General features: G+C 66.3%; 50 protein-coding genes and 2 pseudogenes (2 of these 52 running past the window's edge). 25 read left to right on the top strand and 27 right to left on the bottom strand.

Features of this window, described 5'->3' with window-relative positions:
* The 4 genes and pseudogenes from QW881_RS06230 to QW881_RS06215 form a co-directional block, all read left to right on the top strand.
* A protein-coding gene (locus tag QW881_RS06230) for an acyl-CoA carboxylase subunit beta (RefSeq protein ID WP_315754255.1) crosses the window boundary here: on the top strand, positions 1–578 show its 3' end. The gene continues 955 nt to the left of window position 1, outside the view; only the last 578 of its 1,533 coding nucleotides appear in the window; its start codon lies beyond the left edge, outside the window; the stop codon is at positions 576–578.
* A 231-nt stretch (positions 579–809) separates the two neighbouring features.
* Entirely contained in the window at positions 810–1,277 is a 468-nt protein-coding gene (locus tag QW881_RS06225) for a hypothetical protein (RefSeq protein WP_315754256.1), read from the top strand.
* 232 nt (positions 1,278–1,509) lie between these two features.
* A pseudogene (locus QW881_RS06220) lies at positions 1,510–1,828 on the top strand (hypothetical protein).
* A 134-nt stretch (positions 1,829–1,962) separates the two neighbouring features.
* Positions 1,963–2,322 carry a twin-arginine translocation signal domain-containing protein gene (locus tag QW881_RS06215; protein WP_315737630.1) on the top strand — a complete coding sequence of 120 codons (360 nt, stop codon included), beginning with the start codon at positions 1,963–1,965 and terminating at the stop codon, positions 2,320–2,322.
* Between the two features lie 62 nt (positions 2,323–2,384).
* Here the strand turns inward: QW881_RS06215 and QW881_RS06210 are convergent.
* Together QW881_RS06210 and QW881_RS06205 are read right to left on the bottom strand one after the other, a co-directional pair.
* Positions 2,385–2,511 (bottom strand): annotated as a pseudogene (locus QW881_RS06210) (alpha/beta hydrolase); the annotation flags it as partial.
* Positions 2,512–2,635: 124 nt separating this feature from the next.
* Complete coding sequence (locus QW881_RS06205; RefSeq protein WP_315737631.1) at positions 2,636–3,334, bottom strand: winged helix-turn-helix domain-containing protein; 699 nt, start codon at positions 3,332–3,334, stop codon at positions 2,636–2,638.
* A gap of 75 nt (positions 3,335–3,409) precedes the next feature.
* On the opposite strand from QW881_RS06205, the gene QW881_RS06200 reads away from it, so the two are divergent.
* On the top strand, positions 3,410–3,724 hold the full coding sequence (locus tag QW881_RS06200) for an NIPSNAP family protein (RefSeq protein ID WP_315754262.1): 315 nt from the start codon (positions 3,410–3,412) through the stop codon (positions 3,722–3,724).
* A 48-nt stretch (positions 3,725–3,772) separates the two neighbouring features.
* Positions 3,773–4,591, top strand: coding sequence for an isocitrate lyase/phosphoenolpyruvate mutase family protein (locus tag QW881_RS06195; protein ID WP_315754264.1), 819 nt, complete (start codon positions 3,773–3,775; stop codon positions 4,589–4,591).
* Between the two features lie 103 nt (positions 4,592–4,694).
* Here QW881_RS06195 and QW881_RS06190 read toward each other — a convergent pair whose 3' ends face one another.
* Together QW881_RS06190 and QW881_RS06185 are read right to left on the bottom strand one after the other, a co-directional pair.
* Positions 4,695–5,012 (bottom strand): hypothetical protein, encoded by a 318-nt coding sequence (locus QW881_RS06190; RefSeq protein ID WP_315754266.1) that lies wholly within the window; start codon positions 5,010–5,012, stop codon positions 4,695–4,697.
* 172 nt (positions 5,013–5,184) lie between these two features.
* A complete protein-coding gene (locus QW881_RS06185; protein ID WP_315754268.1) occupies positions 5,185–5,589 on the bottom strand; it encodes a hypothetical protein in 405 nt (134 codons plus the stop codon).
* Between the two features lie 155 nt (positions 5,590–5,744).
* On the opposite strand from QW881_RS06185, the gene QW881_RS06180 reads away from it, so the two are divergent.
* From QW881_RS06180 to QW881_RS06170, 3 genes are all read left to right on the top strand, one after another.
* Positions 5,745–6,389 carry a trimeric intracellular cation channel family protein gene (locus tag QW881_RS06180; protein ID WP_315754270.1) on the top strand — a complete coding sequence of 215 codons (645 nt, stop codon included), beginning with the start codon at positions 5,745–5,747 and terminating at the stop codon, positions 6,387–6,389.
* A 317-nt stretch (positions 6,390–6,706) separates the two neighbouring features.
* Positions 6,707–10,198, top strand: a complete 3,492-nt coding sequence (locus QW881_RS06175) for an indolepyruvate ferredoxin oxidoreductase family protein (protein WP_316158623.1) — start codon at positions 6,707–6,709, stop codon at positions 10,196–10,198.
* Between the two features lie 83 nt (positions 10,199–10,281).
* Positions 10,282–10,476: a hypothetical protein gene (locus tag QW881_RS06170; protein ID WP_315754274.1), complete on the top strand. Its 195-nt coding sequence runs from the start codon at positions 10,282–10,284 to the stop codon at positions 10,474–10,476.
* A 75-nt stretch (positions 10,477–10,551) separates the two neighbouring features.
* Here QW881_RS06170 and QW881_RS06165 read toward each other — a convergent pair whose 3' ends face one another.
* The 3 genes from QW881_RS06165 to QW881_RS06155 all read right to left on the bottom strand — a co-directional run bounded on the left by QW881_RS06165 (position 10,552) and on the right by QW881_RS06155 (position 14,096).
* On the bottom strand, positions 10,552–11,529 hold the full coding sequence (locus QW881_RS06165; protein WP_315754276.1) for a sensor histidine kinase: 978 nt from the start codon (positions 11,527–11,529) through the stop codon (positions 10,552–10,554).
* A gap of 102 nt (positions 11,530–11,631) precedes the next feature.
* On the bottom strand, positions 11,632–12,684 hold the full coding sequence (locus QW881_RS06160; RefSeq protein ID WP_315754554.1) for an alpha/beta hydrolase: 1,053 nt from the start codon (positions 12,682–12,684) through the stop codon (positions 11,632–11,634).
* Positions 12,685–13,130: 446 nt separating this feature from the next.
* On the bottom strand, positions 13,131–14,096 hold the full coding sequence (locus QW881_RS06155; protein ID WP_316172339.1) for an IS110 family transposase: 966 nt from the start codon (positions 14,094–14,096) through the stop codon (positions 13,131–13,133).
* Positions 14,097–15,076: 980 nt separating this feature from the next.
* Between QW881_RS06155 and QW881_RS06150 the strand changes: the two genes are divergently transcribed.
* Entirely contained in the window at positions 15,077–15,511 is a 435-nt protein-coding gene (locus QW881_RS06150; RefSeq protein ID WP_315736438.1) for a DUF2147 domain-containing protein, read from the top strand.
* A gap of 7 nt (positions 15,512–15,518) precedes the next feature.
* On the opposite strand, the gene QW881_RS06145 is transcribed toward QW881_RS06150, so the two are convergent.
* Entirely contained in the window at positions 15,519–16,667 is a 1,149-nt protein-coding gene (locus tag QW881_RS06145; protein ID WP_315758742.1) for a DUF3095 domain-containing protein, read from the bottom strand.
* 155 nt (positions 16,668–16,822) lie between these two features.
* Between QW881_RS06145 and QW881_RS06140 the strand changes: the two genes are divergently transcribed.
* Positions 16,823–17,623, top strand: a complete 801-nt coding sequence (locus QW881_RS06140; protein WP_315777672.1) for an RMD1 family protein — start codon at positions 16,823–16,825, stop codon at positions 17,621–17,623.
* A gap of 213 nt (positions 17,624–17,836) precedes the next feature.
* Here the strand turns inward: QW881_RS06140 and QW881_RS06135 are convergent, their stop codons facing one another.
* Positions 17,837–18,553: an MgtC/SapB family protein gene (locus tag QW881_RS06135; RefSeq protein ID WP_315758743.1), complete on the bottom strand. Its 717-nt coding sequence runs from the start codon at positions 18,551–18,553 to the stop codon at positions 17,837–17,839.
* A gap of 156 nt (positions 18,554–18,709) precedes the next feature.
* On the opposite strand from QW881_RS06135, the gene QW881_RS06130 reads away from it, so the two are divergent.
* Positions 18,710–19,117: a hypothetical protein gene (locus tag QW881_RS06130; RefSeq protein ID WP_315758744.1), complete on the top strand. Its 408-nt coding sequence runs from the start codon at positions 18,710–18,712 to the stop codon at positions 19,115–19,117.
* 10 nt (positions 19,118–19,127) lie between these two features.
* On the opposite strand, the gene QW881_RS06125 is transcribed toward QW881_RS06130, so the two are convergent.
* The 5 genes from QW881_RS06125 to QW881_RS06105 form a co-directional block, all read right to left on the bottom strand.
* Positions 19,128–21,422 (bottom strand): heavy metal translocating P-type ATPase, encoded by a 2,295-nt coding sequence (locus tag QW881_RS06125; protein ID WP_315758745.1) that lies wholly within the window; start codon positions 21,420–21,422, stop codon positions 19,128–19,130.
* 99 nt (positions 21,423–21,521) lie between these two features.
* Positions 21,522–22,253 carry an SDR family NAD(P)-dependent oxidoreductase gene (locus QW881_RS06120; RefSeq protein WP_315736432.1) on the bottom strand — a complete coding sequence of 244 codons (732 nt, stop codon included), beginning with the start codon at positions 22,251–22,253 and terminating at the stop codon, positions 21,522–21,524.
* Positions 22,246–23,634, bottom strand: a complete 1,389-nt coding sequence (locus tag QW881_RS06115) for a fatty acid--CoA ligase family protein (protein ID WP_315758746.1) — start codon at positions 23,632–23,634, stop codon at positions 22,246–22,248. Before QW881_RS06115 ends, QW881_RS06120 begins: the two co-directional genes overlap by 8 nt.
* A complete protein-coding gene (locus QW881_RS06110; protein WP_315716519.1) occupies positions 23,621–23,866 on the bottom strand; it encodes an acyl carrier protein in 246 nt (81 codons plus the stop codon). Before QW881_RS06110 ends, QW881_RS06115 begins: the two co-directional genes overlap by 14 nt.
* A gap of 127 nt (positions 23,867–23,993) precedes the next feature.
* Entirely contained in the window at positions 23,994–25,799 is a 1,806-nt protein-coding gene (locus QW881_RS06105) for a long-chain-acyl-CoA synthetase (RefSeq protein ID WP_315758747.1), read from the bottom strand.
* Positions 25,800–25,975: 176 nt separating this feature from the next.
* Between QW881_RS06105 and QW881_RS06100 the strand changes: the two genes are divergently transcribed.
* Positions 25,976–26,962: a tripartite tricarboxylate transporter substrate binding protein gene (locus QW881_RS06100; protein ID WP_315758748.1), complete on the top strand. Its 987-nt coding sequence runs from the start codon at positions 25,976–25,978 to the stop codon at positions 26,960–26,962.
* Between the two features lie 26 nt (positions 26,963–26,988).
* On the opposite strand, the gene htpG is transcribed toward QW881_RS06100, so the two are convergent.
* Both htpG and QW881_RS06090 read right to left on the bottom strand, forming a co-directional pair.
* Entirely contained in the window at positions 26,989–28,860 is a 1,872-nt protein-coding gene (gene htpG / locus QW881_RS06095) for a molecular chaperone HtpG (protein WP_316158369.1), read from the bottom strand.
* Positions 28,861–28,928: 68 nt separating this feature from the next.
* Positions 28,929–29,447, bottom strand: a complete 519-nt coding sequence (locus tag QW881_RS06090; protein WP_315758750.1) for a MarR family winged helix-turn-helix transcriptional regulator — start codon at positions 29,445–29,447, stop codon at positions 28,929–28,931.
* 130 nt (positions 29,448–29,577) lie between these two features.
* On the opposite strand from QW881_RS06090, the gene QW881_RS06085 reads away from it, so the two are divergent.
* The 5 genes from QW881_RS06085 to QW881_RS06065 all read left to right on the top strand — a co-directional run bounded on the left by QW881_RS06085 (position 29,578) and on the right by QW881_RS06065 (position 33,435).
* The gene (locus QW881_RS06085) at positions 29,578–30,120 is read left to right on the top strand and encodes a VOC family protein (RefSeq protein ID WP_315758751.1); all 543 of its coding nucleotides are present in this window, start codon (positions 29,578–29,580) and stop codon (positions 30,118–30,120) included.
* Between the two features lie 51 nt (positions 30,121–30,171).
* Positions 30,172–31,809: an FAD-dependent oxidoreductase gene (locus QW881_RS06080; RefSeq protein ID WP_315758752.1), complete on the top strand. Its 1,638-nt coding sequence runs from the start codon at positions 30,172–30,174 to the stop codon at positions 31,807–31,809.
* A complete protein-coding gene (locus QW881_RS06075; RefSeq protein ID WP_315758753.1) occupies positions 31,806–32,000 on the top strand; it encodes a DUF2783 domain-containing protein in 195 nt (64 codons plus the stop codon). The genes QW881_RS06080 and QW881_RS06075 overlap by 4 nt, the downstream gene beginning before the upstream one ends.
* Before the next feature lie 247 nt (positions 32,001–32,247).
* Positions 32,248–32,898, top strand: a complete 651-nt coding sequence (locus QW881_RS06070) for an Mpo1-like protein (protein ID WP_315758754.1) — start codon at positions 32,248–32,250, stop codon at positions 32,896–32,898.
* Positions 32,899–33,024: 126 nt separating this feature from the next.
* Positions 33,025–33,435 carry a hypothetical protein gene (locus QW881_RS06065; RefSeq protein ID WP_315736422.1) on the top strand — a complete coding sequence of 137 codons (411 nt, stop codon included), beginning with the start codon at positions 33,025–33,027 and terminating at the stop codon, positions 33,433–33,435.
* Between the two features lie 715 nt (positions 33,436–34,150).
* Here QW881_RS06065 and QW881_RS06060 read toward each other — a convergent pair.
* The 3 genes from QW881_RS06060 to QW881_RS06050 all read right to left on the bottom strand — a co-directional run bounded on the left by QW881_RS06060 (position 34,151) and on the right by QW881_RS06050 (position 37,041).
* A complete protein-coding gene (locus QW881_RS06060; RefSeq protein WP_315736421.1) occupies positions 34,151–34,324 on the bottom strand; it encodes a hypothetical protein in 174 nt (57 codons plus the stop codon).
* 86 nt (positions 34,325–34,410) lie between these two features.
* Positions 34,411–36,111 (bottom strand): hypothetical protein, encoded by a 1,701-nt coding sequence (locus tag QW881_RS06055; protein WP_315758755.1) that lies wholly within the window; start codon positions 36,109–36,111, stop codon positions 34,411–34,413.
* Positions 36,112–36,237: 126 nt separating this feature from the next.
* Entirely contained in the window at positions 36,238–37,041 is an 804-nt protein-coding gene (locus tag QW881_RS06050) for an MBL fold metallo-hydrolase (protein ID WP_315736419.1), read from the bottom strand.
* Between the two features lie 118 nt (positions 37,042–37,159).
* Between QW881_RS06050 and QW881_RS06045 the strand changes: the two genes are divergently transcribed.
* The 7 genes from QW881_RS06045 (at position 37,160) to QW881_RS06015 (ending at position 45,362) form a co-directional block, all read left to right on the top strand.
* A complete protein-coding gene (locus tag QW881_RS06045) occupies positions 37,160–38,278 on the top strand; it encodes a ring-opening amidohydrolase (RefSeq protein ID WP_315758756.1) in 1,119 nt (372 codons plus the stop codon).
* Positions 38,279–38,468: 190 nt separating this feature from the next.
* Positions 38,469–38,651 (top strand): hypothetical protein, encoded by a 183-nt coding sequence (locus QW881_RS06040; RefSeq protein WP_315758757.1) that lies wholly within the window; start codon positions 38,469–38,471, stop codon positions 38,649–38,651.
* Positions 38,652–38,736: 85 nt separating this feature from the next.
* Positions 38,737–41,268, top strand: a complete 2,532-nt coding sequence (locus tag QW881_RS06035) for a TonB-dependent receptor (RefSeq protein ID WP_315758758.1) — start codon at positions 38,737–38,739, stop codon at positions 41,266–41,268.
* A gap of 43 nt (positions 41,269–41,311) precedes the next feature.
* Positions 41,312–42,001 (top strand): Fe2+-dependent dioxygenase, encoded by a 690-nt coding sequence (locus tag QW881_RS06030; RefSeq protein WP_315758759.1) that lies wholly within the window; start codon positions 41,312–41,314, stop codon positions 41,999–42,001.
* A 1,049-nt stretch (positions 42,002–43,050) separates the two neighbouring features.
* On the top strand, positions 43,051–44,094 hold the full coding sequence (exbB, locus tag QW881_RS06025; RefSeq protein ID WP_316158367.1) for a tonB-system energizer ExbB: 1,044 nt from the start codon (positions 43,051–43,053) through the stop codon (positions 44,092–44,094).
* 3 nt (positions 44,095–44,097) lie between these two features.
* On the top strand, positions 44,098–44,547 hold the full coding sequence (gene exbD / locus QW881_RS06020) for a TonB system transport protein ExbD (protein ID WP_315736414.1): 450 nt from the start codon (positions 44,098–44,100) through the stop codon (positions 44,545–44,547).
* 26 nt (positions 44,548–44,573) lie between these two features.
* Positions 44,574–45,362 (top strand): TonB family protein, encoded by a 789-nt coding sequence (locus tag QW881_RS06015; protein ID WP_316158366.1) that lies wholly within the window; start codon positions 44,574–44,576, stop codon positions 45,360–45,362.
* Between the two features lie 273 nt (positions 45,363–45,635).
* Here QW881_RS06015 and QW881_RS06010 read toward each other — a convergent pair whose 3' ends face one another.
* From QW881_RS06010 to QW881_RS05975, 8 genes are all read right to left on the bottom strand, one after another.
* Positions 45,636–47,495: an outer membrane beta-barrel protein gene (locus QW881_RS06010; RefSeq protein WP_316158365.1), complete on the bottom strand. Its 1,860-nt coding sequence runs from the start codon at positions 47,493–47,495 to the stop codon at positions 45,636–45,638.
* A gap of 102 nt (positions 47,496–47,597) precedes the next feature.
* The gene (locus QW881_RS06005; RefSeq protein WP_316158364.1) at positions 47,598–47,939 is read right to left on the bottom strand and encodes a cupredoxin domain-containing protein; all 342 of its coding nucleotides are present in this window, start codon (positions 47,937–47,939) and stop codon (positions 47,598–47,600) included.
* A 630-nt stretch (positions 47,940–48,569) separates the two neighbouring features.
* A complete protein-coding gene (locus QW881_RS06000; RefSeq protein ID WP_316158368.1) occupies positions 48,570–49,337 on the bottom strand; it encodes a cytochrome b/b6 domain-containing protein in 768 nt (255 codons plus the stop codon).
* 10 nt (positions 49,338–49,347) lie between these two features.
* Positions 49,348–49,626: a PepSY domain-containing protein gene (locus QW881_RS05995; protein ID WP_315736410.1), complete on the bottom strand. Its 279-nt coding sequence runs from the start codon at positions 49,624–49,626 to the stop codon at positions 49,348–49,350.
* Between the two features lie 593 nt (positions 49,627–50,219).
* Positions 50,220–50,450 carry a hypothetical protein gene (locus QW881_RS05990; protein ID WP_316158363.1) on the bottom strand — a complete coding sequence of 77 codons (231 nt, stop codon included), beginning with the start codon at positions 50,448–50,450 and terminating at the stop codon, positions 50,220–50,222.
* Between the two features lie 173 nt (positions 50,451–50,623).
* Positions 50,624–51,232 carry a DUF4399 domain-containing protein gene (locus QW881_RS05985; RefSeq protein WP_316158362.1) on the bottom strand — a complete coding sequence of 203 codons (609 nt, stop codon included), beginning with the start codon at positions 51,230–51,232 and terminating at the stop codon, positions 50,624–50,626.
* A 9-nt stretch (positions 51,233–51,241) separates the two neighbouring features.
* Positions 51,242–52,717 (bottom strand): SUMF1/EgtB/PvdO family nonheme iron enzyme, encoded by a 1,476-nt coding sequence (locus tag QW881_RS05980; RefSeq protein ID WP_316158361.1) that lies wholly within the window; start codon positions 52,715–52,717, stop codon positions 51,242–51,244.
* 32 nt (positions 52,718–52,749) lie between these two features.
* A protein-coding gene (locus tag QW881_RS05975; protein ID WP_316158360.1) for an AAA family ATPase crosses the window boundary here: on the bottom strand, positions 52,750–56,861 show its 3' portion. The gene runs 1,171 nt beyond the window's last position; only the last 4,112 of its 5,283 coding nucleotides appear in the window; the start codon falls outside the window, past its right edge — the gene reads right to left on this strand; its stop codon occupies positions 52,750–52,752.

The following is a 56,861-nucleotide window of genomic DNA, read 5'->3' as shown; positions in this document are numbered from 1 at the left end:
TCGGCTTCGTCGCCAACCAGCCGATGGTGCTGGCGGGCGTGCTCGACAGCGATGCCTCGCGCAAGGCCGCGCGCTTCGTCCGCTTCTGCGACGCCTTCAACATCCCGATCGTCACCTTCGTCGACGTGCCGGGCTTCCTGCCGGGCACCGCGCAGGAATATGGCGGCCTGATCAAGCACGGCGCCAAGCTGTTGTTCGCGTATTCGCAGTGCACGGTGCCGCTGGTCACGATCATCACCCGCAAGGCCTATGGCGGTGCCTTCGACGTCATGGCCTCCAAGGAGATCGGCGCCGACATGAACTACGCCTGGCCAACGGCGCAGATCGCGGTGATGGGCGCCAAGGGCGCGGTCGAGATCATCTTCCGCGCCGACATGGCGGACCCGGAGAAGATCGCCGCGCGCACCAAGGAATACGAGGACCGCTTCCTGTCGCCATTCATCGCCGCCGAGCGCGGCTACATCGACGACGTCATCATGCCGCACTCCACCCGCCGCCGCATCGCGCGTGCACTCGCCATGCTCCGCGACAAGAAAATGGAAATGCCGGCGAAGAAGCACGACAATCTGCCGCTCTGAGGGGGAGTGAAGAAGTGGGAGGGCGGCGCCCCGGCGTGTCGCCTTCGTATTTGACGAAGTCCGGCGACCGCAGCGCGCTGCCGCCGGAGCGGCGCGGCAATCTGCGCCGTTTCCGCCCACTGGCGTTAAGCTTACGGCTTAACTAACCTTTAACGATGGGTTTGCGGGAACTGGGCCGCTGGCCTAGCATTTATCGATCGCTGGTGGGTCAGAAGAGTAGGGTCGCGTATCATGGCTGTCGGAACATCGGCATATCGGAATTCCAGAGTTCTGGTCGTCTGCGCGGCAGCCGCCGCGCTGATGTTCTCCTCCGAGGCCGCGTCGGCCCAGTCCGGCGCCGCGGTGGCTGCGCCCGTTGCCGCCGGTCAGGCGGGGCCGAGCCAGGTCGTCCCGCCGGCGCTTGGCGCGCGGCCCTTCGTCCGTCACCACCACCGCGGCTATCGTTCCTATCTGCCGGCCGCCGGCGCTTTCGCCTATGGCGGCCCTGGCGAGCCCGTGCCGCAGCAGATCCCCGAGCACACGTCGGCCGACGTGCGCTACACTTATACCTATGACGTCCCGTGGGACTGGGTTCACCGCTATCCGCCGAATGTCGTGCCGTCCGATCGCCCCTATGTGTCGAGCTGTCCGATGCAGACCGTGACGGTACCGGGCCGCCGCGGCGGCGATCACTCCGTCACGATCACGCGCTGCTACTGACGTTTTGAGCCAGCTCAATGCGATCCGTGTGAACGGGCGCTAGATTTCATTGAATACCGACCGGCTTCGCTCGCGCGAGGTCGCGAGGTGACGAGGCCCGGACTCCTAGGCACTCCGGGCCTCGTTGATTTTGATAGTCTCCCGTCATCGCGCGGCGATGATCGAGACGACGGCAAGGTCGCGTTTTTGATCGTGCTCCGTGACGACACCAACACGGACCGGAGGAAACTCGATGCCGTCAGCCATCTTCGTCGTGCGCGCGACCGTGCCTGATCCATCGCGGCGCGATGAGTTCGATCGCTGGTATCGCGAACGTTCATCTGCCCCGACGCGATCAGGAGTTTCGGCGTGCGCAAGGCATGGCGGGTGTGGAGTCTCGCTGATCCGGCGGTGCGCATCAGGCGATGTATCAGTTCGATGCCATCGACGCGATGGAGCGCGCCGTCGGCGGCGACGAGATGAGGCGCCTGATTGCCGACTTCAATCGCGACTGGCCCGACGTGACGCGGACGCGCGAGAGCTTCGTGCTGGCGCAGGCGGTCGAGGAGTGATCGGCCGGCGGCGCGTACCAAGATCGGCGAAGGTGGCAGAGCCATGGTGGTGCCATGCGCCAGTTCAGCTCACGTTCAGGTGATCGGCCGAATACTCACTTCATGCTCTGGCTCGTGGATCATGGAGGCGTGCGATGGAACGACGGAATTTCCTCAAGCTGGCATTCGGGTTCGGCTGCGCGGCGGCGGCCGGCGCCGTGCTCCGCACCACCGATGCGGTCGCTGCGCCGCTCTCGCCGTTGCCGCTGAACGAAGCGGCGCCTTCAGCAAGGGATCAGCACGTCGAGCGCGCGGTCGGTTCGCAGGATGAGGCCGATCGGCTCGCGCCGGAGCAGGTTCGCTGGGGGCATCACGGTCATCATCACGGACACCATGGTCACGGCCATCATTGGGGCTGGCGCCGGCGGCATTGGGGTTGGCGGCGCCGTCATTGGGGCTGGCATCACCATCATCGGCACTGGCGCCGCCGTTGGCACCGTCGTCACCACTGGTGATGTCGGCACAGCTGCCTCACGACAAGCGCTGCTTCCGTCGCGAGTGGGGCCTTCGGCGCGTTCTGCTCGCCGTCATTGAACAGAGCCAGCAGGCTGACCGGGTACGGGGTAGGGGAAGCCTTCGAGATTGATGCCGTAGGGCTCGCGCGGCGTCGTCCTCTGCGATGCGGTGCTCGCTTTCGCGGCGATTGTCGCGCCCGGCGAAACGGGACATGGAGATTCCAGGAAAGACGGGAATGAGATGGTCGTTCCGTGCCCCGCGTTGGTTTTGGCCGCAAGGCAGGAAGGCGCTGCGATAAAGAGCGCGTGATCGTCAGTCTTCGGCCGGACCGAACAGCGCCGCGAAATGCTTTTCGCCGGCGCGGCTGAAATTCACCACGCGGCTGCCTGGGGTGGCATCGCGCGCCGCCCATTTCAGCTCGGTGAAGCGCTTCATCAACGCTGCGCCAAGCGTGCCCGCGAGATGATGCCGCCGCGCGCTCCAATCGAGACAGGCCTTGCAGACGGGCCGGCGGGGATGCGCCAGCATTTCCGGCGAGATCCGCAGATGCTGCGCCAGGAAATGTTCGCCGTCCTCGGTCAGCACGATCTCCTGCTTGCGCCGGCGCACCAGCTTCTGCCTCGTCATGCTGTCGAGCATCTGCACGCCGAGATCGCCGGCGAGGTGGTCGTAGCATATGCGCGCGCGGCGCAGCTCCGGCTCCTTTGGTCCAGTGCGCACCCGCATGTGGCCGGCGCGCGCGGCGAGGCCGGCGAGCTTCTCCAGCACGTCGGCGACGTCGGGATCGGCGAGCCGGTAGTAGCGGTGACGGCCCTGCTTCTCCGGCTCGATCAGGCCGCCGCCTTCGAGCTTGGCAAGATGCGAGCTCGCCGTCTGCGGCGTCACGCCGGCCTCCTGGGCGAGCTCGGTCGCGGTCAGCGCGCGGCCCGACAGCAGCGCAGTCAGCATGTTGGCGCGGGCGGGATCGCCGACCAGCGCCGCCACCATCGCAATGTCCGGACCTGATTTCATACTTCGATGCTAGCCGAAGCATTCTCGCCGGGCAAGCGGATAGTGTCGATGATACAGAACTCACCGGAGGTTGTCATGACCATCACCGTCTTCATCCGCTATCGCATCGATCCGTTCAAGCGCGACGTGTTCGAAGCCTATGCCAAGCGCTGGCTGTCGATCATTCCTCGCTGTGGCGGCGACCTGATCGGCTATTTCATGCCTCACGAAGGCACCAACGACATCGCCTACGGCCTGATTTCATTCGACAGTCTCGCGGCTTACGAGCGCTATCGCGCGACCTTGCGCGGCGATGCCGAGGGCCGGGCGAACTTCGCGCTGGCCGAGGAGCACAAGCTCATTCTGGGCGAAGAGCGAACATTCTTGCGCGATGTCGTGGCGGCGCAATGATCGCGGCTCTATGCTGCCACACAACGCGACGATGCATGGGAGGATGACATGACGGTGACCAACACGGCGGACAAGCGCGCGGCCTTTCGCAAGTTGCACGAGGCCGGCTGCTTCGTGCTGCCGAACCCGTTCGACGTTGGCACGGCGAAGATGCTGCAGCATCTCGGCTTCAACGCGATCGCCTCCACCAGCGCCGGCTTCGCGTGGTCGATTGGCAAGGCGGACACCAAGGTCGAACTGGATGAGGTGCTCGCCCATTTGAAATCGCTCAGCGCCGCCGTCGACATTCCCGTGAATGCCGATTTCGAGGGCGGCTTCGCCGATGCGCCGGAGGGTGTGGCGGCCAACGTCACGCGCGCGGTCGCGACCGGCGTCGCCGGTCTGTCGATCGAGGATTCCACGGGCGACAAGGATGATCCGCTCTATGAGCGCGCGCTCGCCATCGCGCGTATCCGCGCGGCCCGGCAGGCCATCGATGCGACCGGCGCCGACGTGCTGTTGACCGGCCGCTGCGAGGCGTTTCTCTGGGGCAAGCCCGACCTCAAGCTCGTGACCGACCGCCTCACAGCCTATGCCGAAGCTGGCGCGGATTGTCTCTACGCGCCCGGGATCAAGACGATCGAGGAGATCACTGCGGTCGTGAAAGCCGTGGCGCCCAAGCCGGTCAACCTTCTGATCGGCGCTTCCGGCCTGTCGTTGGGGCAAGCCACTGAGCTCGGCGTGCGCCGCATCAGCGTCGGCGGTTCGCTGGCCCGGATGGCCTGGGCCGGCTTCATCCGGGCGGCCAAGGAGATGGCCGAGCAGGGCACCTTCACTGAACTGGCCAACGGCTATCCCGGCGGCGAGCTGAACAAGATCTTCGGTTGAGATCAGGCTGCGCGCCCGTCCTCCCGCAGATCCCGATCTCATCCGCCTGTAGAAAAGCCGCGGACTCTGCCGCGGCTTTTCAGTCTGAGTTCGCGGAAATCGCTTAGTAGCGATCCGTCCCGATGCCGACGCTGACGCCCGGGGCGCGGAAGCCGATGCCGCCGCGGTCTTCATAGCCGCGCCGCTCGATGTAGCGCTCACGCGGAGCGTACGCGTAGGAATCGCGATCTTCGCCTTGAATGATGACGCGGCGTTCACTGCGCTCGCGCCAACAGCGGCCTTCCTCGTTACAGACCATCCGGACGTTCTGGATGTCGCGTTGCGGGACCGCTGGGGCTGCGGGAGAGATCGGTGCCGCCGAAGCGGCGGTCACGGCCAGCGTGCTTGCCGCGGCTGCGATAGCTATGGAGAGAGCTTTCATTACGTATCTCCTGGGTGAGAGTGTCAATGAGCCAATCGGTTCGCGCTGCCATGGTTCCACGGCGGCCCTCGCACACTTCGCGTAATTTGTTGGAGGAATCGCCAAAAAAGCGGCGGCGGATGATTGCTCACCCGCCGCCCAGGAGTGGGACCGCTGATTGCCGTCCGCGAGATTACTTGACGGCGTTGGGCTTGTCGCTCGGGGCCGCCGGCGGCGGTGTAGTGCGATCTCCCGCGGCGCCGGTCGTCATGCCGGTCGAGGTGTTATCTTTGGTGGTCGAGGCCGATTGCGAAGCCGGTGTGGTGCTCGCCTGGTCGTTGCGCATCGACATGTTGTTCAGGCCGTAGAACACCGCGCCGAGCAGGATCGCGATGCCCAGGGCATAGGCCGCGATGCGGCCCGTCGAGCTGGGGGCGTTCGTCGGCTCGAGATCGGGCTGCAGCCGGTTGTCCACTGGCGGCGTGCGCTCATAATCTGTTCCCGTCATTCCAGCCCCAGTGATGTCGGGACGTGTGGACATGTCGGGACGGTTCATGCCGTCGGGATAACGTTCGTTGGGAAGCCGTTCGTTGGCCATCTCATCCTCCTCGTGATTGTCACCTGACAACCAGGGCAGCTCCGGGCCGTTCCGCGAAACCTGCGCGAATCCCAATTTGTATCGTTGCACGGCGCGCTAAGGTTCCTCGCGAGCATTGCGATTCTCGTTCTATTGGAACTTCTGGAGCTCACCTCATGTGGAACCTGCCGCCCGGTGACAGCGTGCTGCATCTGTTGTCATGGGTGGCGCTGGCGGCGCAGGCGATGACGGCCGCGCTGGCAGCGGGACGCCGCAGCATGGACTGGATGGGCGTCTGTCTGTTGGGGGCGATCACGGCACTCGGCGGCGGCACCTTGCGCGACGTATTGCTCGGCCACTATCCGCTCGCCTGGGTCGAGCGCCCGTCCTTGCTGCTGCTGACCGTGCTGGCGCCGTTCGTGACGATCGCCATGGCGCGCCTGGTTCACAGGCTGACCATGGCGTTCCTCGTTCTCGATGCGGTCGGCCTCGTCGTGTTCACGATGACGGGCTGCGACATCGCCTGGCAGATGAACGTGCCGATCGGCATCGTCATCGTTGCCGGGATGATCACGGGCTGCGCTGGCGGCGTGCTGCGCGATATCCTGTGCAATGACGTGCCATTGCTGTTTCGCGCCGAGCTCTACGCCAGCGTGTCCGTCGTGACGGGCCTGGTCTATGCGACCGGCTTGTCGCTCGGCATCGCCAGCGGATGGTGGACGGCGCTGACATTCGCGCTCGGGCTGTCGTTCCGGCTGCTCGCGATCCGCTACAAATGGAACATGCCGCGCTTCGTATTTGCGGGCGACGATCGGGGATGAACGGCGGCGGTCTTGTCGCATCGCACAATTCGTCTGGTGCCGGAATCGCGACGGCCACAACGCTTCAGTAACCGTCCGCCCAGCCGCCAAAGCCATGCCACGCATCATCCCATTTCGCGGCGGCAGGGGTTTTCGACACAAACCGCAAAAGCCGCGGCCGGCTCCCGCCACGAAATTGCGATTTCGGTTGGCTGCCCTGCGCAGACGAGATTTGTGATGCGCATTCTTCAAAAGCAGACATAAATGATTGGCAGAACGCGCGCTTCCGCCGGCCGGCGGCAGCCGCGCACCCCGACAAGGCACGGCAAGAGGGCGGAATGGGACTCAACGAGAGCGAGATCAATCTCGACCAGAAATACACCGCAAGCTCCGGCCACATCTTCCTGACCGGCATCCAGGCGCTGGTGCGGCTGCCGATGGCCCAGATCCGGCGCGACCGCGCCGCCGGCCTCAACACCGCCGGCTTCATCTCCGGCTATCGCGGCTCGCCGCTCGGCGGCTACGACCAGCAGCTGTTCTCCGCCCGCAAGCATCTCGAGCAGTACAACATCAAGTTCCAGCCCGGCGTGAACGAGGACCTCGCGGCGACCGCGATCTGGGGTTCGCAGCAGCTCGCACTGTCGCCCGGCGGCAGGTATGACGGCGTCGTCGGCATCTGGTACGGCAAGGGCCCCGGCGTCGACCGCTGCGGCGACGTGTTTCGCCACGGCAATGCGGCCGGCTCCGCCAAGAACGGCGGCGTGCTGTGTCTCGCTGGCGACGACCACGGCGCCAAATCCTCCACCGTGCCGCACCAGTCCGACCATGCCTTCATCTCGGCGCTGATGCCCTATCTCTACCCGTCCTCGATCCACGAGATGATCGAGATGGGCCTGCTCGGCATCGCGATGTCGCGCTATTCCGGCTGCTGGGTCGGCATGAAGGTGATCACCGAGACGGTGGAGACCACCGCCGAGATCAACCTCAACGACGAGATGACGCCGTTCGTCATTCCCTCCGATTTCGAGATGCCGCCGGGTGGTCTCAATCTGCGCTGGCCCGACGACCGCTTCGACCAGGACCGCCGGCTGCAGGACTACAAGGGCTTTGCCGCGATCGCCTTTGCCCGCGCCAACAAGGTCAACCGCATCACGATGGACTCACCGAACGCCCGCTACGGCATCATGGCGTCCGGCAAGAGCTATGAGGACATCCGTCAGGCGCTGCGCGAGCTCGGGATCACCGAGGAGGTCGCCGCCAGGATCGGCTTGCGGCTCTACAAGATCGGCATGCCCTGGCCGCTGGAGCCGGAGGGCGTGCGGCAGTTCGCGGTCGGACTCGAGGAGATCTTCATCATCGAGGAGCGCCGCGAGATCGTCGAGAACCAGGTCAAGCAGGAGCTGTTCAACTGGCGCGACGACGTCCGCCCGCGCATCGTCGGCAAGATGGACGAGCACGACAAGCGCTTCCTGCCGTTCGCCACCGAGCTCTCCGTCGCCTCGCTCGCCAGCTCATTGACCGAGCGTCTTCTCCGCCTCGACCTCAATCCCGAGATCAAGGCGATGCTGCGCGCCAAGGCCGACTGGTTCAACGGCCGCGACGCCTCGCAGATGCAGCTGGTCTCGCCGGTGGCGCGCACGCCGTATTTCTGCTCGGGCTGTCCACACAACACCTCCACCAAGGTGCCGGAGGGCAGCCGCGCGCTCGCCGGCATCGGCTGCCACTTCATGTCGCTGTGGATGAACCGCAACACCGAGACCTTCACCCATATGGGCGGCGAGGGCGTGCCGTGGGTCGGCATCGCGCCGTTCACCGACGAGAAGCACATCTTCGCCAATCTCGGCGACGGTACCTATTTCCACTCTGGCAGCCTCGCGATCCGCCAGTCGATCGCCTCCAAGGCCAACATCACCTACAAGATCCTCTACAACGACGCGGTTGCGATGACCGGCGGCCAGCGCCATGACGGCGATTTGTCGCCGCAGCAGATCACCTTCCAGCTCCATGCCGAGGGCATCCGCGAGATCTATCTGGTTTCGGAAAATCCGGACGCCTATCCGGCCGACAGCATCGCGCCCGGCGTCAAGCTGGCGCATCGCGACGAGCTCGAGAACGTCATGAAGACGCTCCGCGAGACCAAGGGCGCCTCGGCCATCGTGTTCGTGCAGACCTGCGCCGCCGAGAAGCGCCGCCGCCGCAAGCGCGGCACGATGGAGGATCCGCAGCGCCGTGTCTTCATCAATCCGGCCGTCTGCGAGGGCTGCGGCGACTGCTCGGTGCAGTCGAACTGCATCTCGGTCGAGCCGCTGGAGACCGAGCTGGGGCGCAAGCGCGTCATCAACCAGTCCTCCTGCAACAAGGACTATTCCTGCGTGAAGGGCTTCTGCCCGTCCTTCGTCACCATCGACGGCGGCAAGCCGCGCTCGCGCGCGCCGGCCGAACTCGGCGACATCGGCGAGATGCCGGAGCCCCTGACCAAGCCGTCGCTGGACCGGCCCTACAACGTCGCGGTCGGCGGCGTCGGCGGCACCGGCGTGCTGACGATCGGCGCGCTGCTCGGCATGGCCGCGCATATCGAGGGCAAGGCCTCGATGATCCTCGACATGTCCGGCCTCGCGCAGAAGGGCGGCGCGGTGCTCAGCCACGTGCGCCTGTCGGAGAACACCGCCGACGTGACCTGCTCGCGCATCGTCACCGGCACCGCCGATCTCGTCATCGCCGCCGACGAGGTGGTGGCGGGCGCCAAGGAGACGATCACGCTGTGCGACAGCGCGCGCACCCATGGCGTCATCAACAGCCATCTGATCCCGACCGCCGATTTCGTCCTCAACCGCGACTTCAACTTCCAGAACCGCAAGGTGACGAGCCTGCTGGAAACGGCGCTGCACAAGGACTCGAGCTTCCTCGATTTCACCAAGCCGGCCGAGGCGCTGCTTGGCGACAGCATCGCCACCAACATGATGATGATGGGGTATGCCTATCAGAAGGGCCTGCTGCCGCTGTCGGCAGAGGCGATCGAGAAGGCGATCGGGATCAACGGCGTCGCGATCAAGATGAACACCGAGGCGTTCCGGCTCGGCCGTCTCGCGGTGGTCAATCCCGAGCGGCTCGCCGACATGATGACCGGCAAGGACGAGGCGGTGCCGCCGAAGTCGCTTGAGGCGATGACGCTCGACGAGATCATCGCTCATCGCATGGCCTTGCTCACCGGCTATCAGAATGCGCGGCTCGCCAAGCGCTACCGCAAGCTGGTCGATCAGGTGCGCGACGCTGCGGACCAGGGCGGCTACGGCGAGGCGCTGCCGCGCGCAGTCGCCATCAACTACGCCAAGCTGCTGGCCTACAAGGACGAGTACGAGGTCGCGCGCCTGTTCTCCGACGGCACGTTCGAGAAGCAGCTCCATGACGCGTTCGAGGGCGACTACAAGATCAGTTTCAATCTGGCGCCGCCCATCCTCAATTCCGGCCTCGATCCGCAAGGGAGGCCGAAGAAGCGCAGCTTTGGGCCGGGCATGATGAAGATGTTCCGCCTGCTGGCGAAGCTGAAGGGCCTGCGCGGCACACCACTGGACATCTTCGGCTACGCGGCCGAACGCAAGATGGAGCGAGACCTGATCGCGGGCTACGAGAAGGACGTCGCGATCGTTCTCAGCCTGCTGTCGCCCGCCAATGCCGAGATCGCCGTCGAGCTGTTGTCGCTGCCCGAGCGCATCCGCGGCTACGGCCCCGTGAAGGAGAAGGCGGTGAACGACGCGAAAGCGCGCTACGCTCAGCTCGCCGCCGACCTCGCAAATCCGCCGCCGGCCCCGCGCCAGATTGCGGCGGAGTAGGGCGCTACGAGCCAAGTTCGTAGTTCGTAGGGTGGGCAAAGCGTAGCGTGCCCACCATCTCCCTCCGCAGCGGAGCGGCCGTGATGACGATTGAGCGTATGGCAGACGGTCGATTTGCGATCACTGCAGCGCCCGATGAGCTGATCGCATTGGGAAACTGCTTGAACGAAGTGTGCAATGGAATCGAGCTGTTCGAGCTCGAGACCAGGGTGGGCACAAGCAGAGAAACGCTTGCTGCGATGCTGGCGGCTATTTTGTCTGCACAGGATCGCCCTTAGCAAGTCAGGTGGGCACGCTGCGCTCTGCCCACCCTACGACGTCTGTCTCGAGGGCGAACATGCGTCCTCTCACCCTCAATTCGCCATCCGCTCGCGGCTCATGCGCAGCGTTACGACCAGGCCTTCGTCGGACCAGTCGAAGGCGATGGTGCCGCCGAGCTGGGCGTTCATGCTGCGATGGATCAGTTTGCTGCCGAAGCCTTCGGTGGTGTCGGCCGACTTCGGCGGCCCGCCGCGCTCGGTCCACATGATCACCACTTCGTCGTCATGCGCGCTGCACGACACGTCCAGCGTGCCGCTCGAAACCGACAACGAGCCGTATTTCGCCGAGTTGGTCGCGAGCTCGTGGATCACCAGCGCCAATGTCGTGCTCGAGCGTTCTCCGACATTCATCTTGGGCACCGACACACGGATGCGGACGCTGGCGCCTTTCTCGTCGTAGGGGGCAAGCAGCACGGAGACGAGATCGCCGAGCAGGGCTGCTTGGTTCGTCCCGCCCGGCCGCGGACGTATCAGATCCTGGGCACGGCCCAGCGCGATCAGCCGGCTGGCGAGCTCGTGGGCCATGTCCTCCTTTGTCGCCGCCGTGCGCGACGTCATCTGCGTCAGCGCGGTGGCGATCGTCAGCAGGTTCTTGACCCGATGGCTCATCTCGCCCGCCAGCAGCTCGTTGGCTTCTTCGGCCTGCTTGCGCTGGGTCACGTCGAGGAAGATGCCGAACATCAGCCGCTCGGCGATGTCGGCATCGTCACCTTGGCCGCGGGCGGAAATCCAGCGGATTTCGCCATCCGCGAGAATGCGAAAATCGATCTCATAAGCGCCGACGATCGCCCGCGTCGCTGAAAACGCCGATCTCACCCGTTCGAGATCGGCGGGGTGAATGTTCTGGGAGAGCACCTCGAACGTGATCCTGCTCTTGCTCTTGGGCACCTCCCACAGCTCGTAGGCGCGCTCGTCCATCGTGATCGCATCGGTGTCGACGTTCCACGACCACAAGGCCACGCCGGCAGCTTTGGTAGCGGCCCGCAGATGCTTTTCGTGCCAGATCGGCATGCACGCGTCCTCGGCCGGCATGAGTTCGATTCCCCCTTTCGTCGCTGCTCCGCAAGCTACGGATCCCGCAATCCGGCAGCCGCAGCCATATTCGCCCTCCGACTACGCCGCCGCTGCGACTTCGTCGATCGAGGACATGACGGCCTCGGTGGCCGTCTGATGCACCATGTGGCCGGCGCCGCGCACGCGGCGAAAGGTGCTCTGGCTGACGTCGTGATGAAGCCGTCTGGACTGCGCGTCGATGTCGATCAGGCGATCCTGATCGCCGGCGACGATCACGACCGGCATCTTCAGCTCACCGTACGCCCTCCTGAAGCGGAAAGCATCGGGAATCATCAGCGCGGCCTCCGCGGCGGAGGCGCGGATCTGCGACGGCCGAACCGCCATTTCCTTGGGAAAGCCAGCAAACTTCGCCGGAACCGACCGCGGACCGAACAGCTTGGCCATCAGCAGCGGCCACATCATGCGGCTGATCAGAGGGGAGATCGTGTAGCGCAGAATATCGCCCAGCAACGGAATGGCCGGAGCCGATCCGGCCACCACGTCAGACCGGAAGGTCGGATAGTAATAGCCGGAGGCGAGCACCATGCCCTTGACCATGGCCGGATGTTCGAGGGCAAGCGCGACGGCAACGGATGCGCCCCAGGAGTGACCCAGGACGAAGGCCTCCGATACGCCCAGGCGGTCGAGTGCGCTCTTGATCAGCCGGGCCTGCGCCGTCGGCGTCCACACGACGTTGCGCGGCCGGTCGCTATGGCCGAAGCCCGGCCGGTCGAATGCAATGACACGGTAGTTCTGCGCCGCCAGATCGATCAGGCCGCTGGAGGCGAAGTCCTGGATCATGCTGCCGTTGCCATGCAGCAGCACCAGCGGCACGCCGGTGCCGCGCTCGACATAGTGCAGCCGGACGCCGTCGACGTCCATGAACTGGCCGGCGGGGGGATTGGCCCGTTCGGCCGACTTGGCGAGGCGGCGATTGATCAGTGCTGTGACGGCCAGGACGGCCGTGGCCGCCGCTGCCGCCAGAAGAAATGGATGAGTCTTCGCCAGCGACCGGCCGCGACGCGTCAGGGGCTCGAGGGACGGTGTCGGGTTGGTCAGGAGGCTGGGCGTTGAGGCTGCGAGCTTGCGCGCTGTGGTCCGGGCTGCGGTCATCATCTGCCCTCATGGAAAGGCGTGCACGACAACCGGAGGATCCGAGAAATGATGCAGCGCAGGGGTAACGGCCGGTCACGCGGTTCGTTCCGTTACACGGTCCTGGCAGCCATGATCGGGTGTAGGTCGACCTCCGAGCGGTCCGGCCCGATCTCGAACGGAGCAATCGTCCTGCTGGCTCGAGGCAGGAGTCGCCACAGATGTGCCTTGCGCAAACTGCCCGTCGGGCAGAATTATCTTTACGAAATTCAGAAATTATGCTTTGATGCGCGCATCCCGCCTCACTTCGGAGCAACTGTGCTGTGTAGGCCGGCGAACGGCCGGCCTCAAGGCTGGCGCGAGACGCGCCCCCGCCTTCGGCGGCTGAAGGCCTTGACCCCGTCCGCTCGCCCTCCTGTTGGCTTGGCATGCACTCGGTCGTGGACCGAGCGCAGTGTGGCGCTCGATCAGTTCATCGCAACGCGCAGCTGCTTGGGATTCCATTTTTCGCCGCGGGCGATCATCGTGTTGAGGATGATGATCAGCTTGCGCATACAGGCGATGAGGGCAACTTTCGGCTCTTTGCCCTTGGCGATGAGGCGTTCATAGTAGGTCGTGAGCACCGGATTATGCTGCGTCGCTGCCCCGAGGCAGGGAAGGAACAGGCCGTTTCTCACCCAGCGCCGACCTCCCTTGATGTGGCGCTCGCCTCGGCGCTTGCCGCTGTCGTCGTCGTAAGGGGCAACACCGATCAGGGCAGCGGCGATCCTGTCACTCACCTTGCCGAGTTCCGGCGCTCCTGCGATGAGGAGCGCGGAGGTCGTGACGGCAAGCCCCGGCACACTTTCAATGATCTCGGCGCGCTCGGCAAATTCCGGCGTCGCCTTGACCCTGGCGAAGATCGCAGCCTCGAGCTTCACAATCTGAGCCGCGAGCGTCTTCAACACCTGGGAATGGGCCTTCTGCGCCAATCCCGGCACAACATGCTCGGTCTGGTTCTGCAAACGGGTTTTCAGATCCATCAGATTCTTGCGCGCTTTCACCAGCCCCGCCAGTTCCTCGCGTGCAGCATCGTAGGTCTGGCTCGGTGCCTCGTCGAACGTCTCGGCGAACCAGGCGATCATCTCTGCGTCGATCGTGTCGTTCTTCGCCAGTCGACCCGCCGACAAGGCGAAGCTGCGAACCCGTTTGGGATCAACGATCCGCACCTCTATCCCGGCCTCGCGCAGCGCCTTGGCCCATTCGCGCTCATAGCCGCCGCTGGCCTCCATGACGGCCTTGGTCACCTTGTGCTTGCGAAGCAAGGCCACCAGCTGGCGATGCCCAAGCGAACTGCTCGGGAATGCCTGCCGTACTCCGAGTTTCCGAATGCAGCCGTCCACCTTGTCCTTGGCCACATCGATACCAGCGACATCATTTGCGATCTGTGTCATCATCCACTCCCTTCCTTGCCTTGTATGGGCTCGAAGCCCTTGCAACTGTTCGGGTTGAGGAAGATCACCGGAGCTGTCCCTCGCTCTGATACAGGCTCTGCCGCGTTTGGGGCGTTACGGGCTCAGATCCAGCGACGGGCGGTTTTGCGAGAACCGCCCGTTCGCGCATTCTGGCAGATCTGGCGTACACAAGGGGCGTTGCGTGCGATCGTCACGACACGCGAGGTGGGGATGCGATGGCCGCGTTGCTGCCGCAGCATGCTTATCGGCGTGCGGACGAACGGTAGCGCGCGGACGTGAAGTCGCAGCGTCCTGACACCCCGAAGCTGGTGTCAACCTGGCGCAATGCTAACGCATGGCGCTGGGGATGGTGGCCAACAAGCCCGGCGCACCAAGGAGACTGCGTATAAGCGTGAAGACCGTCGCGCAGGGAATGCCGGTTGAATCGGCTTTGCCTGTGGTACCTGCCGCCTGCATTTTTTTCGCAGGCGGGCCATGGGTGAGGCCTTCACCCGGCATTCCCTGCGCCCTCTGCATTTTTGCAGGGGCCACGATGATCGCAGACCTCGGGCGTGAAGGGCCGCGAGACTGCAAAGCCATGTCCATCGCTGTTTGAACCGTGAAACCGCCTCACCCGCCGTCGTCGTCCCGGACAAGCCGTGACGCGCGCCAGCGCAGCATGGCGCCGATCCGGGACCCATACGCCGCGGCGGACGTGAGATGCGAAAAGCCAATGGCCGGCGTGCCTCAAACCGCTCCCTGGGGATATGGGTCCCGGCTCAAGGGCCGGGACGACAGCGGAGTTTGTTGCGGCAGTCAAAATCATTTCCCGGCACATGCATGAGACAACCGAACAAGGGATTGAGACGGCTCGGCAGCCATGCACCTGATCGTGATGATCCCGCTTTGGACAACCGCACCTCGACGATTGCAACTGCGCCGTTTGCTGTTATGGAAACGCGGCTTCAACGGGGGGTAAGATGATTTGGAAATTGCGTTTGGCTGGTCTAGCGCTGGCGACCGTCGTGATGGCGCAGCCCGCTTTGGCCGCCGATGATCCGACCGGCACCTGGCTGACCCAGGCGGGCGACGCCAGGATCAAGGTCGCCAAATGCGGCGCTAATCTCTGCGGCACCGTCGTGTGGCTGAAGGAGCCGATGGACACCGACACCGGCAAGCCGGCCGTCGACAACAAGAATCCGAATCGCTCGCTGGCCAACCGCCCGATCATCGGGCTGCAACTGTTCGAAGGCGTTCACCCGGAGGGGCCGAACAAATGGTCCGGCAAGATCTACAACGCCGATGACGGCCAGAGCTACACCAGCCACATCTCCGTTTCCGGCCCGGATACGCTGAAGGTGGAAGGCTGCGTCGGATCGCTGTGCGGCGGCGAGACTTGGACCCGCTCACGCTGATCCGCGCTCAGGCGACCGCGGCCTTCAACGCGGTCGCAGCCGACGCGTAGCCGCCTCGTGCGCCGTCGATGAAGTGGACGTGATCGGGCCGGATCGCGGACGGCGTGAAGCAGGTCATCATCGCGGCATCCTGCCGATGCAGCCCGTAGCGGACGATGCCGCGCGAGGCCGCCGCGCCGAGCCGGCGCTCCAGCTCCTGCGCGAGCTCGTCGGTGCAGTCGAGGATCATGCGCAGCGCATCGTCATATTTGCGGAAGTCGGAATTCTCGACCACCTGCTGCTTGTAGAGATCCGGCACGAAGCCGCCGATGCTGATGTTGAACCGCATCACGGCATAGACGAACAACGTACGTCCGAGCACGCGGGCCCAGCGCGAAAACAGCGGTCCGCGCGCGGCGCGGACCTCGTAGCCAAATCCCTGCGGCGGCCATCGCAACGCCGGCGCGCCGGCTGGCACCGGCCGCCCGGCATCGGGGCTGCGCTCGGTGAGCGTGATGATCTCCTCGATCACCTTGCGATAGGCCTGCGCATCCGCGCCCGGGGCCGGCAGCACCAGCACCGACAGAATGACCCCACGCGCCGCCGGAATCTCCTCGAAGCGGCACGAGAGTCCGGACAGATCGGGCTGCGCACCGGACGGCGCCGGGGGAATCGCGAACTCGCCCCGCTTCATCGCAGCTTCGGCCCAGCCCAATCCGCCGCCCGCGAACATCGCGTAGGACAGATTGGCCGATGGACCGTAGCGCGCCACGCGGACGTCGAGCCCCTGCGCGCGGACGGCGCTCACCGGCACCAGCGCGACGCGCATCGCCAGAGCGATATCCTCCCTGACCCAGGTCGCGGTGGCGGCAAGGGCCTCGCGCGCGGCCGCTTCGTCATCCGGGCTGACGGCGAAGCTGGCGCCGTCACCGCCGAACACGAACGGGAATTCGCGCCCCTCCAAGGCATTGGTGACTGCGGCGATGACCGCCGCCCCGGCCATGTTGACCGCCTTGTAGCGCTTGTCGGCGATCGCCTTGGTCGACTCGACGATGTCGGCCGTGCCGATCAGCCAATCATCCGGCACCGGCTGGTAGAGCTGCGGCTCCATCAGGCGCGCAAAGCCGCGAAACACCGGAATCGAGGCATAGTAGTCCGCAGCGCTGGTCTTCGACATCGAGAGGCATCCGTCCGGGGTGCGCGTCCAATGAGGAGCTACGTTCATTCCTGTCAAGCGGGTTCACGCAACGATATTCGGCAGCGGACGTGTCGCCAGACGGATTGCGCCGCGTTATCGTTCCATCGGCAATGACGTGCTAGCCTTTCGTCATCATGGCCGACACCTCACCCGTTCCACAACTCGCCGCCCGCGCGCTCCAGATCGCGGACCGCATCAATACCGCCGGCTTCGAAGGCCAGGTGCTGTCGGCGACGCCGCTGGCGGTCCGCATCGGCGAGACGGGAGTCGCCGTGGTCTTCCGCTACGGCGTCGTCGTCTTCATCGGCCTGTCGGTGGCCGAGGAGATCAACTTCCTCGACCGGCTAAGCGCGCGGCTGTTCGGCCCGATCGCGCCGCACGAGGAAGAGACGGCGAAGGTCCAGGTCGCGCGCGAATCCGACGAGCCGATCCCGGTCGGCGGCCCGGTCCTGGTCAAGGAATTGTCGCTGGAGCGACTGCTCATCGTCGCCGATGCGCTGGCGAAAAGCGTCGTGCTCGGCCGCAGCGAGCGCGAGATCGCCAACGTGTTCGACACCATCGAGCCGTTCGCGCGCGAGCTGGCGATGCTGGGGCGAACCTCGAAGAGCCGGGTGGCGATGCTCAAGCTGCTCGGCGAGGCGCTGCTGGTGCAGCACCGGGTCTCCGGCCGCGTGGCGGTCGGTGAGAAGCCGGACGTATTGTGGGACCGGCCCGATCTGGAGCGGCTCTATGCGCGGCTCGAGGACGAGTATGAGCTGAAGGAGCGGGAGGAAACCCTCAACCGCAAGCTCGCGGTGATCGCCGAGACGGCGACCACGCTCGCCGACATCATCGACACCAAGCGCTCGCTGCGGCTCGAGGTCATCGTCGTCATCCTGATCGCCTGCGAGATCGTGCTCGGCTTCTACGAGATCTTCGCCCGCGGCGGGCACTGACGATGGAGCTGCCGCACGCCCGACGACTGACGGCGCTGCATTCAGCGATGGTTCAGGCGCGACATGGAACTTTCGCATGGGCGCGATGAGCGATGCGGGGGATGTCGAACCATGACGTGGGTGGGGAGCTTGCGACGACCGCCGGCGGCAGGCAGCCACGAGGTGTGGCGAGCGCCCCGCCGCCGGTGCGGCGATGCTGGTCGGCCAATGCCGTCACACCAGCGCTCTGACGTTCCAGGTCGCATGACGGACCCCGGCGAGCTTCGCCAGCTCGGACACGACGCGGTCGAGATCGACCGTATCGACCGCGAGCGGCACCAGCGTCGCGACGATCTCGACGACGTCCTCCGACCGATAGACGACCTCGGTCTCCCGCACCGGGTATTTGGCCGCCTCCAGCCGCTCGTCGAGCGCCTCGCGCAGCTCGGCGGCGCGCAGCCCGTCGGTGGTCAGGACGATCTCGTAGTGCGCCTCCGACGTCTGCGCATTGAGCGGGATGCGATCGATCGCGTTGACCAGCGGCCGCAGCAGCGTGTTGCCGGCCAGCACGAACACGGTCAGCGCCACCGATTGCGCGATCAGGTCGGCGCCGGCGCAGGCGCCGACCGCGGCGGACGCCCACAGCGTCGCGGCGGTGTTGAGCCCGCGGACGTTCATGCCCTCCTTCATGATAGTGCCGGCGCCGAGGAAGCCGATCCCCGACACCACATAGGCGATGATCCGCACCGCGCCGTCGGCGCCGGTGAGGCGGTTGCCGAGGTCGACGAAGGCGGCCGCGCCAACCGCGACCAGCACGTTGGTGCGCAGGCCGGCGCTGCGCTGCCGGTATTGCCGCTCGGCGCCGATCAGCGTCCCCAGCACGAAAGCCGTGAACAGGCTGACGAGCGTGTCGAGGAAATCATAGACCTGGAAGGTGTGGAGGAATCGCATGGGCTTGCCGACTGTCTGCGGTATTGTGCTCCGTGGCCCGCCTGGCGGCAGCGACACGCGTGGCATCCGGCGGCGGAACCGCCGCGAGAAGCCGCTTTCTTAGGACGTCCTTGATCGAAATCAAATCCCAGTCCCTCCCGCATATTTTAGGCTAATATGATCAACAGGCAGATGACGTCCGGCAAACACATGACGCCATTCTCCGACGTCCGCAGGGATCACAGCCCGGCCGTCCGGCTGGGGCATGATGCGGTAAGTGCGGTGAAGCTGTCCCAGGAGCTCACCGCCGAGATCGACGCCTGGGCGGAGGCCCACCAGATGACACGCTCCGACGCCATCGGCCAGTTGCTCATGATCGGCCTGCATGCATCGCGGCCGGCAGAAACAGCGCAGCCCACGTCGCAGGATCCGGTCGCCATCGAGCAGAATGCGATCCGGCTGATCGATCGGATGCTTGACCCGAACCTGTCCGCCGAGGAGCGCCAGCGGCGGATTCGCCGCCTGATCGAAGGTCCCGCGGAATTTGCCAACGAACGGATCGACCTGCCGCGGCATCCGGGCTGACACGAACGGCTCAGGCGGCCGAGCGCGCCACCACGGCCTCGTAGATGTCGTCCTCCTGCGCCGTGTGCATGCGCACCAGCGTCTCGATCGCCTCGATCACCCGTTGCGCATCGCGGATCAGATAGCGGTCCACATGCTCGGACGGCAGATCCTCGACCAGCCGGCCGAGCAGCCGCGCCAGATGCAGGATCTCGCGATGCGCCCGGCTCATCGCCGACAGGCCATGGCTCTCCTGCAGGAGCCGCGCGAGCTTCGGATAGACCGAGCCTTCGTCGTCGCGCTCATGCGCCACGACCTTGTCCTGCACCAGGCCGTTTGCCTCCATGATCAGCGCGACGGCGCCGTCGGGCGAGGCCTCGTCGAGCGCATCGACGATCGAGCGCAGGCGGTCGAGGCCGCGCAGCAGCGCCTGGTGATCATGCCTGAGCCCGCGGCCGTCTTCGGCCGTGATCCGGCCGGCCTTGCTGCGGCCAGCCGGGAACAAAGCGCGGAGCGCGTTCAGGATGACGGCGACGTCGATGGCCTCCTGGGCCAGGGCGGCGGGCACCGGCTGCAGCAGGCCGAAGGCGGCGGCCCCCATCGCGACAAACGACAGGCCCATGCCGGCGAAGATGCTCTCCAGGGCGATGCGCCGGGCGCGCTGCGCGATCACGATCGCCTCGCCCACCCGATCGAGCCGATCGGCGAGAATGACCACGTCGGCTGCTTCCGATGAGGCGCTGGCACCACGGGCGCCGAGCGCGATGCCGACATCGGCGGAGGCCAGCGCAGGGGCATCGTTGATGCCGTCGCCGACCATGATCGTGGGATGCAGCCGTTGCTCGGTCTTGACCGCCTCCACCTTGTCGGAGGGAACACGGTCCGCCAGCACGGCGTCGAGGTCGAGCGCCGCGCCGATCGCCTGTGCGGCCGCGGCGCGGTCCCCGGTCACCATGACCATGCGCGCGATGCCGGCCTCGCGCAGCCAGCGGATCGCCCGCGGCGTATCCGCGCGCAGCTCGTCGGCCAGCAGCAGCGCCCCGATCGGGCGCCCCTCGACCGCAACGAAGACGATCAGGGCCGAACGCCACGACGCCCGGCGGATCGCGCGCGCTGCCCAAGCCGGCGGCGTGCGGCTGCCGAGCACGAGGTCGCGCGAGCCGGCCATCACAGGGCGGCCATCGATCAGCCCTTCGAGGCCCGAGCCCATCGTCTCCCTGACCTGTTCGGGCACCTTCAGCTTCAGCCCGCGGGCCTGGCCGGCCTGAACGATCGCGTGCGCCACCACGTGGTGCGAGGCCTGCTCGAGCGATGCGCAGAGCAGCAGCACCGCATCGGCGTCCTCGCCCGGTGCCGCGTCGACCGAGAGCAGCCGCGCGCCGCCGACGGTCAGCGTGCCCGTCTTGTCGAACAGCACGGTATGGGCACGCGCGAGCGCCTCCAGCTTGCCGCCGCCCTTGACCAGGATGCCGCTGCGCGCGGCCTGCGCGACCCCCCCGATGAAGGCCACGGGTGCGGCGAGGATCAACGGGCAGGGCGTCGCGGCGACCAGCACCGCGAGGCTCCGGATCAGATCGCCGGAGGCGAACCAGGCGGCCGCCGCAATGGCGAGGCTGACGGGCAGAAAGATCAGCGCGTAGCGGTCGGCAAGCCGCACGAACGGCGCCTTCGCGGTCTGGGCCGTCGTCACCAGCTTGACGATGCCGGCATAGGTGCTTTCGCCCGCGGTGGCCGTGACCACCATTTCGAACGTGTCGCCGGCGTTCACCGATCCCGAAAGGATCGCCATCCCGCGCGTCTTCGTCACCGGGATCGGCTCACCCGTGAGCGCCGACTCGTCGACGACGGCGATGGTCGCTTCGACCATGCCATCGACCGGGATGATTTCGCCGGCGCGGACCATCAGGCGATCACCGACCGCGACGCTGGCGATCGGAACGTTGTCGATGTCGTCGCCACGGCGGCGATGCGCCTCGCGCGGCGCGCGATCGACCAGCGCCCGCAGATCGTGCTCGGCGCGGGCGACGGCAATGTCTTCCAGCACGTTGCCGCCGGAATACATCAGCGCCACGACAGCGCCAGCCAGCGGCTCGCCGAGGATGATTGCCGCGCTCATCGACACCAGCGCAATCGCGTCGACGCCGATGCGGCCGGCCAGGAAATCGCGGACGATCGAGACGATCAGCCCGAGGATAACAGGAACGGTCGAGGCCGTGAACGCGATCCCTGCAAGATCGGGGCGACCGACCACATGCGCGAGGCCGCCCGCGGCGAGGCCCGCGATTGCGATTGCGACGAGGCTCCACCGCAGAATGCGCTCGAACATGGATACCGGTTCCGGATTGCGCCGGCACTATCGCTGCTGCCGCCCGTCGGACGCTTGAGCGAAATCAACGGCGAGAGCGACCGATCGCCACAAATGGCCTCAGGCGGTATTGCCTGCGTCGACCGTCAGCACGGTGCCGGTGACATTGCGCCCGCCGTCGCCGAGCAGGAATTCAACCATCGCGGCCACGTCATCGGTTTCCGGCAGCCGCCGCAACGCGCTCCGGCCAGCGATGCGCCGCTGCTGCTCCTCGTCCATGCTCTGCGTCAGCTCGGTGGCGATGAAGCCCGGCGCGATCGCGTTGACGGTGATGCCGACCTTGCCGACCTCGCGCGCCAGCGAGCGCGTGAAGCCGTTGGCGGCCGCCTTGGTCGCGCCATAGACGGACAGGCCGTTGTAGCCGGTAGAGGCGATGATCGAGGAGATGTTGATCACCCGCCCTTCGCCCGCGGCCATCATGTGGCGAACGACGTATTTCGTCAGGATCATCGGCGCCAGCACGTTGAGCCGCACCAGCGCCTCGATCTCCGAATTGTGCATGGTCGCGAGCAGCCCTTCAGTGCCGAGACCGGCATTGTTGACGAGACCATAGAGCGGACCGAACTCGTCGCGGACCGACTTCACGAAGGCCGGAAGGTCGTCAACGACGCTGAGGTCGCAGGCGCGGAAATGAATGCCGGCGCTGCTGGCGCTGAACTCGGCCATCGCGGCGCGCAGTTCGTCGCTCTCCCGGCGGGCCACCGCGATGACGTCATAGCCCGCTCCCGCGAGCCTGCGCGCGATGGCGAGCCCGATGCCACGGCTGCCGCCGGTGACGAGAACATTATGCATCGGCGCGCGCCAGCTTGCCGGCCGGTGTGACGTCGAGCGCCGGCACGACGCGGATCGTCGCCGGCACCTTGTGAGCCGCGAGACGCGCGCGACACGCGGCGAAGATCTCGTTGCGAACCGTCTCACTCCGCGCCGGATCGGCATCCGCCGTCAGCACGACCTCGGCCACGACGATGCCGCCGGTGATCGGGCTGCGTCGCGACTTGGCGCGCGACATCCGCACCTCGGGATGGCCGTTGATCACGGCTTCGATCTCTTCGGGATGGACCTTGAGCCCGCCGACATTGATGATGCCGTTGCGGCGTCCGACGAAGTAGTAGCGATCGCCGCGCAGCTCGACCATGTCGCCGGTGTCGACATAACCATCCGTGTCGGTCAGGGCGGCGGCAGAGCGTCCGACGTAGGCGTGCGCCGCGCGCCTGGAGCGGATGCGCAGCGAGCCGTCGACGACCTTCATGTCGACGGCCCCGCGGCCCTCGCCGAGCAGCGTCGCAGGAAAACCCTCCAGCCCATCATTGACCGCGAAGCCGACGCCGGCCTCCGTCGAGGCGTAGGCATGACCGATCGAAGCGCCGGGAAATGCCTGCTTCAATCCGTCGAGCACGGCCTGGTCGGCGATCTCGCCGGAGAGACGCACGTAGCGCGGCGCAAAGCCTTCCACCGACCCACTCATCAGCAGCTTGCGCCAATGCGACGGCGTTCCGGACATGTGAGTGACGCCGCGTGCGTTGAGGCGCGCGATGTGGTCCGTGAGCCCCTCGCCCGGATCCGACAGCACCATCGAGCCGCCGCCGACGATGGCACGCAGGAAGATCTGCAGGCCGCCATAGCGGCGAATGTCGTAGAAGGTCGCCCACACCGGCATCGCTTCGCCAGGTACGGGGCGGTCGCCGATGATGGCGCCGCACAGGCCCTCGAGCGTATGCCCGACAATCTTCGGCACGCCCGACGTGCCTGATGTCAGCATCAGCCATTCGGTGGCGCGCACCGTCTGCACCACCTCGGCAGAAGGCTGCGGCAAGGCGACCTCGATCACGAGATCCGCGCCGCAGGCGTCGAAACGCTGGACCTCATCGGTCACGATGACGTCGATGTCCGCATCGGCGATGATGCTGGCGAGATGCTCGCCCTTGAGATCCGGCGGACACAGCAGCAGGCGCCGCGCGACGCCGTCGATCTCGATCAGCGCGAGGCCGGCGAGCAACTGGCCGGAGGTCGCCAGCAGCACCGAACGTCCGTTGAGCTCTTTGGCGCGGCCGCCGAGGCAGCTTCCACGCGAGAGCTCGGCGAGCGATAGGACGTGACGCGGATCGGAGATCGTCCGCTCGGTCAGCGCCGCCCCGAGATGGTCGCGAAGGGCGAAGATCTCACGCGGGGACATTCTCATAGGCCCCGATGAAGTCGCCTATCGTGTTGGGGAACGTCACATCCTCGGACAGTGTGAACGGATCGACGCCGAGATCGTCCTCGAGACGGGCGACCAGGATGGCAAAAGCGAGCGAGTCGAAGCCGGTCTCGTGCAACGTCAGCTCGTCGGTCAGCGGCGGCAGCTTGACCTTCTGCTCGTCCGCAATCTGCTTGATCGCTGCAATGATTCTTAACCGTACCGACATGGGCCAATCCGCTCACTGTTCAAACGATGAAACCGACCATAGGACGAGAAGGTGAAGGAAGCCGGACTTGCCAGCCATCTTTCGGGACCGTTGGTAAATACCCATCATGGCCTATGATTAAAATCATCTACAAACGAACCTCGCCGGCGAGGATCCGCGCATGGATATCCCGATCGAGCAGGCAATAGGCACCCGTCCCGGCGTCCCGCACGTAGAGCGGCTCGTGCACGATCGACGGATCGAAGCCGTCGCGCATCAGCTCCCGCTTCTTCTGCTTGAAGGTCTCCGTCGACTGCAGCGACGACATGATGCGCAGCGCCACCGGGCGCGCATAGGGCGGCAACCGGCAGGCAAGTTCTAAAGAGAGGCGATCGAGATCGAAGCTCTCGCCGACAACGAGCGCCGCCATGCCGGCGCGTCCATCGCTGCCCGGCACGACGACACCATAGGTCGATGCTTCCAACACGCCGGGACATTGCAGGATCGCCTCGTTCACCTCGCTGGTCGCAACGTTCTCGCCCTTCCAGCGGAAGGTGTCGCCGACGCGATCGACGAAATAGAAGAAGCCTTGGTCATCCTGGCGCATCAGGTCGCCGGTGCGGAACCAGGCATCGCCCTTGGCGAAGACGTCGCGCAGGATCTTCTTCTCGGTCTCGCCCGTATCGGTATAGCCCTCGAAGCGGCCGCCTCCCTGGTCCGCCGTACCGATGCGGCCAATGGCCTCGCCGATCTCGCCGCGCGTGCAGAGGAGGCACAGCCCGTCAGCTCCGCGCAAGGGTGCGCGCTGGTCAGCGTCCAGCTTGATGATTTCGGCGGGAAAGCGATGCGCGAGCAGCGACGGCACGCGCCCGATCGATCCCACCCTGCCCTCGACATTGTAGAGTGAGAAGTTGCCTTCGGTCGCGGCATAGAATTCCAGCACCTGGGGAATGACGAAGCGCGCCTGGAACGCCTCCCAGACGTCACCGCGCATTCCGTTGCCGCAGGCGAGCCGCAGCCGATGGGCGCGGTCGAAATCGGACGGCGCGGCGGCCAGCAGATAGCGGCAGAGCTCGCCGATATATTGCACCAGCGTGCAATCGTGACGGACGATGTCGCGCCAGAAATTGCGCGCCGAGAATTTCTCGGCGAGCGCCGCCGCACCGCCGGCGCGCAGCATGCTGCAGGGCGCGACGATGCCGCCGACGGAATGATAGACCGGCAGACAGTCATAGAGACGATCGTCGGGACCTGCACCGGTGAGGCCGGCAAACCAGCCGCCCCAGTTCATGATGCGGCGATGGCTGATGCTGGCGGCCTTGGGCAGGCCCGTCGTGCCGGAGGTGTAGATCAGCAGCGCGCGGTCGTTGATCGTCACGGCGCGGCGCTCAGTTGCGTCGAGCGCGTGCGTATCCATCGCGGCGACCGCGACGTCGAGATCACCGCCGTCGGCAACCCAGACACGCGGCCCGCCCGCGATCTCCGGCGCAACCTCCGTATAGGCTTCGTGGAAGTCCTTGGAGACGATCACATGGACTGGCCGAGCCACATTGATGCAATGCGCGAGCGACGGTCCGATCAGATTGGTGTTGATGAGCGCAACCACGCCGCCGACGAGGCTGACTCCAAGCCAGGCGGCCAGGTAGTCGGGCCGGCCCGGCATCATCAAAGCGACCGTGTGGCCAGGCTCGATGCCGTTGGCCAGCGCCCAGCGGGCGTATTGGTTGATGCGCGCAGACAGGGCGGAATAGCTCAGCGTCTCGCGATCGGAGACGAGCGCCGGCCGTTCGGGTTGCTTCGCAGCCCAGTCGTCCACCACGTCGGCGAACAGCCGCGCCGGCTCTGCCTCGATGCGCGAGGTCAGCTCGATCGCCTTCAGCCAGATCTTCGCCGCCGACGGCTTCCGAGGGGCCGGGTTGAGTTCCACAGATCGATCCGACTGCCCGGAGTTCATGAACGCCCTCACCCCAATTCGGCGTGCTTATAGGCCGGGTGGCCTGACCAGCCGTTAACCGGGAGGGTTAACCGGCCGAGAGTGCGTCGCTGTTGATGCGAATGCGATCCTTTACGAAGTTCTCGGAAATGCCGGTTAGCGTACCGCTCCCAGAACATGCCAACGCGAAGGCCGGCATGCCCAAGGACACGATGACACGACGCGCATTGCTGCGCTGCGCCGGCTGGAGCAGCGTTGCAGCCATGACTTCGACCACGGCGTTCGCCGGAGTTGATGCGCCCTATCCGGCTCAGCCCGTCACCTGGGTCATTCCGTTTGCCCCGGGCGGAGCCACTGGCCGGCTGTCGCTCTTGATCTGCGATCGGCTGACCCGCCGACTGGGCCAGCCCTTCGTGCTCGATCACCGGCCGGGTGCGGGCGGCGCGACCGCCACCAAGAACGTCGCGAGCGCCCCGCCGGACGGTTACACGATCCTTGCGACCTCGACCGCCAACGTCATCACGGCCTCGATCGACGGCTCGCCGAACGCCGACGGAGGTCTCACGCCGGTCGCCGGCATGGCGCGCATGCCGCTGCTGCTGCTGGTCAGCCGGCAGCTGCCGGTCAAGACGCTGCCCGAATTCCTGGCCTATGCCAAGGCCAACCCGGGCAAGCTCAGCGTCGGCTCCGCCGGCCCCGGCACCGTCCAACTGCTGTCGGCCGAGCTGTTCCGGACCCTCGGCGGCATCACTTGGTCCACCGTGCACTATCGTGGCTCGGGGCCGGCCCTGACCGACCTCGCCTCCGGCCACATCCACGCGATGTTCGACAACGCCGCTTCCGCCGTCGACCTCCTGCGCAGCGGCAAGGTCCGGGCGCTGGCCGTCTCGACCCGCGAGCGCGCCGCCGCCTTCCCCGATCTGCCGCCGGTCGCCGACGTGCTGCCGGCGTTCGAAACCTCCGGCTTCTATGGCGTCGCAGTGCCGCACGGCACGCCGGAAGCCATCGTCGAGCTGCTCAACCGCGAGATCAACGCCGCGCTGGCCGATCCCGACATCAGCAGGCAGTTCGCGGAGGTCGGCGCCACGCCGCTCACCGGCGACGTCGGCGTCTATGCCGCGACCTACCGCGCCGAGATCATGCACTGGCGCAAGCTGGTCCCGCAGTTGAGCGCGAAGAACTGACCTCCGCGCCCGGCGACCCGCCTGCCTCAGGCCGCCGCGACGCCCTGCAGCACCAGCCGGTTGAGCCGGGCCGCGAACGCGGCCGGATCCTCCGGCAGTTCGCCGTCGAGAATCTGCGCCTGCTCGAGCAGCAGAAACGACAGGTCGTCGACCTTGGCCTTGTCGGCGGCGGCCTTCGCGACCGCGACGACCAGCGGATGGCGCAGATTGATCTCCAGAATCGGCTTGGTGCGGGCGCCGCGCGCCTGCTGCGACAGGATGCGCTCCAGCTCGCGATCGGGACCATGGCTGCCGGCGACCAGACACGAGGCACTGGTGGTAAGCCGGGTCGAGACCTTCACGTCGGTGACGTGGTCGCCGAGGCTTGCCTTGATCAGCGCGATCGTGTTGGCCTCGTCGGCGGCCGGCTGTGCCTCGTCCTCGGGCTTCGGCTCTGTCACCGGGATCGGATCGAAGTTGATGTCGCCCTGGCTCAGCGACTTCAGCGGCTTGCCGTCATATTCGAGCCTCGCCGAGGTCCAGAACGCATCGACCGGATCGGTGAGCAGCAGCACCTCGACGCCGCGCGCCTTGGCGGCCTCGAGCCGCGGATTGGACTTCAGCCGCTCGATGCTGTCACCGACCAGGAAATAGATCTCGGTCTGGTTCTCCTTGAGCCCCTCGACATACTGCTTCAGCGAGCGCTTCTCGCCTGATGTCGTGGTGAAGCGCGCCAGGGCCAGCAGCTTGTCGCGGCGCTCGAAATCCTCGTACAGGCCTTCCTTGATGACGGCACCGAACGAATCCCAGATCTTGTCGAAGTTCTCGGCGTCCTTGTCGGCGAGCTGCTCCAATTCGCTGATCACCCGCGTCGTCACCGCCTTGCGGATCTGGGCGAGCTGCGGATTGTTCTGCAGCATCTCGCGCGACAAATTGAGCGGCAGGTCCTCGCTGTCGATCACGCCGCGGATGAAGCGCAGATAGGCCGGCATCAGGTCGGCGTCATCGGTGATGAAGACGTGCCGGACATAGAGCTTGACCTTGCCCTTGCGCGCCGGCTCGAACAGGTCGAACGGCTTGGTTGACGGCGCGAACAGCAGCACCGCATAGGAATAGCGGCCCTCGGCGCGGTAGTGCAGCGTCATCGCCGGCTCGTCGAACGCGTGCGCAATCGACCTGTAGGCCTTGCTGTAATCCTCGGACGTCAGCTCGGACTTCGAGCGCTGCCATAGGGCGCTGGCGGAGTTGATCTGGCGCGGCTCGCCCTCCTCCGGCACCAGCATGATCGGGAACTGGATGTTGTCGGAATAGGCGGTGACGATGCGCTCGATCTCATAAGCTTCGAGATACTTCCTGGCGTCGTCCTTGAGGTGCAACACGATCTCGGTGCCGCGCGCCACCCGCTTGGCGTCCTCCTCGGACGCGGGTGCGACCTCGAAGCCGGCGCCGCCGGAGGAGGTCCAGGTCCAGACGTCATTCTCGCCGGCGCGCCGGCTGATGACGACGATGCGGTCGGCGACCATGAAGGCCGAGTAGAAGCCGACGCCGAACTGGCCGATCAGGCCGGTGCCGTCCTTGGCCTCGGCCAGCTTCTGCACGAACGCCTTGGTGCCGGAGCGGGCGATGGTGCCGAGATGGTCGATCAGTTCCTGGCGCTCCATGCCGATGCCGCTGTCGGCGATGGTCAGCGTATCCGCCGCCTTGTTCGGAATGATGCGGATCTGCGGCGGCTCGCTCTCGCCGATCAGGTCGGGCCTGGCGATCGCCTCGTAGCGCAGCTTGTCACAGGCGTCCGAGGCGTTCGAAATCAGCTCGCGCAGAAAAATGTCGGTCTCGGAGTAGACCGAATGCACCATCAGATGGAGCAGCTCGGAGACTTCGGCCTGGAAGGAATGGCTAACGGTCGCGGTGTCGGTCATCGTCGTGCGTTGGCCCATGCTATCAGGGGTGGAGAGAGACCGTCGATATAGCGCGGCGGCGGCACCGATCAAGCCTTCCGACCGGGGGGATCACCGGCCGATCGTTCGGCAGCTGCGAGCAGCTTGTCGATGACCGCGTCCAGGGTGGCGATCTCGGCGGCCGAAAGCACGCTCAGCAGATCGGCCTCGCGCGCCAGCGCATGGGGCACGATTCTGCGGTACAGCGCCCTGCCGGCGGCCGTCAGCGCTACGATCCGCTCCCGTCCATCCGCGGGATCGCGGCTGCGGCCGACGATCCCGCGCGCCTCCAGGCTCTGCATGGCGCGGCTGACGTTCATCTTGTCGAGCGTCGTCAGCCGGCCAATCTCCTTGGTCGGCAACCGCGGCTGCTCGCCGAGCGCCGCCAGGATCCGCCATTCCTGGCGCGACAGCGCGAACCGGTCGGCATAGACCTCCGCCACCGCCAGCGACACCTGTTCGGCGAGCCGGGCCAGCCGGTAGGGAAAATAGCGCTGCAATCGGAGCTCGCGCTCCGTGGCCGCTTCGCCTTGCTTGCGGTCGCGAATGTCGGTGGCCGGCTTCGTCATTGCGTCTCTGTCCTCGTGCTTCCAGCCCCTCGCGACCTCGATCCGATCCCAGTCGGGTTGATCTGGATCAATGCCGCATAATCGTATCATTCGTTACTATTCTGCCAACAACGATCATGGGAGGACAATCATGCAGATCGAGAAGATCCATCACGTCGCCTATCGCTGCGCCGACGCAAAGGCCACCGTCGACTTCTACAAGAAGATCCTCAACATGGACCTGCTCGGCGCCATCGCCGAGGACAAGGTGCCCTCCACCAAGGCGCCCGATCCGTACATGCACATCTTCCTCGATGCGGGAAACGGTAATATCCTCGCCTTCTTCGAGCTGCCGAACTCGCCGCCGATGGGACGCGATCCGAACACCCCGGAATGGACCCAGCACATCGCCTTCCAGGTCAAGGACATGGCGGAGCTCGAGGAAGCGAAGGCGCGCGCGGAGGCCGCCGGCCTCGACGTCGTCGGGATCACCGACCACACCATCTTCAAATCGATCTATTTCCATGATCCGAGCGGCCACCGGCTGGAGATCGCGGCCTGGACCGCGACGCCCGACCAGATCGCGCGGATGAAGTCGGTCGCCCACGCCATGGTGGACGAATGGGCGACCACCAAGAAGCCGCCGCGGCACACCGCCTGGATGCACGAGAAGGAATTCGCAGGCAGCGACTGAACGATTGCTCGTTCCGACAGTCCCGACCGCAACGCGCCAGGCGAGGCAGCCATGAGCAACTATGTCTATCCGCGATTTCCCTATGTCTGCTCGGCGGAGCAGCGCAGCGGCGAGACCCGCCGCCATCCGATCGTCGTGATCGGCGCCGGGCCGATCGGCCTGACGGCGGCACTCGATCTCGCCGCCCGCGGCCAGCCCGTGGTCGTGCTCGACGACAACGATACCGTCAGCATCGGCTCCCGCGCCGTGTGCTACGCCAAACGCCCGCTCGAGATCTGGGATCGGCTCGGTTGCGCCGCGCCGATGGTCGAGAAGGGCGTCAGTTGGAACATCGGCAAGGTTTTCTTCCGCGACCAGCTCTCTTATCAATTCGATTTGCTGCCCGAGCCCGACCACCGCTGGCCGGCAATGATCAACCTGCAACAATACTATCTCGAGGAGATTCTGGTCGATGCCTGCAACAGGACTCCGCTGATCGACCTGCGCTGGAAGCATCGGCTGGTCAGCCTCAAGCAGACCGACGACTGCGCTGATCTCGCGGTTGAGACGCCGGACGGCATCTTCACCATGGAGGCGCAATGGGTGATCGCCTGCGACGGCGCCAATTCCGATACGCGGCGCATGGTCGGCGCCGAGTTCAAGGGCCAGTTCTTCCAGGACCGCTTTTTGATCGCCGATGTCAGGGTGAAGGCGGAGTTTCCGACCGAGCGCTGGTTCTGGTTCGATCCGCCGTTCCATCCGGGACAGTCGGTGCTGCTGCATCGCCAGTCCGACAACATCTGGCGCATCGACTTCCAGCTCGGCTGGGACGCCAATCCGGACGAGGAGAAGAAGCCCGAGCGCGTGATCCCGCGCATCCGGGCCATGCTCGGCGAGAGCACCGAATTTGAGCTCGAATGGGTGTCGATCTATCAGTTCGCCTGCCGCCGGATCGACAATTTCCGTCACGGCCGCGTCCTCTTCGCGGGCGACGCGGCGCACCAGGTGTCGCCGTTCGGCGCCCGCGGCGCCAACACCGGCGTGCAGGACATCGACAACCTCGCCTGGAAGCTGGCGCTCGTGCTGCGCGGCGAGGCGCCGGAGAGCCTGATCGACAGCTATCACGAGGAGCGCGCCTTTGCCGCCGACGACAATATCCTGAACTCGACACGGGCGACCGACTTCATCACGCCGAAGACGCAAGCCAGCCGCCTTTATCGCGACGCCGTGCTCGACCTCGCACAGAACCACAGCTTTGCCCGGCCGCTGGTCAACAGCGGCCGGCTGTCGACGCCGACGCCCTATGTCGCGTCGTTGCTGAACACGCCTGACGGCGGGAGCGTCCCCGGGGCGATGACGCCTGGCACCAATGCCGCCGATGCGCCGGTGACGATCGCGGGTCAGCCCGGCTGGTTGCTGAACTGCCTCGGCTCGGGCTTCACCGTGGTCACGTTCGAGCCCGCCGTGACGGCCGAGCAGCTCAGCATCGACGGCATCACGGCGCGGGTGATCGTCGTCGGCCGCGACATCGCTGATGCCAAGGGCCTGCTCGCGGCACGATACGGCGCCTCGCCCGGCACGACCTATCTGTTCCGTCCCGATCAATATGTCACCGCCCGCTGGCCGCAGTTCGACGAGAACGCGATCACGGACGCGGTCCGGCGCGCCTGCGGCAGGCGCGGCGCGGTCCAGCAGGAGCTTGCGGCATGAGCCTGACCCTCACCCCGAACATCAGCGATCCCGACGACTTCTATGCCGAGCTGATCGGCGGCCAGCGCGACCTCAGCGAGGACGAGGCCCTGCGCATGAGCGCCAGGCTGGTGCTGCTGCTCGCCAACCATATCGGTGACCGCGCGATCCTGAGCGAGGCGATCCGGCTGGCGAGGTCGCCCGCCGGCTGATGCAGGCCACAACACGCCACATCGGCAACCGGCTTTGATCCGGATCAAAGCCGTTTCTCCGCATTTTGCGGCAGACAGAGAGAGCAGCCGGCGAGTCGTGCGCCGGCACAAAGTCCGCTCACTTGCGCACATTGCGGCTCCCGATCCGCTCCCGGTCGGTTTCATTGTGACAACATCATAATGTCACGCCACCTTCACTGAGGCCCTCTACGTCTTCGCCTCGTTCCACAACGGCACGGGGATTCGCATGTCGCGCTACTACAAGACGCTGCAGACGCAGCGCTTCGACGACTATCGCTACTATCATCAGAGCCGGATCAATCAGACGCTGCACCTGATCAGCGCCGTGATCTTCCTCGTGTGCTATGCGCTGCTGTTCAAGGATCCGGCGATGGCCGGCCTGGTCGGCTGGCTCGCGATGCTGACGCGGCAGACCGGGCACTTTTTCTTCGAACCGAACGGCTATGACCACGTCAACGGCGTCAGCAACGACTACAAGGAGGCGGTCAAGGTCGGCTACAATCAGACCCGCAAGATCGTGCTGCTGACGGTGTGGGGCCTGGTGCCGGTGGCGCTGTTCGCGTTTCCGACGCTGTTCGGCCTGTTCGCCGAGCCGACCGGCCGGATGGACTTCGTCCGCCACGTCGGCCTGCTCTGGCTCGCGGTCGGCATTGGCGGCGGTCTGTTTCGCGTCATCCAGCTGTTTGCAATGCAGGATGTCTCGACGGGCCTGATCTGGGCCTTCAAGGTGCTGACCGACCCGTTCCACAACATCGCGCTGTATTGGAAGTCGCCGCTGGCGCTGCTGCGCGGCGAGCTCATCGATCCGACCATCAAGGACGCCTCGCATTGGGGCGCCGCCGAGGACGAGGCCGAAGAAGCTGCGCATCTCACCTGATCACGAGTTCCCGCCGCCGGCCGGTCCTGCGGCGGGAGTTCTCGAACAGAGGGGCTGCAACAACATGGAACAACTCTCCTGCTACGCCGTTGCGGCCTCAGTGCTGGCGGCCTTCAGGAGCTCCCCATGTGTGACTACAGCCTCCATACTGTTGCTTCCCGCGATGCCAAAACTGCCGACGTGCTGGTCTCCTGTCGATTTCCCGGCACGGAGACCCGCGGCTTCTGCACCAAGGACGACCCGTTGACCGCCGTCTGCCTGCGGCCGGGCACGGAGCTCGCCTTCGAAGACGATGTCCGCATCAAGGGCTTCTTCTTCCGTCGCAAGGTCGGCGCCCATCTCGCCCGCTTCCGCCAGGTCGACACCAACAAGCCGACCGAACATCACGATGCGCTCGAATTCTCCAATGGCCGAATCGTCAAGGTCACCGACCTCGCCGCCGGCCAGCGCGCCCGCGTGCTGCAGATGCCGGCCGATCCGGCCGCCAAGCGCACGACGGCGCCGCTCACGATCGAGCTGCGCGCCACGCAGCTCTGAAGGCTTCGACATTGACTTCGACATGGACGATGTCGGCGCCGCGGCGCTGGCGTCGCCCATGGCCAATCGAAATGCTCGGCTCATCGAACGCGATGCGTTGCGGGAGTGAGGTCTTGCTGCGGATATCATCGACATGCGTCGTCGCATTCCCGCGGCCCGTCGGACCCGAGTGATACGGCAGTCGTCCCTCTGAAAATGAGAGGGCGCGGGGAAGGCCGGGTGTTGACCGCGGCCCATGGCCCGCCTGCAACAAGAAAAGCAGGCGGCAGTCACCACAGGTCGGGCCTGACAACCGGCCTCCCCCGCGCGATCGGTTTTAACGGTGTCCTTCGTGCTCTCCCTGGGGATCGGCTTTCTTGCCCCCATCGCCCGCGCGTGCCGTCAAGCAACGCTTGCGGACTTGACCTCAGCGTCGAGAGGCCAGGACCACACGACTTCGCCGTCCGCGCCGGACTGCGCTCGTCTGGCACAGCCGTCACGTCCATCGCAGCCCACCTCCACGTTCGTGACGACGCGTACGTCCCTCTGCACGAGGCGGGATGGGAGGAGATAAGCATTGTTTCGGAAAAATAGCAAGAGCAATTTCGCGAAATCCGCAAGCGCCTCCCTCGAGCAGGGGCGGTGCGCTCCCCTTCCCCTTGCGGGGAGGGGAGCGCACGGCGGGGCCGGCGCAGAAGGCGGAGGCTCGGGAAGCGCAGTCCGACGAATGCCTGGTTCAATCCGGCAGGTTCGTGAACCGCGGCCGCCAGACGCCGAGGATGACGTTCACGGTGGCGACGCCGAGCATGACCCAGATCGCGCCCTGCTCGGTGCCGAAGTTGGGCTGCAGCGTCGCCGGATCGATCTGGCCGGCGACGGCGCGCGCGGCCTCGTCGGCCGCTTCCTGCATCGGTCCCTGCACGGCGGCAAAGCCCCATCCGAAGACGGGGATGCCGGAAGCGAGCTTGGCGAGCGCCCAGCCGGCGCTCTCCGGCCTCAGGACGGTGAGGCCGTCCGCGGAGCAGGCTCAGGCTTCTGCACCGCCGTGCTGCCGGTGCCGCCCTGCCCGACGCGGAACAGTTGGATGTAGCTGCCGAGATAGAGCGGTGTGAGGCCGGCGACCGGCTGCTCAGGGAGCGGCGGGTCGAGCAGCAGAACGGCATCGAAGTGCGACCGCCAGCCGGCCAGATAGCGCGCGAGCTGCAACACGTCGGCGGACGGCGTGTCCGGCTGCAGCCAGCGCCACGCGGCGGGCTCGGCCAGCGGCTGCGCAAGGCGCGCGAAAGAGGGACGGACCGCCACGGGCTGCTGGCTCGGATGGGCGAACATCAGCGGCCAGAACGCCCGTCGCTCGATCACGAGCAGCGCCGCCATATGGGAATCGACATAGCGGAATCCAGGCAGGATCCGCTCGCGCCGGCTGGAGACGGGCTGCTCATGGCCATGCGCGGCGATGACGCGCGCGCCGGGCTGCACATGCGCGATCGCCGCGCGCAGTTCGGCGAGGTCGACCCTGTGATCGATCCATGCCGATGCGATATCCGCGGTCCGAATCAGCGTCAGGGCCGCGAGGACGATGCCGACGAGCGCCGCCTTCCTGCCGGGCACGACCGGCTGCAGGCCGGCGAACAGCAGCAGGCCGCACATCGCGGCAAAGCGCATATCGATGAACGTTCCGCCCAGCGCGCTCCATGGCGCCGCGACGAAGGCGACGAACAGCGCCGCCAGCGCCAGCGGAATGCCCGGCGCGACGACGATCTGGCGCCGGACGAGGATCAACACCGACAGCACCGCGACGGTCGTGATGACCGTCAGCTCGGCACTGGTGGTCAGGAACGGCGTCATGATGCGCCACAGCTTCGGCGGTCCGATCCAGGCGCCGAGTTGCAGCCCGCCCTCACCCAGCGGACAGAGCCCGTAGAGCAGCACGGCCGGGCTGAGCGTGATGCCGAGCGCGCAGGCGACGACCACCAGCTCCCGTGCAAGGCCGGGCGACCGGCGCAGCCGCCACAGCCGATCGGCCTCTCCAGCGCCGATCAGGACCGCGAAGAACAGCAGGCCGAAGATGTGGCAGAGGAAGGCGGCCGCCGCGGCGATGGCCCCCCACGCGATCGCGGGCAGCCAGCCGCGACGGCGCAGCGCCACCCAGCCGGCGGCGCCGCCGAGCGCGAGACCAAGCGAGAGCTGGAAATTCATGAAGCCGAGCAGGAAGACGCCGTCGTAGGCGATGATGCCGGCCGCCAGCGGCCACAGCGACAAGCGGCCGAACACCGCGCGGTGATAGGCGATCACGCCAAAGAGCGGCGCGAACAGGCTGAGCGCGAGCAGGATGCGGCCGCCGACATGAACGTCGGTGAAGCGCAGCAGCGCCACGCCGATCACATCCATGCCGAGATTGGGCAGGATGTGCCAGTTCGGCGCGTACATCTGCGACAGCACGGGATCGTCGGGATGCGCCAGCACGAACAGGCGCGCGAGGTGGTTCGGATAGTCGAGCACCGGCGGCACATCGACCAGCAGGAACGGCAGCGCGAGCACGATGGCGAGCACGAGCGCCAGCACGGCCCAGAGCCGCTGCATGTGGCTGGCGGTGGACGCGAACGCCGGATCGTGCAAGCCCGGGAGAGTATCTGAATGCAGGATGAGGCCGGCCGGCGCGATGGCGCCGGTCACCGACGAGCATGATTGCGAACGCATTGAGGTACCCCACTCCGCCCGGGATACTTCGATACCATCCGACCAAAGACTGCAAGACGATCAAATACAACCTTATGGTTGTGCCTAATGCCCCGTTACTTTACGGGGGTTCGTGGAACCAGCGGCTCAGGCGATCGCCTGGAGATAACGCCGCACCGAGCGATCGAACGCCGCCTTCGCATCGTCGCCGATGTTCTTCTGCCACCACGCGCCGTAGATGCGGTCGAAGGCGAGCGGCGCGACCGCATCGGCGATGCGGCGCACGGCGGCGGCGCCGAGCGGGATGTAGTTCGGATAGGAGTACATGAAGCTGACGTGGCGGCGATCCATCGCCACCATCGCGATGTCACCGGTCAACAGCGCGCCCTTGCCACCGGCACCTTTGCGCCAATGCAGGATGGTGGCGCCGGCGAAATGCCCGCCGGTCCGCAGCAGCACGACGTCATCCGAGATGGCGAGGCGATCGCCCGTCCATGGCACGATGGCCGGATGCGGCCGGGTGACGAAGGCGCGGTCGTCGCCATGGAGATAGACCGGCGCGTTGCCGAATGCCTCGCTCCAATCGGCGACCGCGCCATAGTAGTGCGGATGCGACACCGCGATGGCCTTCAGACCGCCCAATGAGCGGACGCGGGCAATGGCTGCCTCCGTCGCCAAGGGAATGCAGTCCCACATCACGCAGCCGTCCGGCTCGGGAACGAGCAGCGCGCGCTGGCCGATCGCAAAGCTGGGATCCAAAGCGAGGCCGGTCAGGCCGTCATCCTCGCGCCAGATGACCTGATGCCGGCCAGCAAGGTCGTCGCGGCTGAGGAAGCTCTGTCCCTTCCAGTTCACATATTGCCGCTCGTCCTCGCAGACGACGCAATGGCCGGGCGGCGCCTTCGTATCGGGAAACTGCGCGCCGCATTGAAAGCAGGTCCAGAGAGGCATGGATCACCGGTCGTCGAGATGGGATTGCGGAGGATAGCACGCGGACCATCCCGGAACACCGTCGCGCGCGGCTTCGTGATTGCCTAGTGTCGCCGGACGCCCGACAGGAGTTCTCGACATGCCGACCACGCTGCGCCGCGCCTACGTTCACCGCCTGCCGATGCGCAGCCCGGACGATGTCGGCGCGCTCGAGGCCGGAATCGCGCAAGGCGCCATCGATCCCGCCGGCATCGTCGCCATTCTCGGCAAGACCGAAGGCAATGGCTGCGTCAACGACTTCACCCGCGCCTTCGCCGTGCGCTCGCTGGAGACGCTGCTCGGCCGATATCTCGCAGCCGACGCCGTGCGGCAGATCGCGATGGTGATGTCCGGCGGCACCGAAGGCGCGCTGTCGCCGCACATGATCGTGTTCGAGGCACGCGACGGTGGCGACGCCGCGGCGCCGCGCGCTTTCCCGGCATCGCTGGCGCTCGGGCGCGCGCGAACGCCGGTGCTGGCGGGCGAGCATCTCGGCCGGATGCAGCAGGTCGAGCAGGTCGCGGCCGGCGTGCGCGCGGCGATGGCTGACGCCGGCATCAGCGATCCCGCCGACGTCCATTACGTCCAGGTGAAATGCCCGCTGCTGACGATGGAGCGGATCGAGGCGGTGGAGGCGCGGGGAGAGCGCACCGCCGTGCGCGATACGCTGAAGTCGATGGGCTTTTCCCGCGGCGCCTCGGCGCTGGGTGTCGCCGTCGCGCTCGGCGAGCTCGCCGCTGCCGATCTGTCCGATGCGACGATCTGCACGGATGTCTCGCGCTACAGCGAGCGCGCGGCGACATCGGGCGGCGTCGAGCTGCTCGACCACGAGATCATGGTCGCCGGCATGTCGGCCAAGTGGAGCGGGCCGCTGGCGATCGATCATGCGGTCATGGGCGATGCCATCGACATCGAGCCGGCGCGGCAGGCGCTCGCCCGGCTCGGCCTGAACGTGCCGGGCCAGGTGCCGGCCGCCGATCGCAGCCGCATCGCCGCGGTGCTCGCCAAGGCGGAGGCGGCGCAGAGCGGCCGGCTGCGCGGCCAGCGGCATACCATGCTCGACGACAGCGACGTCTCTTCGACCCGCCACGCCCGCGCCTTCGTCGGCGGCGCGCTGGCCGGGCTGTTCGGCTTCACCGACCTGTTCGTCTCGGGCGGCGCCGAGCATCAGGGCCCCGACGGCGGCGGGCCGGTCGCGATCATCGCCGAGCGCCGCTGATCTCACGGTCGAAATCCCGGGCCACGCGTTCTACCTGATCACCACGGCGAAGTTCTGAGCCGCATACGCGTCCCGATCGGGAAACAGATTCGCCAGATTCCCGCCGCATCTCGCGACGCGGCGGGGAGCAGCTCGAACCGAAGATCGACCGAAGTGATCGTCAAGCGCACGATTCACCTCGCGAGACGACGTGAAAGACCACCAACTCTCCCATCAGCAATTGAATGATGGAGATCAGCTCAACCAGGAGGTTTCAACTGTTGCCGCCGGGCGACACATTGCGAACAAGTCTCATTTTCAGAAATGGATGGAAACTTTTCGTATTCCGGCCACCAGCGGAACCAGCTTTGGACCGCTTTCCCTCGCTTCTTGACTTGCATTCGCAACAGGCACGCGCCCGTTGCGGGCGTTCAACGAACCCAAGTCAAAGTTTTGCGTAACGAATGGGGTGGTCGAGTATGGGTAAGGCAATCTTTCCAAGGAGCTTGCGAGGGGCACGCGGGCACGAGTGGGATCCATCTCCCGAGATTTCCGGTGTGAAAGTCTCGGCGGTCGCGAGCCTGATCGCGGTTGCCTCGTTCTCCAGTGCCGAAGCCCAGCAGGCGCCGCTGCCGTCCGTCAACGTCGAAGCCCCGGTGGCGCGCCCCAAGCCGGCCGCCTCGCGCCCGACCGCGGACCAGGTCCGCGCCCGCGACGCAATGCGCCGCGCCGCCCGCCAGCAACAGCAGCAGCAGGCCGCGGCGCCGAAGAGCAATCTGCCGCCCGACCGCAACCCCTATTCCAGCCCCGCTTCCGACTACAAGGGCGAGCGGCTGCAGGCCTCCGGCAAGTTTCCGGAGAAGCTGCTCAACACGCCCAAGACCGTCACCGTCCTGAGCAAGGAGATCCTGGCGGACAAGAACTCCACCAGCCTCAAATCCGCCGTGCTCTCAACCGCCGGCGTGACGCTCGGCACCGGCGAAGGCGGCAACGCGTTCGGCGACCGCTTCTTCATCCGCGGCTTCGACGCCCGCAACGACGTCTTCATCGACGGCGTGCGTGACGCCGGCGTCTCCGTGCGCGAGAACTTCTTCACCGAGCAGGTCGAGATCCTGCGCGGCCCGGCGTCGTCCTTCGCCGGCCGCGGCACCACCGGCGGCGCGATCAACATCGTGACCAAGCAGGCCACGACCGAGAACAGCTTCTACAACATGGACACCACGCTCGGCACCGACAGGACCAAGCGCGTGGTGATCGACGTCAACCAGAAGATCACGCCGACCTTCGCTGCCCGCGTCGGCGGCCTGTTCCAGGATGCCGGCGTTGCCGGCCGCGACTACGTCACCGACAACCGCAACGGCGGCTTCATCGCCACCAAGTGGACGCCGCTGGACACCGTCACCCTGTCCGCCAACTACATCCACAACGAGGTGACCGGCCGTCCGGACTTCGGCGTGCCGTATTATCGGCCGAGCACGCTCACCGCCGGCGCGCCATTCCCCGAGGTCGGCTCGCCGCGCAACGCCTGGTACGGCTTCGTCAACCGCGACTTCTCGCGTGTCGGACAGGACATCGGCTCGTTCAATGCCGAGGTGAAGGTCACTCCCGACCTGACGATCTCCGACAAGGTCCGGGTGTCGCGCTCGACCTTGAACTACATCGGCACGCTGCCGGAAGGCCCGACCAACATCAATCCGCCGTCCGGCGCGCTCATCAGGGCCAACCCGCAGAGCCGCTTCCAGCAGACGGACGTGCTCGCCAACCAGCTCGAGGCGACCTACAAGTTCGACACCGGCAACTTCAGGCACACCGTGCTCGCCGGCCTCGAGGTCTCGCAGGAAAAGGCGCGCATCAACAGCTACACCGGCCTGACCTCCGAGCAGCAGGGCCTGGCGTTCGCGGGCAGCGGTTCGCTCTCGGGCGTGAGCGTGTTCAACCCGCAGTTCACGAACCTGCCGTTCGGCATTCCGTCGCTGGGGCAATTCCCGACCAACGTGAAGATCGACTCGGCGAGCGTCTACGCTCTCGACAGCGTCAACTACCGCGATCTCGTCATCCTCAACGGCGGCGTGCGCTATGACAAATACGACGTCCGGGTCGACGGCTTCGGCACCGTCAACGGCGTCGCCAACACGCCGGGCTCGACGGCGGCCTCCAGCGGCATGCCGAACTTCAACGTCGGCATGACATTGAAGCCGGTGCCCTACGCCAGCTTCTATGCGGCCTACGCCACCTCGTCGAATCCGGTCGGCGCGGAGTTCGACGGCCTCAGCCCGCAATATGGCGGCCTGTCGGCGGTCACCAATGGCGGCGCAAACCAGATCTTCGGGCCCGAGAAGAACACCTCGATCGAGATCGGCACCAAATGGGAGCTGCTCGACGGTCGCCTGCTGGTCACGGGAGCGCTGTTCCAGACCGAGAAGGAGAATGCCCGCGAGTCGCGCAACATCACCAGCGCCGCGCAGGCCACCGCGGACTGCCCGTATCCGGCAGGCACCATCGGCTCCGTGCCGTGTCTCTCGGCCGGTGCCGCCTACCGCATCCGCGGCATCGACCTGCAGGCCGGCGGCAAGCTGACCGACAAATGGAGCATCTTCGGCGGCATCGTGCTGATGCAGTCGGAGGTGACGAAGTCGAACATCCCGCCAGCCAACACCGCGCTGTTCACCAGCAATGTCGGCCTGCAGCTCGCCAACACCGCGCACCAGTCGTTCAGCCTGCTGACGAAGTACCAGATCAACGACACCTGGGAGATCGGCGGCCAGGCGGTGTACCGCTCGAAGATCTTCGGCGGCACTTGGCTGGCGGCGAACCAGGGCACGGAGTTGCCGAGCTACTGGCGTTTCGATGCGTTCGCGGAAGCCAAGCTCGACAAGAACTGGACGGCGAAGGTGTTTGTTGCCAACATCTTCGACAAGCTCTACTACGACGCTCTCTATCAGAGTGCCACGCCGTTCGTGCTCGTCGGTCCGGGACGAAGCGCATCGATCGTCCTGTCCGGACGGTTCTGATCGCAGACCACCCAGCCGGGGGCACACATCAAGTGATGAGTTCATGCTGATCTGTGTCCCCGGAATTCTGAGCAAAGACGATGTGGCGGAGTTTCGCCGCATCATGGACTCCAGCGACTGGGAGGACGGCCGCTCGACGGCCGGCGCCCAGTCCGCCATGGTCAAGCGCAACGAGCAGTTGCCGCCCGACAGCGAGGTGGCGCGCAAGCTCGGCCACCGCATCATTTCGGCGATGACCGCCAATCCGCGCTTTCTCGCCGCCGCCATCCCGCAGCAGATCTTCCCGCCGCTGTTCAACCGCTACAGCGCGGAGTCGGGTCATCATTTCGGCATCCACGTCGACAACGCCGTGCGCGGCGACAAGCTCACGGGCCTGCGCATCCGCACCGACCTCTCGGTCACGCTGTTTCTCTCCGAGCCGGAGGATTACGACGGCGGCGAGCTGGTGATCGAGGATCTCTACGGCTCGCACGAGGTGAAGCTGCCGGCCGGCGACCTCGTGCTGTATCCCTCCTCGAGCCTGCACATGGTCACCCCGGTGACGCGCGGCGTCCGCGTCGCCTCGTTCTTCTGGCTGCAGAGCATGATCCGCGATCCCCTCGCGCGCAGCATGATCTTCGATCTCGATACGACGATCCAGGGATTGTCGCAGCGGATGGGGCGCGACGATCCGGAGATGGTGCGGCTGACCGGCCTCTATCACAACCTGATCCGCTACTGGGCCGAGAACTAGAGGTTCTCCTTCGGTCGCAACGATCTGGTTGAGTTCGATCGTTTACGAGCCGGGTTGCACGCGATGCAGCCCGGCTCATTCGTTTTGGTGATGATCCCATCGTTCAGGCGCTTTCCCCAGCGCTCGCGATAGACCGCCATCCGAGCTCACATGCAGTCGGCTGGTCCGTTTCTCGGAGCTGTCGATTCATGTCTTTGACCGCTGGCGGAGCGTCGTTGGCGAGCTCTGCGATTTTCCGTGGCGGTGAGCGCGTGCGCTTCGCGAACTTCAGCCCCCATCACGACCGCGATGGCCGTTGATCACGACGTGATCAGGGGCGCGCGGTGCGTGTTTCTTGAACGACGCCGATCTCATCGGCATTCTGATTCGGACATCGACGCCCTCAAGCTCCTTTCGGACGGCATCCCGTCCCGAAAGCCGCGCGGCATGCCCTCGTGCCAACCGAACAGGATCATCACGGCGGTTCCGACTAATTAGAATCGATGGAAGACCGAACGGAGGCAATTGCGTGACGCGCGGCCGCATCAGCGGCGTCATGCACGGCTAGCTCCGTCTCGCATCAGGACTTTCAGGGAGTTAGGACGTCATGTGCGGCATCGACGGCCGATGAACTGGCCGCACGATTCGATTTTTCATTTGGCATCGCACTCACCGGAGTGACGGCCGACATTGATGTTCCCGCTTTGAGTCAACGCGCCGTCTCAAAACAGCCGGGTTACGACTAGAGACATTACAGAGAAGATAACTACCAAGGGGTATGCAGCAACATGTTCAGGATCGTTCTTCATGTAGGAGCGGTGATCGCAGCCGTTTCGGCCGGCGCCATGGCGCATGCCGAGCAGCCGGCCACATCGCCGAGACCTGGCCAGGCTGCAACCGCCCCGCAGACCACAGCACCAAATCCGGCGAATGCGACCGGAGCGAAATCCGTTCAGCCTCCGGCGACAGCGGCCGCCACGCAGGCGCCTGCCGTTGCGCCCGTCAACGCCGCCGCGGCCAGTGGGCCGGCTCCCGTTGCGCACGCAGCTCAGAGCGCGGCGCCGAAGCCAGTGACCATCGGACAGGCGCAGACGGCCCCCGCTGTTGCCCAGCCCGCGCCGCAGGCGGCAGCGCCTGCTCCCACGGCAGCGGTTCCGACGACCAGCGGCGTCGCGACGACGGCCGCGCCTTCGCCAGCTCCGGCCGCGACCACGCCGCAAGCTGGTGCAACGAACCAGGCACCGGCCGCCGCAACGAACGACACGCAGCCGTCGAGCGCGACCGAAGCCGTCACGGACACGGCAGCGGGCGACAAAGCGAAGGACCAGGCAGAGAAGCCGGCCCAGGGTGCGGCACAAGGCGGTGCGCAGGCGGCATCACACGTGCCGCACGATCTGTCGCCATGGTCGATGTTCCTGGCCGCCGACATTCTCGTGAAATCGGTGATGATGGGGCTGGCGCTCGCCTCGCTTGCGACCTGGACCGTCTTCATCGCCAAGACCATCGAGTTCTCCATCCTGCGCCGGAAGCTGAGCAGCGCGCTGCGCAAGGTCGACGACGTACGCTGGCTGTCGGAAGCCAAGCTCGCGCTGGGATCACGCCAGAACGTGCTGACAGCACTGATCGATGCCGCCATGCACGAGATCAGGATGTCGTCCGAACTGCCGTCTCACGGCGTCAACGAGCGCGCGGCGTCGAGTTTCTCCGAGATCGTGCGTGCCGAAGGCCGGCGTTGCCGGACCGGCATGGGCCTGCTCGCCACGATCGGCTCGATCTCGCCCTTCGTCGGCCTGTTCGGCACGGTCTGGGGCATCATGAACAGCTTCATCGGCATCTCGAAGTCGCAGACCACGAACCTCGCCGTGGTCGCGCCCGGCATCGCCGAGGCGCTGCTCGCGACCGCCATCGGCCTCGTCGCCGCGATCCCGGCCGTGATCATCTACAATCACTTCACGCGGGTGACGAAGGGCTACATGGAGCTCGTCAACCGGTCCTCCGGCGCCACCGCCCGCATGCTGTCGCGCGATCTCGACCGCGGCCACAGCCATCACGGCGAGCGCTTCGAGCCGATCCACGTCCACTCCGCGCCTCCGATGGCGCTCGCAGCGGAGTAGGTCATGGCCGTTTCTCTGTCTGAAGGTGATGGTGACGACGATCTCGGCGAGACCAGCGACATCAACGTCACCCCGTTCATCGACGTGATCCTGGTGCTGCTGATCATCTTCATGGTCGCGGCACCGCTCTCCACGGTCGACGTGCCGGTCGATCTTCCGACCTCGACCGCCACGCCGCAGAAGAAGCCGGACAAGCCGATCTATGTCAGCATCAAGCCGGATCTGACGCTGTTCGTCGGCGAGGAGCAGGTGAAGCGGGCGAGCCTGGTCAGCACGCTCGAGCACATTCCCGAGGCCGCCAAGGACAAGTTCATCTTCCTGCGCGCCGACCGGGGCGTGGCCTATGGCGAGCTGATGGACGTGATGGAGCTGCTGCGGACCGGCGGCTATCCGAAGATCAAGCTCGTGACTGTCGAAGGCGTCTCACAGGCCGCCGCCCAGGCTGCACATTGAAACCAGTGAAACGACGGAAGTGAAGAATGGTCGAACACAAGTATCAAGGAGCGTCGCGCCGCTTGTGGATCTCAGCCGCGATTGGCGCCGTGATGTTGCACGGTGGCGGCGCCGCGCTCGCGGTCGTCCATCTCAGCGGCAATGATGCGGAAGGTGGCCTCGGCGCCGCCGGCGCCGAATTCGCGCTCGAGATGGCCTCGCCCCAGGTCGAGGACAACGATCTTCCGCCGGGTCCCGACAGCGACGCGGCCGAAGCTGCGCCGGAGCAGATGCAGCAGACCGCCGAAGTCAAGGAGTCCGACGCCGTCAAGGACAAGCCGACCGAGACCGAGGAAGAGGCCGATCGGGTCGTCACGCAGAACGACCCCAAGAAGCCGGAGAAGGAGGAACAGCAGCAGGCGACCCAGCAGGCCGAGGCATCGGTCGCGTCTGCCGCGCAGGAAGAATCGGCCCGCAAGGCGCTGGACGAGGCCGCGCCGCCGGCGGAGACGGCCAAGGCCCCCAATCCGGGAATGGGCAAGGACAAGCAGAAGCTGACCAACGATTGGGGCCGCAAGATCAGCGCCTATTTCGAGCTGCACAAGCGCTATCCGGAAGGCAAGAAGCACAATGGCACGGTCAAGGTCGCGCTGGTGCTGAGCCGGGCCGGCAAGGTGGTGTCTGCGTCCGTCATGCAGTCGTGCGGCGACTCGATGTTCGACGATGCCGCGCTTGCGATGATCCGCCGCTCCGACCCGGTGCCCGCGCCGCCGTCCGGACTGACGGACGATCAGTTCAGCTTCAGCCTCGACGTGAACTTCAATCAGAAGAAGTAGTCGTGGCCGAACTGACGCGCAGATCCGGACTTGGCAGCGCTCACCTCGTGGGCGCTGCATTTCGTTTTGGAGACTGGAGCCAGCCACTCCCGCCGCGCGTCCACCCGTCGCTGGGTGGCTAATACTACATGGCGAAGCCGGCGCGAAACTCCAGCTTCCAGGCCTGCGGCCCTGCCCCGGAATGACTGTGGCCGCGTCACGACAGCAGGCGTGATCTCCAGGCACGCGCTCAGAAGACCGCAGATGCCGCGCGGGCGCCTGCCGGGCAGCCGATCAGTACTGTACCCGCGCGCCGACCTGCACCACGGTCGCCGACAGATTGTTTTCGCGGAAGTTGGAGCGCGTCTCCTCGCGCCGGACGCTGGCCCTGAGCTGCAGCAGGCGTGAGAACTTGTAGAGCATGCCGAGCTCGACCAGATAGCGGTTGTCGACCCGCGTCGTGCCGGTGAACGCGTCCTCGCCATAGCCGGCGAGGAACGTACCGATGAGCCAGGGCTCGAACTGATGCTCGACGCCGACGGTGACATCGCGCTTGAGCACGCCGGAGATGCCGGGCTCGGTAATCTCCACCACCTGCGACTTGGCCCCCAGCGCGATCGCCGTCTCCTTGGCGAATTGCCAGGTGAGATTGGCGTCGGCAATGAAGCCGTTGACCGGCTTGAGCATCGGATCCTGATAGCGGCGCGTCAGATAGCCGACGGCGACGTCGCCGGTCAGCTTGTCGGCGTAGTTGAAGGTCACGCCGGCCTCGACGGCCGTACCGGTGGAGTCGCGGCGGAAGCCTTCGGCATCGACCGCGATGTCGTGAACGCGGCGGTCGACGGCGACGTCGACGAAGGGCCGGATCTCCGGCGTCAGATTATAGGTGATGCGGCTCTGCGAGCCGTATTGGACGAAGTTGCGATCGGCATTGCTGACGATCTGGCCGTCGATGAGCGGTGCGTTCTGGAACGCCACGCGGTCGATGGCGGCCTTGGTCGAGACCTCGACCTCCTCGAACCGCTTGGTGACGCCGACGGAGCCGCCGACGGTGGAGGCCAGCGGAATCTTGGCGAACCGGCCGGCGAAGCGCGGCGTGCCGGGATCATCGGCATCGACGGCAACGTGCCCCTCGCCGTTGAGCGCAAACGTATCGGTGATGTCGTAGCGTCCATTCACCTTGGCGTCGACGGTAGGCCTGCTGAGCTGCCGGAGCTTCGCATAGTCGATGTAGCCGACGCGCACATCGGCGTTGAGCAGATGCCGCTCGAACTGAGAGCGCACGAGCAGGACCGGCGCAACGCTGACGAACGCCGAGCCCTTGCCTTGTGGCACACGGCCGGGATTGCTGTCGAAGCCTGACGACATTTCGAACGCAGGCTTCAGGATGAAGTTTCCCACCGTGATGCCCTTGGGCTCATAGGGGTCCTCCTCCATCATCGGCGGCTGCGCCGGCGGCTCCTGCGGCTTCTGCCCCTTGTTCACCGGCGGCAGCCGCATCTTCGGCTTATCGGCCAGAACGGGCGGAATCGGCTGCGCATCCTGTCGCGGAATTGGCGGCAGGTTGCGCGGCAGCACGCCACGGGTGGCCGGCGGCGGACTGACGGCGAAGGCCAGCGCATCCAGACAGCGATTGGGGACGTTCGTCGTCGACAGCCGGCCGGGCGTCGACAGGCAGCCGCCAACCAGGAGGCCGGCGGACGGAGCACCGAAAAAGCCGTTTCGAACCGGAGCCAGACGCGGCGCAGGCTCGCGGCGCGCGGCCTGAGGGAGCGCGCCCGCGCCGGCATCGATCGGAGACCGCGGCCGCGGCGGTGCAGCCCCATCCACCTGCGTTGCCGCCTTGGGCTCCGGCTCGACGCCGCCAGGCGAAACGATCACCTGCGGAATGACCAGCGGTCCATTGCCATTCGCGGGCCGCGCCGGCTGGCGGCGACGATTGGGCACGACCACCACCGGCCCACCCTCGGCGGCCCCGGGATCTGCATAGGCTCTGACCTGGCTCCCCGGAACGACGGTCTGACCGTAGGACGGCGCGGCTCCAAACAGCGTCACGAGCAGCACGGTGATCGCAACCGACTCCTCCTGGCACCATGAGACGTCGCGACCGATGCCACGTCTGGAAGCGACCGTCTCTCGTGCTGCCCGTTCCAAAAAGCCTCGTCTCCGTCGAGTTCGGCAACCTGCGAAGCGCGCCCCCCCCCCCCGCGGCGTGACACGTTCCGGCATCACGGCGCCGCGGGGCCGAAGGCCGGATCACTCGATGATCAGCGTGCCCTTGTTGCCCTGATGGAAGTCGTCGAAGAATTCGTAGCGTCCCGGCTTCTGCGCCTTGACCTTCACGACGCCTTCCATGTTCGGCTTGATCACCGTCTCGAACTCCAGGGGCTCGCTCTCGAACTCGACCGGCGCGCCATCCAGATTCTTGACCTTGAACACGATCGGCGTGTCGGCCGGCGCCTTCATCTCCGCCGGCTGAAACTTGTTGTCCTTGACCGATATCTCGATCGTGGTCTCCGCCGCGCTCGCCGGAAGCGCGAGCGCCGCGATCAACAGCGCGGCGGCTCCTGCTGCCTGTACCTTCCCAAAGAGATTCATGATGTATGTCCCTGTCCCGAATTCACCCGAATGTGCCGGACGGCTTCCCGACGCTCGCCTGTTTCGACGAGTCTCCGACACTTCATAGAACGACTATAAAGTCCCGAATGCGGCAATTTACCGTGTCCAAATTTGACAACATCGTTGTGTGCGACGATGCGCGCGACTTTATTAGTTGCGTAGCGTAGCGTCGCGGCGCCGCGCAGATGCATCGGCTTGAGCATCGCCGACGCGCGGCGCCGAATGACAGCGACGAAAATCAGCGGTCTCTGCGGCCGAGAGCAGCATGACCGCCTTGGTTCGCATCGCTGCTGTGCTGATATGAGACACGACAGGTCATGCAGCGTCGTCGCACACCCCGCGAACCACACGAGACTCACGATCGACCGCGCGCGCTGCGCGCAGCACATGCATGATCCTCATGCGCCGGCTCGTCGAGGCGACTGCGAGCGAGATACACGCATAGGAACGCGCCCGCGCTGGTCCCGCGCGGCATGGACCGAAATGTGCGTGTGCCTCCATCCAGCTCGAGCCGTGCGCGGACAAGCCTTGCGCGCACCAGAAATGAAATCAGACGCGAGCCCGCCCGCCCATATCGGCGGCGAGCGCACACGACCGATGCCCGCCGCCTCACCTGCCGACCCCCAGCCGCTTGTCGTGAATGCTGAGGGACCGCGGCATGCGTGCGGGCTTCGCGGCGCCCGGCGTCGGATTCACGCGCAGGGGCGGCAGATCGGGCACGACGGATACGTGCTCCTCGTTCGCCATCGGCTCCGGGTTCTGCCGTGCGACGCTGCGCGCCGCCGCCGCACGCACGATTCCGGGCACGCGCTTGCGTCCCGTGACCATCGCGCGCATCAGGTTCTCCCGCTGCAGCACGCTCATCCACACCGTGCCGAGCACATGCACGGCGATCAGGGCGATGATGGCATTGGACGACAGCGCATGCGCCTGTTCGATCCAGCCGACGCCGAAGAACCGGACCGAGACCTGCATGACGCCGCTGATGGTCGAGACGATCAGAAGCGCGAGCATCACGACCAGCATCGCGGCGCCTGCCGGGTTCAGCCCGAGATAGCGTCCCGTCTCTCCGCGCAGCATGCCCACGATGTATTGAGGCGCCGCCCGCAGCTTGAGGCTGATCCGCGCGAACAGCGAATGGCGGCTGCCGATCAATCCCCAGATCAGCCTGAAGGCGAGCAGACCGATGACGGCGTAGCCCGCCAGCCGATGCAGGCGGTCGAACGTGTTGGGCGTGACGCAGGCGACGAGCACGAAGGCCGCGAGCGACCAGTGCCAGACGCGCAGCGGAAAATCCCAGACCGCCACGGTCCCCGAACTTGAGTTCGCCGGCGTCTCGGAGGAGACGCTCCGCTGCGCCCGGCCTGCGTCACGCATGACCATCAGATCACTTCGCCTTCGTATGCTTCAGTGCGAGGTCCTCGGGGCTGTAAAACAGCTCATAGAGCTTGCCGCCCTTGACGCCGTAGACCTCGTAGCAGGTGCCCTCGATCTTGGTCTGGCGGACCTCGTAGCCGGCAGCCTTCGCCTTCGCTTCGGCCTCGGCCGTCGTCTTCCACGACGCCTTGTCGAGCTTGGTGCAATCCTTGTAGCCGTCGGCGAGCGCAGCGGAGCCCGACGCAAGACCCGCCGCCAATGCCACAACCATTATCTTGATGACCTTCATTATCAAATCCCTCCTCGAAGACTGCGCCATCGGCGCCAACAGCGCTCGATGCGCGGGCTACAAAGGGGAGGGAGATTTCAACGAAACTTGGACATCGCATTCCGCGGCGGACGGCCTCGAACACGCATGCGCGGCTCGAAACGATCCGCATCCGGCCGCAATGTCGCTGAGATGCGAACTCATATACGTTCCAGTCAGGATCGAACCGTGTCGGCAGGCTGCTGATCTTTTCCGGAATCGGCAACGCGCGTAGTTCCCCGTACGTTGCAACTGATATTGATTCGCAAGGATGTAGCAGCACTGGCGCGAGGCGCACGCGCCTTCCTCGCGCATAAGGCGTCACTGGCGATGCGTGCGGGACCACACTCCTGCCCGATTGCGGCTGTGACCAGGGTGAGGCGAGAAAGGAACAGACAGCTACACGGCTGCGACCTTAAGCCTCAGAAAAAAATATTCTGAGCGCTGCGATCGTTCACAGGACCGGATCGATATCGGTATCGGACGGTGACAATGCGGCTGTCTGCGCACGCATCTACCAGCCGTCAAGCGCACATGCGTGCGAACCGCGGTATACCGAAGAAGCGATCCTGATCTCAGGCGCGGGCGATGCCCTTGCCGACACGGACCACCGGCCAGGATGGCGGATCGCTGCAGGGAAACGACTCGTCGGATGCCTCGGCAACGACGTCCCAGCTCGCGTCGGGATCTGCCATGGAATCGCGCCCGGACGAGCGGCCACGGCCGGGTGAGCTGCCCTTGCTCTCGCCGCCGCTGCGGAGCGCGACGTCGGCGCGCCTCGCGAGCCTTGGCGCGAATTTCGACATGCTTCATTCCATCGCTGCGGCAGGCAGGATGATGATGGATCGCCCTTGCCGCTATGGAGCGACAAGCGCCGCCCTCGCCGATGGTTCCACAAGGAGCGACCGAGCTTGCGTCCCACGGTCGCGGGTAAGCAGACGCACATCAACGCGCCCGGCCACCGGGAATGGAGAGATCGTCACTTCGTCCCGGAGAAGACGCGGCTGATGAAGTCGGAGCTCTCGGGCGACTTCGTCATCTCCGGCGACGGCTCGGGCTGGGCCGGCGGCTCGGCTGGTACGGATCGGATCTGCGGTCTGTTTCGGGCGCTGACGCTACGCGTCGCGCGCGCCTCCTGCTCGCCTCCGTTCGGCTTGCTCACCGTGATCATGATCTTCTCGGAGATCACCGGCGGATCGAAGTTGAGATGCCTGGTGTCGCCCAGCACGAGCTGCAGCGTGTGCTTGCCGGGCGACAATTCGATCCGCGCCTCCGTCTCCCCCGCTGCGTAATGAACGTGTTTCTTGTCACGCGGAATCTCCTCGCCGGCCTGCATCGTCTCGTCGACGTCGACCAGAAGATGATGATGGCCACTGCCGGCGAAATCGTCGCCCGCATGGGTAACGCCCATGTTGCGCAGTCCGAAGCGAGCGATGAAGGGCCCGGTCACCGTCTCCCCGTCCGCAGGAGAGATGAAATAGACGCGGGCATCCTTCGCAGCCTTCGTTCCCTTGGCCGGCGCCAATGACGGCGCGAGCACGAGCGATGCGGTCAGGATGAGGCAGAGTCGCGCAGACCTCGGCAGCATGCAAATCCCCTATGGTGAGAGCGCGACGCGGAAACCCAGGGTCGGATGCCGGATGCGGCCGTCATAGCGGTCGCGGCTGCCGGCCCGCGCATCGGCGGCGCCGTTCTTCCACGATCCCGAGCGGATGACGCGGGCATAGCTGCTCTCCTCGAGCCAGGCCGATCCGTCCGCCGGCGCGCCCTTGTAGTTCTTGTGCCAATTGTCGGCGACCCACTGGCCGACGCCGCCGCCCATGTCGAACAGGCCGTAAGGATTGGCCTGGACGCTGCCGATTTTCGGCGGCTGATCCGTCTCGGCCTCGCCGGCGCCGTTGCAGCCCTTGCAACTGGCCATGCCCGGGCGCATGCGATCGCCCCACCAATAGCGGGTGCGCTGGCCGCCGCGCGCGGCGTATTCCCATTCGGCCTCGGTCGGCAGCCGGAACGACTTGCCGGTCGCCTTCGACAGCCAGCCGAGATAGGCCTGGGTGTCGTCGTAGCTCAGGTTGGTGACCGGACGATCATCCGCACCGGTCGCGATGTCGGCGCAGCTTGCCGCCGCGACACACTGCCTCCACTCGCCGATCGTGACGGGATACTTGCCGAGCGAGAACGGCCGCACGCTGACCTGATGCGCCGGCTGCTCGGACTCGTCGTCGCCACCCATCGCAAAACTGCCGCCGGCGATCGCGACCAGCTCAGGCACGCGCAGCTTCGACTCGGCTTCCGACGCCGGCGCGGGCCGCGAGATGGCTGCGGTGTCGGATGATCGCGCCAGCGTCGCCTCGAGGGGCGGAGCCGCCTGGCGCGGCGCGATGAAGGCGCTGGACGGCGATCGCGAGGCGTCCTGGGGCGTGCTGGCGGCTTCCAACAGGATCCGGCGCGGCGAAGGCAGCGGCGCGGCAGACTGCGCCTCCCGCTGCGAACCCGACGATCCGGCCGACCCAGGCGGCGCCTGAATCAGCAGCCCGATCTCGCGTAACGGCAGCAGCACGCCGCCGAGGAAGACGATGCCGAGGACCATGACGCCGAGCGCTCCACGGATCAGCTTCTTGCGAGCTCCTGCAGCCGGTGCGAACAAGGCCTTCAGCCGGCCGCCCTTACCCGTCTCCTCCTGATCATCGTCGCCGCCGTCGTCCCATCTGTCCGGAAGGGACGCCGCCGGCGCGAGCGACGGGCGCGGACGCACCGGAGAGACAGGTGCAGGTTCTCGTCGAGCTGCACTCTCCGGCTCTGCGATCTCCCATTCGGCGTCGAGCGACTGCTCGAGCGCGCCGCACATCATCAGCAGCAGCCCGCCTTCGCTCTTGCCGGTCCAGCGCTCCTGCACCTCGGGACACTCGACCTGATCCTCGACGCGCAGGAAGCTCGGCGGACGCATCGGGCTGAGCGAGACCTGCACCGTACGGCCGCAGCGCCGGCAGGCCACCGCGCGGGAATCCTCCGGCAGCGCATCCTCGGCAAGCTTGGGAGCCCGCAGCCATTGCAACGCTGAACTCTCGCTCATGCTGTCCTCGCTCGTGATGCCCGCCAACCCCGTCACTGACCCCAGCTGGCGAACACGTCCTTGAACACGCGGTCGCCGTCGGATCCCTTCTCGATCGACAGCAGCGCCCGGTTGCCGCCCTCGTAGACGATCGGAATGTCGAACCACTGCTTGCCCTTGAGAAGCATCAGGTTGCGCTTGGTATCGACCTCATTGGCGGACAGCGCGACCATGAAGTATTTCGGTGTCACCCTGGCGGTCTGGGTCACCAGCGCCGTCCCGCGCTCGGCCTCCTCGCCCTTCAGGCCGATGCCCCTCAGGCTGTTGAGGCCGCTCACCGACTGATCCGGCCAGTCGAACTTGAGCTCCATGACGTGGCTCGCCGGCATCTCCATGTCGGCGTTCCGCCGCAGCGAGATCGTGGCCTTGGTGCCGTTCTCGATCTCGATCTCACCCTTGATCGCCGGCGCCGCATCGAGTCGCGGCCCCTTGCTTTGCTCGATCGACCAGGTGACCTTGCCAGGATAACGCTTGCCCTTCGGATCCTGCGGATCCTCATGGTAGAGGAACGCCCGCGCCGGTGTGCTAACCGGCACGCTCATGCCGACCGTGGCATGCTCCTCGGCCGCGGCGACAACCACCGGCTTGGCCTCCGGCGTGATCCGCTCCGCATTGACCTTATGGGCGCCCGGTTCGCTCGGCAGAGCCGACGCTGCAGTCGCACCGCTCAGGGACAGCTGGATCCATTCCGACGCGCGCTCCCAGGACACCGCCGCACCGACGACTGCCAGCAGTCCGGCCGCGGCAAATGCCATCACCCGCCGGCTCGGCAGACGGCGGCGTGGTGCCGCGGCGTTCTCCGTCGACTTGAACGCCATCTCGACGAGGGAGGGATGAATCTTGATCTCTGTCGCCGGCGCAGCAGCGGCTGGAGCCGCAGCAGCGGCGGCGGGCTCAGTGGTGGCAGAAGCCGCTGCCGCAGCGGGTATCGCAACGACGCCAGGCTTCACGGGCTCTGCCGGCGCGGCGCTCGTGGACTCCGCCTCGATCTCCGCCGTGACCACCTTCTTTTCGGCAGGGCGCTGCGGCACCGCAAACCGATCGGCGACAATGACCGGCGCTTCAGTGACGGCGGCCGCGCGCGGTTGGGTCTGCTCGGCCGTGGCCGGCTGCGGGACGGCCGGAAGCTCAGGCGGAGCCGGAGTCACAACCGGCGTCACCATGTCCGCGGCCGGCTCGCGCGGCGGACGCCGGCGCAGAACGCGAACCTCCGGCGAGGGCTTGGGCGCAGCCGCGCGGCTCTCAGCCCGCTGCGGTATCGCGGGCGCGCTGGGCTTGGCCGCGGCAGCCGTGACGATGTCCGTCCCCGAGCGGCGGGCCATCGACAGATATTTCGCGACGGTGGCGATCTCCTCTTCGAGCGAGTGCGTCGTGATGACCTGCCGTGGCTGCGGCCGCTGCTTCGGCGCCAGCGCGCGGGCCGGCCGCGGCAGCTCGGCGGCCGGTGCATCGGCCGGCCTGGACGTATCAGCGGGCAGCAGCGGAGCTGGGACCGAGGCTGCCCCGACGCCGGCAGGGCGCGCACGCAGCTCGATCATGCGATCGGGAAAGAGGATCTCGGCGAGATCGCGCAGCGAGGCACCGGGCATCAGCAGCCGCCACAGCGCCGGCGGAACGCGGCGCAGCGTGTTCGTCTCGGTGCGTTTGACAACAGTATCGTTGCGGCCGGCTTCGACCACGGCCCCGTCGTCGTGAAGCTCGTCGCTGATCAGAACCTTGCGGGCCCGCAGCATCGCCGTCAGTTCGCGCAGATCGGAGCGGGAGGCGTGGTCGATGACCAGAAGATCGAAGGTGCCGATCCGGGCCGGCAGCAACTCGGCGACACGCCAGGCCGGCATCACGTGACAGGGAATCTCCTCGAGCCAGCCGTCCAGAGACCTGCGCGCGGCAAACCGAAGTCGGCGCGCGGTCGGGCCGGAGCAGGCCGACGCCATCTTCTGCATCGAGTCCCTGAACCGCTTCACCGCTTGCCTGACGGCGCCGCCCGCATTCTGCGCGATGCCCAGCGACATGCGGGCGCCGATCACCGCTTCGAACAGGGCCAGCGACCGCGTCTCCAGCCGCGCGCGCTGAGCCGCGAGGTCATGCAGCAGCTGCCGCTCCTCCGGACTTTCGATCCGCATCAGCACGGCCCAATTCCAGGCCGCCACCCATTCCGCGAGCGTCGCCGCATCCTTCGCCTCGCCCGCGGCCGGCGCGGACCGCAGCCGCTGCGCCAGACTCGGCGCGCCCGCTGCAGTCGCCATCCGGCAGGCGGTCCTGACGAGTTCGTAGTCCGCGCTGGCCTCGCGGATCTTCTCCATGGTCGCGAGAATGCCTGTCCACCGCGTTTCGAGCTCCAGGGGCTCCGTCTCGGCGTCACCGACCCGCGACAGCACGTCATCCTGAACGGAGCCGGCGAGCTCTCCCGCCCGGGCGAACAATTCGCCCAGGCGAGCAAGCTCGACCAGCGGTCCCGATACGCGCGTCATGACGGTCCGGATCGCCGCGCCGAACGCGACCAGCCGCTGCGCATCCGCCAGCATCGCCCTGACGTCGCCGTCCGGCATCGACAGCTTGCAGCAGGCATCGGCCACGTTGCGGACGGCAAGCGCGGCCGTCACGATGGCGGCCTCGACGCTCTTGACGATGTGCTCGAGGTCATCGAACGTCCGCGCCGATTCCAATTGAAGCGCGGGTGCATCGATCTGCGTCGCGATCGACGTCCAGCGCGCGCGCAACGCATGCAGGTCGTGGCGCCAGAGCAGGAAGCGCCCGACATATTGCCAGTCCGCCGGCTTCGACGGCGCGGCACCGTCCACCGTGATCGCTTCGACGGCGGCCTTCAGCGCGCGGCGCGAGGGCGAGAACCGCGCGAACGGCTTCTCGCCGGCCGCAAGCCGCTCGACCACGCGGATCGCGTCCTTCCTGGTGAACGCCTCGACCGGCGCCTGCACCTGGCGCCTCGCGAATTCGGCGCTCCGCGACAGCTGGAACGAGGCATCACGCGCCCAACCCACGACCTTGTCGAGACCTGCGGGAGCGTCAGCCTTTGCGGCACCGAGCGGCGATAGCCGCGCGAGCCAGGTCTCCTCGGCGATGGCGCGATGGCCGGCTACCAGCGCATCGAGGTCGGCCGCCAGGCGGGTGGTTGCGTCAAGCCCGAAGGTCGCGATGGCGTCGAGCGCGAGATCCTCGTCGCGGCCTGCGTCCGACGTCAGCCCTGCCTGGTGCTGCAGCTCCGCGTGCAGACGCAGGATCGCGGCGGTATCGGGAAGCGCCGCGAGCTCCGGCAACTCGTCATCGATGTGCTTGAGATCAGTGGCAAGCCGCAGCCGCGCTTCGCGCGCCTTGTCGACCGCCGCGACGAGCGGGTCCGTAGCCGCGAGCAGGCGCTTCGGCCGGTCGGTGAACCAGGCATGAATGGCCTGCTCGCCGATCAGCGCATCGAACAGATCGAACGGCAGCTCCGGCAAGCCGCCAGCGAGCCGCAGATTGCGCCCGACGATCTCGGCGATCTCGTCGTCGAGCGATGCGATCTGCGTGCGCTTCGAGATGATGTCGCGCTCGAGCCGGCCGATCTGACCGACATGGTCGCGCAGATTGGTCGCGTCCAGGATCGATTGCAGCCGGCCGGCCAGGGCTTCGGCCTTCCTGAGCACGTCCTTGTCGGAGCCGGTCGAGCTGACGGTCAGCTCGCGAATGGCCGGCGGCAGCTTCTGATGCAGCAGGGAAAGTGCAGCCTCGTCCCTGGACACGACGAGGACGCGCGAGCCGAGCGCGAGGTGATGGCAGACGACGTTGGCGAGCGCCGTGATCCGATCGTCCCGTGCGACGGACTGGACCATCAGGCCATCCGACCGGGACAGCTCGCGCACGATTTCGACATCCTCCACGACCGCCGGCAACGGGAAGAACAGATCTCCCTGCTCGACGGCGGCAGGCTTGGGCGCAGGCGCAAGGTCGATCGGGCCGCCGACGACGCTGGACAGATGCCGGCGTAAACTGGCGTGCCCTCGTCCATCCGGCTGCGACAGCAGCGCGCTAACGGCTTCCGACAGGCAGCACTCGCTTTGCGGCGCATGCACGATCGCGTTCTTGAGACGGTCGATGTCGCGCAGGGCGA

Origin of the sequence: Bradyrhizobium sp. SZCCHNS3016 (genome assembly GCF_032484535.1) — a bacterium.
Lineage (GTDB): Bacteria > Pseudomonadota > Alphaproteobacteria > Rhizobiales > Xanthobacteraceae > Bradyrhizobium.
This window is presented reverse-complemented; position numbering and strand designations above follow the sequence as displayed.

What these genes read in the sequence shown, in the direction of transcription:
- QW881_RS05980 (WP_316158361.1), bottom strand. Translation starts at nt 52,717, where the DNA reads ATGAGCGAGAGTTCAGCGTTGCAATGGCTGCGGGCTCCCAAGCTTGCC.
- QW881_RS06060 (WP_315736421.1), bottom strand. Translation starts at nt 34,324, where the DNA reads ATGCAGGAAGCGGCCGACGAGGCCGCGCGCGCCGTCGCCGGCCAGATC.
- QW881_RS06170 (WP_315754274.1), top strand. Translation starts at nt 10,282, where the DNA reads ATGACGATTGAGCGTATGGCAGACGGTCGATTTGCGATCACTGCAGCG.
- htpG (WP_316158369.1), bottom strand. Translation starts at nt 28,860, where the DNA reads ATGACCGACACCGCGACCGTTAGCCATTCCTTCCAGGCCGAAGTCTCC.
- QW881_RS06200 (WP_315754262.1), top strand. Translation starts at nt 3,410, where the DNA reads ATGACCATCACCGTCTTCATCCGCTATCGCATCGATCCGTTCAAGCGC.
- QW881_RS06115 (WP_315758746.1), bottom strand. Translation starts at nt 23,634, where the DNA reads ATGTCCCCGCGTGAGATCTTCGCCCTTCGCGACCATCTCGGGGCGGCG.
- QW881_RS06110 (WP_315716519.1), bottom strand. Translation starts at nt 23,866, where the DNA reads ATGTCGGTACGGTTAAGAATCATTGCAGCGATCAAGCAGATTGCGGAC.
- QW881_RS06085 (WP_315758751.1), top strand. Translation starts at nt 29,578, where the DNA reads ATGCAGATCGAGAAGATCCATCACGTCGCCTATCGCTGCGCCGACGCA.
- QW881_RS06015 (WP_316158366.1), top strand. Translation starts at nt 44,574, where the DNA reads ATGGTCGAACACAAGTATCAAGGAGCGTCGCGCCGCTTGTGGATCTCA.
- QW881_RS05990 (WP_316158363.1), bottom strand. Translation starts at nt 50,450, where the DNA reads ATGTCGAAATTCGCGCCAAGGCTCGCGAGGCGCGCCGACGTCGCGCTC.
- QW881_RS06090 (WP_315758750.1), bottom strand. Translation starts at nt 29,447, where the DNA reads ATGACGAAGCCGGCCACCGACATTCGCGACCGCAAGCAAGGCGAAGCG.
- QW881_RS06030 (WP_315758759.1), top strand. Translation starts at nt 41,312, where the DNA reads ATGCTGATCTGTGTCCCCGGAATTCTGAGCAAAGACGATGTGGCGGAG.
- QW881_RS06155 (WP_316172339.1), bottom strand. Translation starts at nt 14,096, where the DNA reads ATGACACAGATCGCAAATGATGTCGCTGGTATCGATGTGGCCAAGGAC.
- QW881_RS06225 (WP_315754256.1), top strand. Translation starts at nt 810, where the DNA reads ATGGCTGTCGGAACATCGGCATATCGGAATTCCAGAGTTCTGGTCGTC.
- QW881_RS06140 (WP_315777672.1), top strand. Translation starts at nt 16,823, where the DNA reads ATGGCCGACACCTCACCCGTTCCACAACTCGCCGCCCGCGCGCTCCAG.
- QW881_RS06125 (WP_315758745.1), bottom strand. Translation starts at nt 21,422, where the DNA reads ATGTTCGAGCGCATTCTGCGGTGGAGCCTCGTCGCAATCGCAATCGCG.
- QW881_RS05995 (WP_315736410.1), bottom strand. Translation starts at nt 49,626, where the DNA reads ATGAAGGTCATCAAGATAATGGTTGTGGCATTGGCGGCGGGTCTTGCG.
- QW881_RS06160 (WP_315754554.1), bottom strand. Translation starts at nt 12,684, where the DNA reads ATGACCGCAGCCCGGACCACAGCGCGCAAGCTCGCAGCCTCAACGCCC.
- QW881_RS06180 (WP_315754270.1), top strand. Translation starts at nt 5,745, where the DNA reads ATGTGGAACCTGCCGCCCGGTGACAGCGTGCTGCATCTGTTGTCATGG.
- QW881_RS06165 (WP_315754276.1), bottom strand. Translation starts at nt 11,529, where the DNA reads ATGCCGATCTGGCACGAAAAGCATCTGCGGGCCGCTACCAAAGCTGCC.
- QW881_RS06045 (WP_315758756.1), top strand. Translation starts at nt 37,160, where the DNA reads ATGCCGACCACGCTGCGCCGCGCCTACGTTCACCGCCTGCCGATGCGC.
- QW881_RS06100 (WP_315758748.1), top strand. Translation starts at nt 25,976, where the DNA reads ATGCCCAAGGACACGATGACACGACGCGCATTGCTGCGCTGCGCCGGC.
- QW881_RS06035 (WP_315758758.1), top strand. Translation starts at nt 38,737, where the DNA reads ATGGGTAAGGCAATCTTTCCAAGGAGCTTGCGAGGGGCACGCGGGCAC.
- QW881_RS06135 (WP_315758743.1), bottom strand. Translation starts at nt 18,553, where the DNA reads ATGCGATTCCTCCACACCTTCCAGGTCTATGATTTCCTCGACACGCTC.
- QW881_RS06150 (WP_315736438.1), top strand. Translation starts at nt 15,077, where the DNA reads ATGATTTGGAAATTGCGTTTGGCTGGTCTAGCGCTGGCGACCGTCGTG.
- QW881_RS06080 (WP_315758752.1), top strand. Translation starts at nt 30,172, where the DNA reads ATGAGCAACTATGTCTATCCGCGATTTCCCTATGTCTGCTCGGCGGAG.
- QW881_RS06215 (WP_315737630.1), top strand. Translation starts at nt 1,963, where the DNA reads ATGGAACGACGGAATTTCCTCAAGCTGGCATTCGGGTTCGGCTGCGCG.
- QW881_RS06145 (WP_315758742.1), bottom strand. Translation starts at nt 16,667, where the DNA reads ATGTCGAAGACCAGCGCTGCGGACTACTATGCCTCGATTCCGGTGTTT.
- QW881_RS06065 (WP_315736422.1), top strand. Translation starts at nt 33,025, where the DNA reads ATGTGTGACTACAGCCTCCATACTGTTGCTTCCCGCGATGCCAAAACT.
- QW881_RS06005 (WP_316158364.1), bottom strand. Translation starts at nt 47,939, where the DNA reads ATGAATCTCTTTGGGAAGGTACAGGCAGCAGGAGCCGCCGCGCTGTTG.
- QW881_RS06055 (WP_315758755.1), bottom strand. Translation starts at nt 36,111, where the DNA reads ATGCGTTCGCAATCATGCTCGTCGGTGACCGGCGCCATCGCGCCGGCC.
- QW881_RS05985 (WP_316158362.1), bottom strand. Translation starts at nt 51,232, where the DNA reads ATGCTGCCGAGGTCTGCGCGACTCTGCCTCATCCTGACCGCATCGCTC.
- QW881_RS06000 (WP_316158368.1), bottom strand. Translation starts at nt 49,337, where the DNA reads ATGCGTGACGCAGGCCGGGCGCAGCGGAGCGTCTCCTCCGAGACGCCG.
- exbD (WP_315736414.1), top strand. Translation starts at nt 44,098, where the DNA reads ATGGCCGTTTCTCTGTCTGAAGGTGATGGTGACGACGATCTCGGCGAG.
- QW881_RS06050 (WP_315736419.1), bottom strand. Translation starts at nt 37,041, where the DNA reads ATGCCTCTCTGGACCTGCTTTCAATGCGGCGCGCAGTTTCCCGATACG.
- QW881_RS06205 (WP_315737631.1), bottom strand. Translation starts at nt 3,334, where the DNA reads ATGAAATCAGGTCCGGACATTGCGATGGTGGCGGCGCTGGTCGGCGAT.
- QW881_RS06175 (WP_316158623.1), top strand. Translation starts at nt 6,707, where the DNA reads ATGGGACTCAACGAGAGCGAGATCAATCTCGACCAGAAATACACCGCA.
- QW881_RS06190 (WP_315754266.1), bottom strand. Translation starts at nt 5,012, where the DNA reads ATGAAAGCTCTCTCCATAGCTATCGCAGCCGCGGCAAGCACGCTGGCC.
- QW881_RS06195 (WP_315754264.1), top strand. Translation starts at nt 3,773, where the DNA reads ATGACGGTGACCAACACGGCGGACAAGCGCGCGGCCTTTCGCAAGTTG.
- QW881_RS06130 (WP_315758744.1), top strand. Translation starts at nt 18,710, where the DNA reads ATGATCAACAGGCAGATGACGTCCGGCAAACACATGACGCCATTCTCC.
- QW881_RS06105 (WP_315758747.1), bottom strand. Translation starts at nt 25,799, where the DNA reads ATGAACTCCGGGCAGTCGGATCGATCTGTGGAACTCAACCCGGCCCCT.
- QW881_RS06120 (WP_315736432.1), bottom strand. Translation starts at nt 22,253, where the DNA reads ATGCATAATGTTCTCGTCACCGGCGGCAGCCGTGGCATCGGGCTCGCC.
- QW881_RS06185 (WP_315754268.1), bottom strand. Translation starts at nt 5,589, where the DNA reads ATGGCCAACGAACGGCTTCCCAACGAACGTTATCCCGACGGCATGAAC.
- QW881_RS06075 (WP_315758753.1), top strand. Translation starts at nt 31,806, where the DNA reads ATGAGCCTGACCCTCACCCCGAACATCAGCGATCCCGACGACTTCTAT.
- QW881_RS06070 (WP_315758754.1), top strand. Translation starts at nt 32,248, where the DNA reads ATGTCGCGCTACTACAAGACGCTGCAGACGCAGCGCTTCGACGACTAT.